The organism is Thiobacillus denitrificans, assembly GCF_001530125.1.
In the GTDB taxonomy this organism is placed as follows: Bacteria; Pseudomonadota; Gammaproteobacteria; order Burkholderiales; family Thiobacillaceae; genus Thiobacillus; species Thiobacillus denitrificans_C.
In genome coordinates, this window is the sequence record NZ_LDUG01000018.1 from 195,776 (window position 1) to 253,446 (window position 57,671).

A 57,671-nucleotide genomic window follows, 5' to 3' on the forward strand; every position below is an offset into this window, starting at 1 on the left:
TATGCCGATCTCGCGCGCGAAGCCGGCTTCGACTCTGCCTGCATCGTGCGCGGCGTCGAGGGCGGGGTGATCCCATCCTTGCGCCAGACCGGCAAGTATTTCCACTACCACGACCGTGGCGCCGAAGTCGAAGCGAGCGTCGATCCGGTGGCGCTCGGCATCAGCCAGCCGGTGCGTGCGGTGCCGCTGCCCGGCGCGGTCGCCGCCGAAGCGGGTGAGGACGAGATCGTCGCCGCGATCGACATCAAGGCCACCGCGCACGCTGCCGCCGAAGCCGGCATCCTGGCGCTGAAGGGCGATCATGGCGCGACCTATGATTCGCTGGTGCTGGCCGGTTCCATCATCCTGCACCATGTCGGCAAGGCCACCAGCGTCGCCGAAGCGGCTACGCAAATCCGTGCGGTGCTGGATTCCGGCCGCGCCGTGGTCAGGGTCAGGTGATGAGCGAGTTCGTCGCCATCGCCGCCGCCGACGAACTCAAGCCGGCGCAGATGAAACGCGTCGTCGTCGATGGCAAACGCCTGCTGCTGTGCAATGCCGGCGGCACCCATTACGTCGTCGACGAAATGTGCAGCCACGAGGACTACTCGCTGTATCTGGGCTGCATCAAGGACGGCAAGATCAAGTGCTCGCTGCACGGCAGCTATTTCGATCTCGTCACCGGACAGCCCACCTGCGAACCCGCCGACGAGCCGATCAGAACCTACCCGGTGAAAGTCGAGGCCGGTCAGGTGTGGGTGAAGGCCTGATCATCTCTGCGTCATTCCGGCGAAAGCCGGAATCCAGCATAAAAAAACAGCCTGCGAAGCAGACAGGACAGTAAAAATGTTGTCCCGCTTGCGCGGGGCGCGCTTGATTCGCTGGATTCCGGCTTTCGCCGGAATGACCGGATAACGGATTGTTGAGGGATTATTTCCTGAGCAACTCCCGAATCGCCCGGACAATTTCCGGGTGATCAAACTCGCGCCCGCCGATGGCGCTGGAGACGATGCGTCCCTGCTTGTCGACTAGAAATGTGGTCGGCAGTCCGGCCACCTTCCACACCTGCATGGTGTGGCTGCGGGTGTCGAGCAGAATGGGGAAGGTCGGCGTGGTGTCGAGTTGGCTGGTGAAGGTATCGATGGTGTCGGCATCCTCGCCCACATTCACCGCCAGCACGACGAAAGGCTTGCCCTTGAACGCCTGCGACAGGCGCTCCATCGACGGCATTTCGCGGCGGCACGGCGGGCACCAGGTGGCCCAGAAATTGATCAGCACCACACGGCCCTTGAGCCGGGCCAGATCATGCATCTTGCCTTCGATATCCTTGAGCTTTAAGGCAGGCGCCTGCTTCGGCGCCTGCAGGGTCAGGCTGTGCGACAAGGGGGGCAGGTCGGCGGCATGCGCTGCAGCCCCCAGGCCGAATGCACAGCAAGCGGCCAGCGCCGCGCCCACGACGTGTTTACGAATCTTCATTGGCACACCTCACCTGTTCGAGTTTTCCTGAATGGATCTTGCCGCCCGCCCGCCAGACAAAGCGCAGGTCGAACGGGCCGCCGCGTGGCACGTTGTAGGTCGTCATGCCCTGATTCCAGTCGCCTGGGGAAAAGGTCTGGGTGGCGGGAAACTGCGCCCAGGTAAAGGCAATGCGCGCCGATTCGGCCACGCCCTGCCGCTTCCAGAGATGTTCCCACGCCACCTTGCTGCGAATGGCGCGCGGCGGTTGGCCCGCCGGAACGTAGCGCCAGTTGGCCAGGTTGTGCTGAATCGGCAGCTCGCCGATATTGCGCACCACCGTCATGAAGACGCATTCGCGGGCGTAGCGTTCCGCCGCATCGGGCGAGAAGCCGCGCGCCTGATAAAAGGCGCGCGTCTGGTCCGGGCTGATCTGGGTCAGCTGCACCTGGATGCCGGCGGTTTCGATCTGCCAGGTGACGAGTCCTGTTTCCGGGTCGACGACCTGTTCGGCGGCGAAGCCGGCAAGCGGCCATGCTGCAAGCAGGGTCAGGGTGAGTAGTCGCATCAGTTAAAATCCATAGAGTTGAAGTTCCCAACGTTGTTCCGAGTACATTATGGCAGACCCCATCCAGCACAAAGGCGCCGCCAAGACTGCGCGCATTCCGATCAAGATCGTGCCGCAGCCGCGCATGCGCCTGCCGTCGTGGATTCGCGCCAAGTCCCCCAACGTGCCGAATGTCGCGCGGTTGAAGGGCATCCTGCGCGAGGCCAAGCTGCACACCGTGTGCGAAGAGGCCTCGTGCCCCAATCTGGGCGAATGCTTCGGCCACGGCACCGCCACCTTCATGATCCTCGGCGACCTGTGCACGCGGCGCTGCCCGTTCTGCGACGTCGGCCACGGCACGCCATTGCCGCCGGACGTCGATGAGCCGCGCCACCTGGCCGAAACCATCTCGTTGATGGGATTGAAATATGTGGTGATCACCAGTGTTGATCGCGATGACTTGCGTGATGGCGGTGCCGACCATTTTGCACAGTGCATCGCGGCAGTACGCGAGAAGTCGCCTGCCACCCGCATCGAAATCCTGACCCCGGATTTTCGCGGACGGCTCGACAAGGCGCTGGAAAAATTGTGCGCGGCACCGCCCGACGTGATGAACCACAACCTCGAAACCGTGCCGCGCCTGTACAAGGCCGCGCGCCCCGGCGCCGACTACGCGCACTCGCTGAAGCTCTTGCAGGATTTCAAGACACGCCATCCCGACATTCCGACCAAGTCCGGCCTGATGCTGGGCCTGGGCGAAGAGGACAACGAGATCCTGCAGGTGATGCGCGACCTGCGCGCACACGATGTGGACATGCTGACGCTCGGTCAGTATTTGCAGCCCTCGCAGCACCACCTGCCGGTGTTGCGCTTCGTCACCCCCGAACGCTTCGCCCAGTTCGAGCAGGAAGCGCTGGCGATGGGTTTCAAGCACGCGGCCTGCGGGCCGATGGTGCGCTCGAGTTACCATGCGGATCAGCAGGCGGCTGGGGTGTGATCCCAGGCTGACAGTCTGGCTTGTATGCAAGCGTTACGATGGTTTATCGCAAATCCATAAACCTGAATAACTTGGCTCAATTCGGCGAGCCCATGAAGCGCGCCATGCCCGAATGACAGTGACTGTGCATTCCCGTAAGACCGCCGCGCATCCTCGGCCAGACCCATTGCGGCAAATAGCTCTGAACCAGCATATAGACTGCATTGTTGTTGTTTTGTGCGGCTGGATTTCGGCCTTAGGAGACTGTCGGTAAGAATCCCTGACAGATTGCCAATGACCGCTTTTGGGAGCCATAGACCGATGCCTGCAGTCCGCCAGGAACAGCCGGTCGCGCTTTTAAGCCCATAGCAGACAGTCAGTCCAGATTATCATTGCGCATGGCAGACGAGCGTCATCAACGCACACACGTTTCACCAGTAGCGTGTTGAAAAGGATCAGTGCATGTTTAACATGATCGTTAAGTACAACGCTTGGGCAGACGGCCGCGACACAATCTCCGCCGGTCGCGTGTTTGAGCACACAGAAGATCACCTGGTTGCACAGTTCAAACCGAATGGTCAACTTGACTTCCAATCACTAGTAGCACTGCCGACCCTCTTCGTTCAAGAGTCTTCAGGCCAGGGCAATGAAGTCGCTCGGGTTGGGACCATCGCACGCATACGCCAGTCCGGGTCTAATGTGACGCTCGACTATGTCTACGACCTTGGAATCCCGGGTATTCCGAACCGAGTGTTACAGGCCCTCGCGGGCGACTTGGATATCGATGACTTTCAGTTCTCGCGTACGCACTGGTCGGTCAAGGACACAGACCTCTTTCGAGTGCTCCTGCGTGGCGCTCAGCCGAAGCGTCAGAAGCCCACCGTCTTCACCCTCCCGGATCACGAAAACATCGAGCCAACCCTGGTATCAGCAATGATGCCTTTTCAGCCAGGTTTCGACCGCGTGTATGAAGCTCTGCAAGGTGTCGCAGGAGCGGCCGGCCTCCGTTGTCGGCGGGCTGACGACATCTGGGAAAATCCAGCAGTCATGCAGGATGTGGTGTCACTCATTGACCGATCACGCGTGGTCATCGCCGACTGTACCGGAAGAAATCCAAACGTCTTCTACGAGATCGGAATCGCTCACACGCTTGGTCGCGAGGTAATATTAATCTCGCAGAACGAGTCAGACATTCCGTTTGATCTTAGGCACTTGCGCTACGTGCAATACCTCAACAATGGTGAAGGTCTGGCAGCGCTGGCGGACCGTTTGCGACCACGCCTTGCAGATCTTGCGTAGTACCAAACATGACAATAACCCCTCCTCCGAGCCGTGCGCCGCGGCTCATGTCGAACGTTCGAGCTCAGGGAAACTTACATGCGTGACATTCGCTTTCTTTTGAAGACTCACTATGCCGCGAGTCATGCGCTCGTTATTGGCATCAATGAATACTCCCATGCCTCTCCGCTCTCGTATGCGGTGAATGACGCATTGGAGATAAAGGAATTGCTCATCTCCGACTTTGGATTTCCAGCCGAGAACGTTTCCTTCCTGAAAGATGCAGCAGCAACGAAGGAGGCCATCATCAAAGCGTTCTTCCGTTTTACAAGAGAGGACATTGGCCTCGATGACAGAGTTCTTCTTTTCTTTGCCGGGCACGGTCACACGCTTACTGGTAGCAGAGGTGAAGTTGGCTATTTGATTCCACACGACGCAGAACTCGACGACTGCTCGACATTTATTCGTTGGGATGACCTTACCCGAAACTCGGAGCTAATTCGGTCCAAGCACATGCTCTTTATCATGGATGCGTGCTACGGTGGCCTAGCCCTAACTCGAAGCGCCCAGCCTGGGAGCGCCCGCTTCTTGAAAGACATGATGCTTCGATACTCGCGGCAAGTTTTGACTGCGGGAAAGGCCGATGAAGTTGTTGCCGATGCTGGCGGACCACTACCCAATCATTCCATCTTTACTGGCCATTTGATTGAAGCGTTGAAAGGAAAGGCTGCCACCGAGGGAGGTGTACTGACGGCCAGCGGCGTAATGGCCTACGTGTACGGAAAAGTCGCGAACGATAGAAACTCAAACCAAACCCCGCACTACGGTCACTTTGACGGCGATGGCGACTTTATTTTCTGTGCGCCAGGAATTAGCGAGCTCGAACAGCCAGAGGACAAGGACCTGGACAAGCTAATTTCTATACCTTATCCGGAGGAAGCCTCAGCACGTGAAACGGCTGTTTCTAAAGTCGCTCGTGTAAAAGCACTACTGTCTAGTGAAGGGGCGGCCATCGAACTGCACGACTTTTTAACACAGGAAGTTCGCAAATTCCTGGCGGCAACATCGGAGGACGCGTTCACGCTCTCTGGCCAGTACTCCAACGAAGAGTTTGTATCGAGATTGGGCCGATACGAAGAGGCAGTCGGGGACCTCTCCGTACTGCTCGCGTGTATTGCACACTGGGCCAAGCCCGCACACCTGGCCACTCTTCAGAAGTGCCTTGCAAGATCATGCGACCGCCTTGAAATCCGAGGTGGTCTTTCGGCCTGGGTTGAGCTCCGGTGGTATCCGTTGATTCTTCAGCTCTACTCTTCTGGAATCGCTTCAATCGATGCTCAGCGCTTCGACTCACTCGCCGCCATCTTTTACACACCTATACCTTCGGCGGAGGGTAGAGATCGCCAAGACGTTCTCGTCGAGGCGGTGGGGCTAGGTCTCCTAGAACTTTTGAGAACGAACGTACTAAAGCAGATACCCGGACACGAACGAAATCATGTCCCACTTAGTGAATATCTGTTCAAAATTCTCCAGCCTAAGTTAGACGACTTACTTTTCTTAGGAAAAAACTATGAGGCGGCTTTTGATAACTTCGAAGTATTCTTCGCCCTTGCTGTTGCCGACCTCCAACGTACTAGAGACGTAGGTGTGTGGGGCCCTGTCGGTCGTTTCGGTTGGAAACATCGACGCGGAAACGCTGGCCCTCTTGCCAAGGTTGTCACGGAAGCGCGGAGTATGAAGGATGCTTGGCCGCCACTCAGAGCAGGAATGTTTGGTGGCAGCTTTGAACGCTTTGACAAAGTTGCGACTGAGTATTTAGAACAGATCTCGCAACTGAGGTGGCACTGAACGCTGACCCTTATTGCACCGGACTGCAGTCGGCGGCCGGTGAATTCAAAAGTTAAACGTCTGCTTTCCGAATCGGCCAACTTCCGCTTAGGGTCGAGGGCGACCTTCCAGGTTTTCTGGAAGCGGACATTGTCGAGTGTCCGTTATCCGCAGATATCGACTGGCCGCAAAGGCCGAGGGCCGGTCACTCAAAACAACGGTCCGTTGGCACAAATCGGCTTGCCGTTGCGGGTATGAATTGAACTTGGTGGTGGTTTTACTGACACACGCATTGTGGTTGCAATAGGTGGGTCGTCCGTCTACTTGAGCAGCCGCCGGCGCGTCAGCGCCAGCGCGATGATGTAGCCCAGGCTGCCGTAAATCAGCAGCGCGACGACGTGCAGCGCGATGTCGCCGGGCACGTTGCCGACGACCAGCGGCCGCGCCAGATCGATGGCGTGGGTGAGCGGCAGCCAGGCGGACACGGCCTGCACCGGCAGCGGCAGTTGCGACACCGGGAAAAACACGCCGCACAAGAGCACCATCGGCGTGATCACCAGGCTGAAGTAGTAGAGGAAGAAGTCGTAGCTCGGCGACACCGCATTCATCACCAGCCCCAGGCCGCCGAAGCAGAAGCCGACCAGCGCCACCACCGGAATGATCCACAGCGTCATCCAGAAATTGCCGTAGAGGCCCAGCCCCCAGATCACCGCCAGAATCGCCAGCCCCGAGAGCAGGCTTTTGGCCACCGCCCAGGTCAATTCGCCCATCATCACGTCGTCGAGTGTGAGCGGCGCGTTCATGATGGCGTCCCAGGTGCGCTGCACGTGCATGCGCGAAAAGCTCGAATACAGCACCTCGAAGGTGGCGGCGTTCATCGTGCTGTAGGCCACCGTGCCAGCAGCAAGGAAGGTGAGGTAGGGCATGCCGGCCACGTCGGGCAGCAGGCTGCCGAGGCCGTAGCCCAGCCCCAGCATGTACAGCATCGGGTCGGCCAGGTTGCCGAGGATGGACGGGATGGCGAGCTTCTTCCACACCAGATAATTGCGCTGCCATACCGGGATGAAGCGCCAGGACAGACGGGGGAAACGCAGGTGCCTAATCACGCAGGTCCCTCCCGGTCAGCTTGAGGAACACGTCCTCCAGATTCGACGGCCGGTGCAAATAGCGCAGCGCAGGCGCCTGCTTCAGCGCGTCGATCACACGCTCGGCATTGTCTGTGTAGCAGAACAGGGTTTCGCCGACGGTTTCGAAGCGCAGGCAGACCGGGCCGGCGTAATCGCGCATCCAGGCGTCCAGTCCCTCGCCGTAGACCTCGACCACCGCCGGCTCGATGTGCGATTCGATCAGCGCGCGCGGCGCGCCTTCGGCCACCTTGCGGCCGTGGTCGAGGATGGCCAGCCGGTCGGTGAGGCGTTCGGCCTCCTCCATGAAATGCGTGGTCAGCACGATGGTCTTGCCGTCCGCGATCAGCCGCCTAAGCCCTTGCCAGATGAGGTGGCGCGCCTGCGGGTCGAGCCCGGTGGTGGGCTCGTCGAGAAACAGGATGTCGGGGTCGTGCACCAGCGCGCGCGCCAGCGTGAGGCGCCGCTTCATGCCGCCGGACAGCTGCGCGATCTGCGCGTCGGCCTTGCTGGCGAGACCGGCAAACTCCAGCAGCTTGGGCACGCGCGCGGCGACGGCCGCTTTGCTCATGCCGAAATAGCGGCCGTAGGCGAGCAGGTTTTCGCGTACCGAGAAATCCGGGTCGAGGTTGTCCATCTGCGGCACCACGCCGACTTTCATGCGCGCCTCGCGTGCGTGCTGCGGCACCGCGATGCCGGCCAGCTCGATGCTGCCGCTATCAGGCTCGATCAGGCCCAGCAGCAGCCTGAGCGTGGTGGTCTTGCCGGCGCCGTTGGGGCCGAGCAGGCCGAAGCATTCGCCGCGCCGCACGGTCAGATCGAGGCCGCGCACCACCTCGGTGTCGCCGTATTTTTTCGTCAGGCCGCGCACCTTCAGCACGGGCAGGCCTCCAGAAACGCCTGTTTCAGCTCCTTCAGCTTGCCGTGGAAAAAGTGCCCGGCGCCGGGGATGTTTTTCACTGTCAGCCCCCGCTGCTCGGCCCACAACTGGATCGCGGCGGGCGGGATGAGTTCGTCGGCGTCACCATAAATCACCACCGTATCCGCGGGCACCGGGTCAAACTCGTACATGGTGACTGCGGGAGCGACCAGAATCAGGCGCTTGGCATGCAGTTCCTGGCGCAGGCGATGCTGCACGAAAGCGCCGAACGAGAAGCCGGCCAGCGCCCACGGCAGGCCGGGGTAGCTCGCCTCGACGAAGCGGGCGACCGCCAGCAGGTCGTCGGTTTCGCCCACACCGGCGTCGAATGTGCCGTCGCTCATGCCGACGCCGCGAAAGTTCGGCCGCACGCTGACCCAGCCGGCCTCGTTGGCTGCGCGGGCCAACGTCGTCACCACCTTGTTGTCGAGGCTGCCGCCGTGCAACGGATGCGGATGGGCGACCAGCAGGAGGCCGCGGCGGTTGGTTTCGGGGTCGTCGATCACGGTTTCCAGCTTGCCCACTGGAACTGGAATGCGCAGCTTGTAGCGTTTTATTTTGGCCGCTTCGCCCGCCCGCTTCACTTTAGCCGCAGGCGTTCGACGATGCGACCCTGCTTGAGATGAGCCTCGAAGATTTCATCGATGTCGGACTCGTCCACATAGGTGTACCAGACGCCTTCCGGATACACCACCAGCAGCGGGCCCTCGTCGCAGCGGTCAAGGCAGCCGGCGCTGTTGATGCGGCATTTGCCCTCGCCATTGAGGTTGGCGTGCTTGACCTTTTTCTTCAGGTAGTCGCGCATGTGCTGGCCGCCGGACGCGCCGCAGCATTGGGCGCCGTCCTCGCGCAGGTTGGTGCAAAAAAAGACGTGGTGTTTGTAATACAGGTCAGTCATTCGAAAAGTCCGTAGATTTGAGGGCATTGCCATGCGCTTTTTCAACAGGGTATTTTCGCGCATTGAGCGCCAGCTTGTCGGCGGCGGCTTCGAGCAGATCGATGTCCAGCAGATCGGCCAGCCGGGTCAGGTAAATCAGCACGTCGGCGATTTCCTGGCGCACCGCCTCGTGCTGGTCTGCGCTCAGGTGCTGGCTTTGTTCCGCCGTTAGCCACTGGAAGGGTTCCAGCAGTTCTGCCGCCTCCACGGAGAGCGCCATCACCAGGTTCTTCGGCGTATGGTAACTTTCCCATGCACGCGCCTGGGCGAATTCGCGGATGCGCAGACGCAGGGTGGCCAGGCTGTCGATTTTGTGAGGGATCATGGCCGGCATGATACCGCGACAGGCGCCGGGCTTGCGACACTGGTGTCGGGTTGCCGACGTTCCGGCCAGCGTGCGGCGGGTGCGGGTCTTTGCTTAGCAAGGCCGCCGTAGCGTCTATAGTCTGGCCTGAGGCTTGCTTACAGTCTTTGGCGATGTAACTAGATTTAACTCGCTCAGGCATAATGCCAGCGGATTAACTGCATATAAAAGGGAGGGTGGACATGTTTACGATCAACAAGCATATCGCACGCGCCGGCGTGGTGCTGGCCGTTGCTGCCATGACGGGCTGCGCCGGCACGCCGACCTATCCGCCTGCGCCCGAGCGCACCGGGCAGTTCGACTGGAATTATCTGGTCGGCCCGGGCGATTCGGTCAATGTGTTCGTCTGGCGCAATCCCGAGGTCTCCGGCAACTTCCCGGTGCGCCCCGACGGCAAGATGACCATGAACCTGATCGAGGATCTGCAGGCCTCCGGCAAGACCCCGACCCAGCTGGCGCGCGACATTGAAAAGGCGCTGGCCAAATACATCCAGGAACCCATCGTCACCGTCATCGTCGGCGGCGGCGTCGGTCCGTTCGACCAGCAGCTCCGCGTGGTCGGTGAAGCGGCCAAGCCGCAGGCACTGAACTACCGTGAAAAAATGAGCCTGATCGATCTGATGATCGCGGTCGGTGGCCTCACCGATTTTGCCGCGGGCAACAAGGCCTACATCCTGCGTACCGAAAACGGCAAGCAGGAACGCCTCGGCGTGCGTCTGGAAGACTTGCTGCGAGGCGGCGACATTTCAGCCAACGTCGACATGCGCCCGGGCGATGTGCTGGTGGTGCCTGAAAGCCTGTTCTAAGCTTGTCTGCGCCGCATTCTGCGGCGCTTTTTGATGGAACGCCCTTATGGATCAAATATTTCAACAAATTCTGGGTTATGCCAAGGCTTCCTGGCGGCGCCGCTGGTGGGGCGTGGCGGTGGCCTGGCTGGTATGCATCGTCGGCTGGACCTGGGTGATGACGATCCCCGACCGTTATGAGGCGTCGGCACGCGTCTATGTGGATACCCAGAGCCTGCTCCAGCCGTTGCTGGCCGGGCTGGCGGTTCAGCCCAGTGTCAACCAGCAGATTACGATGATGACGCGCCAGTTGGTTAGCCGTCCGACCCTGGAAAAGGTCGCGCGCATGACCGACCTCGACGTGAGGGCCAAAACCCCCGAGCAGACCGAGGCGTTGTTGAATGGTATGGCCGACCGAATTAGCATCGCCGATACCGGACGCGAAAACCTCTACACCATCAGCTATCAGGATCCCAATGGCGAACTGGCCAAGAAGGTCGTGCAGTCGCTGCTGACCATTTTTGTGGAAACCAGCCTCGGCAAGACTCGCCAGGACATTTCCAGCTCGCAGCGCTTCATCGAGGACCAGCTGCAGCAATACCAGCAGAAGCTCACCGACGCCGAAACCGCACTCACGGAATTCAAGCGGACGCACATCGGCATGATGCCGGGGCAGGGCGGCGACTACTACGCCAAGCTGGCCGAAACCTCGGCGCTGCTGCGCCAGGCGCAGCTGGACCAGCAGGAAGCCGTCAACCGCCGCAACCAGCTCAAGCGTCAGCTTACCGATGAAGAGCCCGAGCTTACCGCTGCAGCGATGGCATCGAGCAACAGCGAAATCGACGGCCGCATTCAGGCGCTGGAAAAACAGATGGACCAGCTGCGCATGCAATACACCGACCTGCATCCCGATATCCAGTCGACCAAGCGCCTGATTGAAAGGCTGGAAGAACAGAAGAAAATCGATCTGGCCGGGCGCAAGGCCGATCCGGCTGGGGCCCGAATCCAGAATCCGGTCTATCAGCAGCTGACCATTGCCATCGCCGAGGCGGATGCTACGGTGTCTTCGCTGGGGGCCCGGGTGGCCGAATATCAGCGCCGCTATAGCGAACTGCGCAATGCGTCCAACATGATTCCGCAGGTGGAGCAGGATTACACCCAGCTGATGCGCGACTACGACGTCTATCGGCAGAACTACGACGCCCTGCTGAAACGCCGCGAATCGGTCACCATGTCGGGCGAGGTCGAAAGCAAGACCGACACTGTCGACTTCCGTGTGATCGATCCGCCCTTCGTGCCGAGTCAGCCGGCGGGGCCGGATCGTCCGCTGTTGCTGTCGCTGGTGACGCTGGGCGGACTCGGCGCCGGCATCGCGGTGGCTTTCCTGCTGAGCCAGCTGCGTCGCACCGTGACTGACCGCCGCGCCCTGCGCGAGCTGACCGGGCTGCCGCTGCTGGGCGCAGTGGCGCGGGTGGAAACCGATGAAAGCCGCCGCCACAAGCGCAAGGGCCTGCTGGCCTATCTGGCCGCGCTGGGCGGCCTGATAGGCGCGTATGGCGCCGTGATGATCCTGCAACTGGTTGTGTCGCGCGCAGGCTAGGAGAAACCATGAGCATTATTGAAAAAGCAGCCGGCAAGATTGGCGCCGGCGCCCCCCGCCCGGCGCCCCAGGACAGCAACAGCGATTTCGGCCACGACGCCGGCCTGATCGAAAACGCGCTCAACAAGCAGCGCAGCGGTCACGCTTCGCCCTTTGTCGCCACCCCGGTCGAGCCGATGTTCAATGCGACGGATGCCGAGGCGGTGCTGGAAGGCAACAGCCAGGTGCAGTCGATTAACCTTGCGCGCCTGCACCGCATGGGTGTGGTGTCGCCGGATGCCGAGAAAAGCCAGATCGCTGAAGAGTTCCGCATCATCAAGCGCCCGCTCATCGCCAATGCCTTCGGCCAGGGCGCCGCGCGGGTCAAGAACGGCAACCTCATCATGATTACCAGTTCGCTGCCGGGTGAAGGCAAGAGCTTCTGCGCCATCAATCTGGCCATTTCGATGGCGATGGAGATGGATCGCACCGTGCTGCTGATCGACGCCGACGTCGCCAAGCCGCGCATCCCCGAGTATCTCGGCATCCACGCCGACAAGGGGCTGCTCGACGTGCTGCAGGACAAGGACCTGAAGCTGTCCGACGTGCTGATCCGCACCGATATCGCCAAGCTGACCGTGCTGCCCGCCGGCCGCACCTACAAGCGCGCCACCGAGCTGCTGGCCAGCGCCGCCATGACGCGCCTGATCGAGGATATCGGCAACCGCTATCCGGACCGCATCATCCTGTTCGATTCGCCGCCGCTGCTGGCGACCAGCGAGTCGAGCGTGCTGGCCACCCACATGGGGCAGATCGTCATGGTAGTGGAAGCCGAGCGGACTTCGCAGGATGCGGTGCGTGAAGCCCTGAGCCACATCCAGTCATGCGAAGTGGTGGGCATGTTGCTGAACAAGACCACGCCGACCCCGGGCGCAGATTACTACTATGGCTACTATGGCAGTTACGGCAAATAAGCCCCGCCCGCGCCGCCCGGTTTTTCCGGTAGGCGCGTGTTCTGTTTTCATGGCGATGGCATGTGCAATGCCCGCGTACGCGCTCGACTGGCGCCTTGAGCGCAGCGTCGGCGCGTCGGCCACCCTTACCGACAATGCCAATCAAAGCGCAACGGACCCGGAAAATGCGTTGATCCTCAGCGTGATGCCGAGCTTTATCCTGCGCGCCGAAGATTCGCGCCGCGTACAGGCCACCCTGCAATATGGCCTGCGGGGGGTGGCACGTTTCGGCGAGAATCAAAGCACCGACCTCTATCACAACCTCAACGCCATCGGCAAAGCCGAGCTGATCGATGATTTCCTGTTTGTCGACGGCAGCGCGCGCATCTCGCAGGAGCTGATTTCGCTGCTGGGTTCGCCGGCCGATGCCGAGATCAACGACAGCAACCGCGCCACCGTCGGCACCTATTCGATCAGCCCCCACATCCAGCAGCGCCTCGGCACCTTTGCCCGTGCGCAGGCGCGCTACACCCATTCCGGCGCCATTTTCGGCAGCAATGTCGCGTCCAACGCGGTCAGCAATGGGTTCAATGCCTCGCTCAACAGCGGCACCCGCTTCACCGATCTGAGCTGGGGGCTGAACTACTCGATCCGCGACGTCACCAACCGCGACCGCAATGTCAGCGATTCGACCTTTGAGCGCGCGACCGCCTCGGCGGGCTATGCCCTGAACCGCAAGTTTCGCGTATTCGGCACCGTCGGGCAGGAATGGAACGACTATCTGAGCGCGACCGACACCGATGGTGCGTCCTGGAGCGCGGGCGCCGGCTGGTCGCCGTCGCGCCGCACCAGCCTCGAAGCCTCGGTGGGTGAGCGCTTCTTCGGCAATACCTACAGCGCGACGGCACGTCACCGCACCCGCGCCACGAACTGGAATCTGAGTTATGCCGAAGATATCAGCGACATCAGCCGGTTCCTGGGGACGACCGGTACGGTGTATGACTACCTGTGTCTTATGGATGGAGAGCTTAAGCTGTTCGACGATTGGCCATTCAGTTTTCCGCCTGCCCCGACGAACTGCGTTAGCTTCGGTGGAAAGCCCGGACTGCTGTTCGATTTGCGCAACGGCGTATTCATCTCCAAAACCCTGCGCGCAGGGGTGAGTTGGGGGAAAGGCAAGCTCAACTATTCGCTCAATGCCTTCGACATCCGCCGCGATTACCAGCTGCTCGACAGCGAGGATCGCAGCCGCGGCGTCACCGGCGCGGTGAACTACCGCTTCGCCCCCAAAACCAACATCATCGGCAGCGTCAGGCTGGCCCGCAACGAGGTGCCTGTCGCCCTTTCCGGCACCACCGATCGGGAGGACGATCTGGTCACCCTTTCGCTCGGCGTGAACCATCAATTCGCCTCCGATTTGAGCGGCGCGTTGACATTCCGCCATACCCAACGGGATTCGAATGTGGCGGATGCCGACTTCGAAGAAAACCGCCTCACGGCCTCGGGCAACATGCGCTTCTGACCAGTCTTCCGGCATGGCACAGCCGTTGCTTCGCATCCTGCGCGCACACGGGCTGTGCCACTCTCAGAAAACGGACCGTTCATGTACAAAGATTATTACCGCTTCAGCGCCAAACCCTTTCAGCTCAACCCCGACCCGCGTTTTTTCTACGGTTCCAAGGGGCACAAGCGGGCGATGGCGTATCTCGATTACGGCCTGTCGCTGGGTGAGGGCTTCATCGTCATCACCGGCGAAGTCGGTGCCGGCAAGACCACGCTGGTGCGCAACCTGTTTCGCCAGCTCGAGGCCCACAACCTGATCGCCGCGCAGCTGGTGTCGACTCAGCTGGATGCCGAGGACACGCTGCGCAGCGTCGCCGCCTCGTTCGGGCTGGAGCACGAAGGTCTCACCAAATCCGCGCTGCTGAAGAACCTGGAAGACTTTCTGATCGCGGCCACCCGCCAGGGCAAGCGTGCCCTGCTGGTGGTCGACGAAGCGCAGAACCTCACCCCGCGCGCGGTCGAGGAACTGCGGATGCTGTCCAACTACCAGAACAACGAGCGCTCGCTGATCCAGACCTTTCTGCTGGGCCAGCCCGAGTTCCGCGGCATCCTGCAAAGCCCCAACATGCAGCAACTGCGCCAGCGCGTGGTGGCCTCCTATCACCTGGGGCCGATCGATGCGGACGAGACCCGCGGCTATATCGAACACCGCCTGCGCACCGTCGGCTGGCAGGGCAGCCCCAGCTTCGATGCGGAAGCCTTTGCCGCCCTGCATCTTTTTACCGGCGGCATTCCGCGCCGCATCAATACCACCTGCGACCGCCTGCTGCTGTTCGGTTTTCTCGAAGAGAAGACCCATTTTGGCGAAGCCGAGGTCAACGAAGTCATCGCCGACCTGAAGAACGAAGTCGCGCACCAGGATTTTCATGGCGCCACCGGCGTCAACGGCGGCACATCCAGCGGCGGCATGCTGCACAACGAAGATGCCGCGCTGCTGACCCATCGGGTCGAGCAGATGGAACGCTCGGTCAACCGCATCCTGCCCATCGTGCGCAAGATTTTGTATACCGTGAGCGAGCGCAACGCGGCGGCGGACGAAGGTGCGCCGGCAGACAAGCAAGACAGCACAGCCAAGCCATGACCCAGGTCTTATGCGTCGCGGGCGCGCGCCCGAATTTCATGAAAATCGCCCCGGTGATGGCCGCACTGGCCGAAACCGGGATCGCCGCCCAACTGCTGCACACCGGCCAGCATTACGACGCGGCGATGAGCGACAGCTTCTTTGCCGATCTCGGCATCCCGCGTCCCGACCATCACCTGGAGGTCGGTTCCGGCAGCCATGCGGTGCAGACCGCCGAGGTGATGAAGCGCTTCGAGCCGGTGCTCGAAAGCGTGCAGCCGCAGGCGGTGCTGGTGGTGGGCGACGTGAATTCCACCCTCGCCTGCGCGCTGGTGGCGGCCAAGCACGGCGTGCGGGTGATCCACGTCGAGGCCGGCCTCAGGAGCTACGACCGCGGCATGCCGGAAGAAATCAACCGCGTGCTGACCGACCAGATTTCCGATCTGCTGTTCATCACCGAAAAGAGCGCGCTGGCCAACCTCGTGCGTGAAGGCATCGACCCCGCGCGCGTCGAGTTCGTCGGCAACGTGATGATCGACACCCTGCACCGCAACCTCGAACGGGCGGTGCCGGCGAGCCTCACCCTCGGCACCCTGCTGCCGCACTATGCGGTGCTGACGCTGCACCGGCCGTCGAATGTCGACGATCCCGCCACGCTTGCCGGGCTGCTCGATGTGATCGGCGAAATCAACCGCAGCCTGCCGGTGGTGCTGCCGCTGCATCCGCGCACCCGCGGCAACATCGAGAAATTCGGGTTCACCGCCCGCCTCGACGGCCTGCACATCCTGCCGCCGCTCGGCTATCTGGAAATGCTCGGCCTGATGCGCGATGCCAAACTGGTGCTCACCGATTCCGGCGGCATCCAGGAAGAGACTACCGCGCTCGGCGTGCCCTGCCTCACCCTGCGCGAGAACACCGAACGTCCGATCACCATTGCCGAAGGCACCAATGTCCTGGTCGGCCCCGATCCCGCTGCGATCCGGGCGGCGTTCAACGACGTCATGTCGAATGGCGGCAAGGCCGGGCGCATTCCCGAATACTGGGATGGCCGCGCGGCGATGCGCATTGCGCATACCCTGCAGGGCTGGCTGCCGCAGCGGAAAGGGACACGGGCTGCGTGATGGCTGGGCCAATCAAGAACGCCATGTCGGTCGACGTCGAGGACTATTTTCAGGTCTCGGCGTTTGCCCCGCACATCCGCCGCGAAGACTGGGACAGCCTGCCGTGCCGGGTCGAGCGCAATGTCGATGCCATCCTCGGTCTGCTCGACGAGGCCGATGCCAGCGCAACCTTCTTCACCCTCGGCTGGATCGCCGAGCGCTACCCGCAGGTGGTGCGGCGCATCGTCGACGGCGGCCACGAACTTGCCAGCCACGGCTACGGCCACCAGCGCGTATCCGACCTCACGCCGGCCGAATTCCGTGACGACATCACCCACGCCAAGCGCCTCCTCGAAGACCTCGGCGGCGTCGCCATCCGCGGTTACCGCGCGCCGAGCTTTTCCATCAACCAGAACAACTGGTGGGCGGTCGAGGAACTGGAAAATGCCGGTTACGTGTACAGCTCCAGCATCTACCCGGTCAAACACGACCACTACGGCATGCCCGATGCGCCGCGCTTTCCGCACCGGCCCAATGGCGAAGCCGGCATCCTCGAACTGCCGCCGACCACCCTGCCGCTGCTGGGGCGCAACCTGCCCGCTGCGGGCGGCGGCTGGTTTCGTCTGCTGCCGTATGAGGTGTCGCGCTGGATGCTGCGGCGCGTCAACGCGCAGGACCAGGCGCCGTGCATGTTCTATTTCCATCCCTGGGAACTCGACGCCGGGCAGCCGCGCCAGCGCGGTATTTCCGCCAAGACGCGCTTTCGCCATTACGTCAACCTGCAACGCATGCCGGGCAGGCTGCGCCAATTGTTGAACGACTTTGAATGGGACCGCGTTGACCGCGTGTTCCTCCCCGGCCAGTGAACCCGGGTTTATCCTTCGTGCCAAAACCCCACTGTAGGAGGCCCGCCCCCGGGCCGAATGCGGACGGTTGCGCGGCACGGGCAATCGCGGCGAGGGCGCCGGTGCGCGGTTGTTGCCGACTTGTCGGCTATACAACCACGGCCTACCCCTTGCGGGTGCTCCTACAAGGGGCGCGGGCGCCTGCTGGGATGGCGGGCAGGAGGCCCGCCCCCGGGCCGAATTTTGGCCGAATCAATAGGATGCATAAACAAACGGAGCATCCGATTTGAATACGCAAGCCGAACCCCTCGCCGTGACCACCGATTCGATGGCTGACGTCACGGTCCGAACGCTGGAAACCAGCGACTTCGCGCGCTGGGACACCTATGTGAACACGCATCCGGACGCGACCTTTTTCCACCGCGCCGGCTGGCGCCGCGTGATCGAGGAGGCGTTCGGCCACCGCACGCATTTTCTGCTGGCCGAACGCGGCGGCGAGGTGGTGGGGGTGCTGCCGCTGGCCGAGATCGACAGCTGGCTGTTCGGCCACGGCCTCGGCTCGCTGCCGTTCTGCGCCTACGGCGGCATCCTGGCCGACCACGACGCCGCCTTCCGCGCACTCGACGAGGCCGCGCAGGCGCTCGCCGGCACCCTCAAGGTTGGCGCGCTCGAATACCGCAACCAGATCGCGCAGCATGCCCACTGGCCGACCAAGGACCTGTACGTCACGTTCAAGAAAGCCATCGAACCCGAAATCGAGGCCAACATGAACGCCATCCCGCGCAAGCAGCGCGCGATGGTGAGGAAAGGCATCAAGGCCGGGCTGGTGGGCGAGATCGACGCCGACACCACGCGCTTCTTCGAGGCCTACTCGGCGAGCGTGCATCGCCTGGGCACGCCGGTATTTTCGCGCAAGTTTTTCCGCCTGCTGAAGGATGAATTCGGCGACGACTGCGAAGTGCTGACCATTACGCTCGACGGCAAAGTCATCTCCAGCGTGATGTCGTTCTATTTCCGCGACGAAGTGCTGCCGTATTACGGCGGCGGCGTCGATGCCGCGCGCGCGGTGGCCGGCAACGACTTCATGTACTGGGATCTGATGCGGCGCGCCTGCGAGCGTGGGCTGCGCGTGTTCGACTTCGGCCGCAGCAAGCGCGGCACCGGCTCGTTCGACTTCAAGAAGAACTGGGGCTTCGAACCGACGCCGCTGTATTACGAGTATTGTCTGGTGACCGACACGGACGTCCCGGAAATCAACCCGCTCAACCCCAAATACCGCCTGTTCATCCTGGCCTGGAAAAAAATGCCGCTGGCGCTCGCCAACGTGATCGGACCGCATATCGTGAAGAATCTGGGATGAATCAAGTGCTTTTTACCACAGAGGCACAGAGGCACAGAGGAAAACCCTACCCGATCAGAGAGACAGCGAATGTGGTCTTCTCTGTGTCTCTGTGCCTCTGTGGTTGCTGTTTTTCCCCGGCTTGATTCTATGGAAGGCCTGCTGTTTCTCGCGCATCGCATCCCGTTCCCGCCCAACAAGGGCGACAAGATCCGCTCGTTCAATCTGCTGCGGCATCTCTCCACGCGCTATGCAATCCATCTTGGCGCCTTCGTCGACGACCCCGACGACTGGCAGTACCGGGACGCGCTGAAGCCGTATTGCGCATCGATCAAGCTGCTGCCGCTGCACCCGCGCCGCGCCAAACTGGCGAGCCTGGTCGGCCTGCTCAGCGGCGAGGCGCTGACCTTGCCGTATTACCGCAACCGCGAGCTTGCCCGCTGGGCGGATGAACTGGCCGCCTCCGGCGCGGTGACGCGCGGGCTGGCGTTCTCTTCGGCGATGGCGCAGTTCATGCCGAAAAATCTCGCGCGGCGCGTGCTCGACATGGTCGATGTCGATTCCGACAAATGGACCCAATACGCGCCGACCCAGCGCTGGCCGTTGTCGTGGCTGTATGCGCGCGAAGGCCGCAAGCTGGCGGCATGGGAAGCGCGTGTGGCGCGCGATTTCGACGCCACTCTGCTGGTGTCGAATGCCGAGGCGGCGCTGCTGCAACAGCGCGCGCCGGCCGCGCAACACAAGATCGGCGCATTCGAGAACGGCGTCGACGCCGAGTATTTTTCGCCGGCGCGCGACTATCCGAATCCGTATCCGCCCGGCGTACAGGGCGTGGTGTTCACCGGCGCGATGGATTACTGGCCGAATATCGATGCCGTCAGCTGGTTTGCCGAACGGATCTTTCCGGCCGTCCGCGCGGCGGTGCCGGGCGCGCAGTTCACCATCGTCGGCAGCCACCCCACTGAAGCCGTGCTGGAACTGGCGCGTCAGCCCGGCGTCGTCGTTACCGGCAGCGTGCCCGACGTGCGGCCCTGGCTGGCCCATGCCGCCTGCGCGGTCGCCCCGCTGCGCATCGCACGTGGCGTGCAGAACAAGGTGCTCGAAGCGATGGCGATGGCGCGTCCTGTCGTCGCCAGCGCCCAGGCCGCCGAAGGCATCCGCGCCGAAGCCGGCCGCGATTTCACGCTGGCGCTGGGCGAAGCCGAATTCGCCCGCGCCGTCGTCGCCCGACTGCAGAGCGTGTCTACCGCCGCGCCCGCGCGCGACTGTATCCTGGCCCACTACGACTGGGCCCGCAATCTGAGCACGATCGACCCCCTGTTTGAACAGGCAACTGTTGTGCCCCCCATTCTGGAGACCTGCCCCGCATGAGCGCACTGCCCGATGCCCTTCCCGCCGTTCCCCCACGCAGCAACTGGCTGCTGTCGGGTGCGCTGACCCTCGGCGTCCTGCTGATCCTGGCTGGCGTGTTCTGGCCGACGGTCTATTCGATGGTCGAAATCTGGGAACGCTCGGAGACCTTCACCCACGGCTATCTCATTTTCCCCATCAGCGCCTGGCTCCTCTGGCGCCAGCGCCACGAACTGGCGCAGGTGCGGCCGCGCCCCGACCTGCGCGGGCTGATCCTGCTGGCGGCGGCCGGTGCCGGCTGGCTGCTGGCCGACGCCGGCAGCGTCAACGTCGTTGCGCAATACGCGTTCATTGCCATGCTGATTGCGGCGGTGTGGACGCTGCTCGGCTGGACCTTTGTCTGGGCGGCATTTTTCCCCCTGATGTTCCTGTTTTTCGCGGTGCCGGTGGGCGAGTTCCTGATCCAGCCGCTGATGGGGGTGACGGCCGATTTCACCGTGGCGATGCTGCAGTTCACCGGCATCCCGGTGTACCGCGAAGGCATGTTCTTCAGCATCCCCAGCGGCGACTGGTCAGTGGTCGAAGGCTGCTCCGGGCTGCGCTATCTGATCGCATCGGTCACGCTCGGCGTGCTGTACGCCTATCTCACCTACCGCTCATGGAAACGGCGGCTGTTGTTCTCGATCGCGGCCATCATCGTGCCGATCTTCGCCAACAGCGGGCGCGCCTACATGATCGTGATGATTGCCCACCTGTCCGACATGCAACTGGCGCTTGGCGTCGACCATTACATTTACGGCTGGGTGTTTTTCGGTCTGGTCATGCTGCTGCTGTTCTGGATCGGCAGCTTCTGGCGCGAGGACGACCAGCCCGAGCCCAGCCAGTCTGAACCTGGTGTGGCGCCGCCGGCTGCAGCGCCGGCAGGCCGGGCTGCGCGGCCGCGCCTGCAGGTGGCGATCATTGTTCTGCTGGTTGCAGGCCTGTGGCCGGCCTACGCCAGCTGGCTCACCGCGCGCCCGCTGCCCGCCATGCCTGCCTTGCAGGTCGAGTCGCAGGGCGGCTGGCAGGCCGGCGAGACCTTCACCAGCTGGACGCCGCACTGGGTCGGCGCCAACCGCCAGCTGCGCCAGTCGTATGCCCAGGCCGGGCGCAACGTGCTGCTGGAGCTCAATTACTACGTCACCCAGCGGCAGGGTGCCGAACTCATCAACTCGCAGAATTTCATGATCCGGCAGAAAGACCCGGCCTGGTCGAACGTCGGCGAAACCCGCGTCACGGTGGAAATCGGCGGCGTATCGCGGCAGGTGCGGCAGGCCAAGCTGCGCGGCAGCGATGGCCAGCGTCTGCTGGTATGGCAGTGGAACCTGATCAACCAGCACCCCACCGTCAACGACCATGCCGCCAAGCTGATCCTGGCGCTCGACCGCGTGCGGCTGCAGCGCGACGACGGCCTGTCGGTGCTGATCGCCACCCCGTACGACGCGGCGGAGCACGCGACTGCGGTCGCCACCCTGGCGCGTTTTGCCGCCGACATGGCGCCGGCGATCGGGCGCGCGCTCGATCAGGTCGACGGGCAGTGACCGCACACATCGTGCATATCGTCCACCGCTTCGATACCGGTGGCATGGAAAACGGCATGGTCAACCTGTTCAACGCCCTGCCGCCGGACCATTACCGGCACACCGTGGTGTCGCTCACCGACTACAGCGATTTCCGCCAGCGAATTGCCGCGCAGCCGGTCGCCTTCCACGCGCTGCACCGCGCCCCGGGGCATGGCTTCGGCTGGACGGTGCGCTTATGGAAACTGCTGCGAAGCCTCAAGCCCGATCTGGTGCACACCCGCAACCTGGCGGCGCTGGAAGCGCAGTTCGTCGCCGCCGCCGCCGGCATTCGCGCCACCGTGCACGGCGAGCATGGGCGCGACGTGTTCGACCTCTATGGACAGAACTGGAAATACAACCTGCTGCGCCGCGCCGCCCAGCCCTTTGTGTCGAACTACATTGCCGTGAGCCGGGATCTCGAGACCTGGCTGCGTCTGGCCATCCGCGTGCCGCCGCGCAAGTTGCACCATATCTACAACGGCGTCGACAGCGAAAAATTCCATCCGCGCGAAGGTGCGCGGCCGGCGTTTGCCCATCCCGACAGCATTGTGTTCGGCTCGGTGGGGCGCATGGTCGCGGTCAAGGATTACCCCACGCTCACGCGGGCCTTCATCCAGCTGGTGCGCCAGCAGCCCGAACGTGCCGCGCGCGCGCGCCTGGTCATCGTCGGCGAGGGCCCGGCCCGCAAGACCTGTCTCGACCTGCTGCAGGCCGCCGGCCTGGCGCACCTGGCCTGGCTGCCGGGCGCGCGCGACGACATTGCGGACATCATGCAGGTGCTCGACGTGTTCGTGCTGCCGTCCAAAAACGAGGGGATTTCCAATACCATTCTGGAAGCGCTGGCGAGCGGCCTGCCGGTGATTGCCACTGCGGTGGGCGGCAATCTCGAACTGGTGGAAGAGGGCGTCAACGGCATGCTGGTTCAGCCGGGCGACGTGGGCGGCCTGGCACAGGCCTTGCTCGGTTATCTGGACGCGCCGGCGCGCATTGCCGAACACGGGGAGCATGCGCGGCAGCACGCCGTGCAGCGCTTCAGCATTCCGGTCATGGCCGAGGCCTACGGCACCGTCTACGAACTGACATTGGGTAGAAAACACTGATGGGACACCGACAACTGAACCGGTATGTCGACATGACCACATCTTGTAGGAGGGGCGCCCTCGCCCCGATTGCCCGCGCCGCGCTACCGCACGCAATCGGCCCGAGGGCGGGCCTCCTACAACCCCCGCAACCCCAACCAATTCCAATCCTATGTGCGGCATAACCGGAATTTTCGATACCCGCGGCTTCGACGAGATTTCACGCGAGCTGCTGCATCGCATGAACGAGAGCCAGTTCCACCGCGGCCCCGACGAGGGCGGCCTGCATCTGGAGCCGGGCGTTGGCTTGGGGCATCGACGTCTGTCGATCATCGACCTGTCCAGCGGCCAGCAGCCGCTGTTCAACGAGGACGGCAGCGTCGTCGTCGTGTTCAACGGCGAAATCTACAACTTCCAGGAACTGGTGCCCGAACTCGAGGCGCTCGGCCACATCTTCCGCACCCATTCCGACACCGAAGTCATCGTCCACGCCTGGGAGGCCTGGGGCGAAGCCTGCGTGGCGCGCTTTCGCGGCATGTTCGCGTTTGCGCTGTGGGACCGCAACCTGGAAACCCTGTTCGTGGTGCGCGACCGCTTCGGCGTCAAGCCGCTGTATTACGCCTTCCTCGACACCGGCGAATTCATTTTCGGCTCCGAGCTGAAGTCCCTGATGGTGCATCCCAGCCTGGCACGCGACATCGATCCGCTGGCGGTCGAGGAATATTTCGCCTATGGCTACGTGCCGGAGCCGCGCACCATTTTCAAGCGCGCCTGCAAGCTGCCGCCGGGGTTCACGCTCACGATCAAGCGCGGCCAGGCGCGCGCGCTGCCCAAGCAATACTGGGACATGCCGTTCACCCCGGTGGCGGTTACGGACGAGGCCAGCGCAATGGACGAGCTGGTCGAGCGCATGCAGGAATCGATCCGCCTGCGCATGATTGCCGACGTTCCGCTCGGCGCGTTCCTGTCGGGCGGCGTCGATTCCAGCGCAGTGGTGGCGATGATGGCCACGCAGTCCGCAGCCCCGGTGAATACCTGCTCGATCGGCTTCGACGATCCCGCATTCAACGAAATCGAATTCGCCCAGAAGGTCGCCGACCGCTACAAGACGAATCACCACATCGAGACCGTCGCCTCCAACGATTTCAGCCTGGTCGACAAACTCGCCGGGGTGTACGACGAGCCCTACGCCGATTCGTCCGCGCTGCCGACCTACCGGGTGTGCGAACTGGCGCGGAAGCACGTCAAGGTCGCCTTGTCGGGCGATGGCGGCGACGAACATTTTGCCGGCTACCGGCGCTATCGCTGGTTCCGCTACGAAGAACGGATGCGCGCGGTGATGCCCCTCGCACTGCGCCGCCCCCTGTTCGGCGCGCTCGGCAAGCTGTACCCCAAGGCCGACTGGGCGCCCAAGGTGTTCCGTGCCAAGACCACCTTCGAGGCGCTGGCGCGCGACACCGTCGAAGGCTATTTCCATGGCATCTCGCTCTTGTCCGACGCCCAGCGCCGCCAGCTGTTCTCGCCGGCCTTCAAGCGCGAGTTGCAGGGCTACCAGGCGGTGGAAGTGCTGCGCCGCCACGCCGCCGTCGCGCCCACCGACGACCCGCTGTCGCTGGTGCAATATCTCGACATCAAAACCTATCTGGTCGGCGACATCCTCACCAAGGTCGACCGCGCCAGCATGGCGCATGCGCTCGAAGTGCGCGAGCCGCTGCTCGACCACGAGCTGATGGGCTGGGTCTCCGGCCTGCCGGTCGATCTCAAGCTGCGCGGCACCGAGGGCAAGTACCTGCTGAAAAAATCGATGGAACCCTACCTGCCGCACGACGTGCTGTACCGCAAGAAAATGGGCTTCTCGGTGCCGCTGGCAGCCTGGTTCCGCGGCCCGCTGGCGGTCACCATCCGCGGCGTGGTGCTGGGCGAGCGCCTGGCGTCCACCGGTCTGTTCAACCAGGATTTCCTGCGTGAAGTGGTCGAGACGCACCAGTCCGGGCGCCGCGATTATTCCGTCATCCTGTGGACCGTGCTGATGTTCGACGCTTTTCTCGGCCAGGTGCTGGGCGTGGACGAAACGGAAAGGCAGGCCGCATGATTACGATCCTTCCCCGTGGGAGCCCCCGCAAGGGGGAGGCCATGGTTGTACAGCCGCTGTCCCAAGGGATACACCTTCGGATAAAGCGACAACAACCATGCACCGGCGCCCCCGCCGCGATTGCCCGCATCGCACGACCGTCCGCAATCGGCCCGAGGGCGGGCCTCCTACAATCCCGTCCTGTAGACGCAGATTGCGCAGGCCGTAGGTTGGGCTGTCAAGCCCAACGCATTGGACCGCGCGCGGAGTTCTTTGTGCGCGTGAGTGATGCGCTGGGTGTGTTGGGCTTCATTTCATACAGCCCAACCTACGTGTCATTCAGCCCAACCTGCGTGGACTATGCCCGTCATTGCGAGCGAAGCGAAGCAACCCAGTCGTCGTGGTGCGAAGCACGGAATAAAGTCACTGGTGTGCATCCATCCTGGATTGCCGCGCTGCACTCGCAATGACGGCATGAAAGCTGACACCCATGAAAATCCTCCACGTCTTCGACCACACCCTGCCGCTGCATTCCGGCTACACCTTCCGCAGCGCGGCGATCCTGCGCAACCAGCGAAAAATGGGCTGGGACACCTACCACCTGTCCGGCCCCAAGCAGCTCAACTGCGACGTGATGGAAGAAGACGCCGACGGCCTGCACTTCTACCGCACGCCCCAACCCACCGGCCTGCTCGCCAAACTCCCCGGGGGCGACCCCTTCGCGGTGATGGGCGCGATCGAAGCTCGCCTGCTGGGCCTGGCGAAGGAACTGCAACCCGACGTCATCCACGCCCATTCGCCGGTGCTCGACGCGGTGCCGGCGATCCGCGTCGGCCGCAAGCTTGGCATCCCCGTGGTCTATGAAATCCGCGCCTTCTGGGAAGACGCCGCGGTCGACCACGGCAGCACCAAAGAAGGCAGCTTGCGCTACAAGCTCACCCGCGCGCTGGAAACCTGGGCGGTGAAAAACGCCGACGCCGTCACCGTCATTTGCGAAGGCCTGCGCCGCGATCTCGTCGCGCGCGGCATCCCGCCCGGCAAGATCACCGTCATCCCCAACGCCGTCGACGTCGACCAGTTCGCCGTCGGCGGCAAGCCCGATGCCGAACTGAAAATGAAACTCGGCCTCGGCAGCAGCCGCGTGCTCGGCTTCATCGGCTCGTTCTACGCCTACGAAGGGCTCGATCTGCTGATCGCCGCGTTGCCGGCCATCGCGAAGCAGATGCCCGACGTCAAGGTGCTGCTGGTCGGCGGCGGGCCGCAGGATGCCGCGCTAAAGCAGCAGGTGATGGCGCTCGACCTGAAGGACCGGGTGGTGTTCACCGGGCGCGTGCCGCACGCCGACGTCAACCGCTATTACGACCTGGTCGACGTGCTGGTCTACCCGCGCCATCCGATGCGGCTGACTAACCTGGTCACCCCGCTGAAGCCGCTGGAAGCCATGGCGCAGGGCCGCCTGATGGTGGCGTCCGACGTCGGCGGCCACAAGGAGTTGATCCAGGACGGCAAGACCGGCGTCCTGTTCCACGCCGGCAACGCGGGCGACCTCGCCAGCAAGGTGGTGGGCCTGCTGAAATACGAGCAGGGCTGGGACAGCATGAAGCGCAACGGCCGCCAGTTCGTCGAGTCCGAGCGCACCTGGGCTGCCAGCGTGGCGCGCTACCGCGGCGTATACGGCAGCCTCGTCAAATCCGGAATGGTGACCGCGCTTGGCTGAAGATCGCCCATCCGACCGCATCGACCTGGTCGTGTTCAGCGCGCTCTTCCCCAGCGCGGCGCGCCCCGGCGCCGGCCTGTTCATCCGCGAGCGCATGTTCCGCGTCGCCCAGCAGCGGCCGCTCGCCGTCGTCTCGCCGCAGCCGTGGTTTCCCGGGCAGTCGCTGATCCGCCTGCTGCGCCCCGGCTACCGCCCACAGGCCCCGGCGCTGGAAACCCAGCACGGCATCCGCGTGTACCACCCGCGCTATCTGTCGGTGCCCGGCCTGTTGCGCCAGTTCGACGGCTGGTCGATGGCGCTGGCGAGTTTCTGGTTGATGCGAAAACTGAAGCGCCAGGGCGCGCAACTGATCGATGCCCATTTCACCTACCCCGACGGCGAAGCCGCCACCCGGCTGGGGCGCTGGTTGGGCCTGCCAGCGACCATCACCCTGCGCGGCACCGAAGTGCCGCACAGCAGGAACCCCGTGCTGCGCCCGCGGCTGTCGCGCACCCTGAAAGCCGCCGCGCGGGTGTTTTCCGTCTCCGATTCCCTGCGCCGCCTGGCGATCGAACTTGGCGCCGGCGAAGATAAAACCGAAGTCGTCGGCAACGGCGTCGACACCGCCCGCTTCCATCCGGTCGGCCGCGCCGCAGCCCGCGCGCGATATGGCCTGCCGGATAGCGCGAAGGTGCTGGTCTCGGTGGGCGGGCTGGTCGAGCGCAAGGGCATGCACCGCGTCATCGACGTCATGCCGGCGCTGATCAAGCACCATCCCGACCTGCACTACCTCATCGTCGGCGGCGCCAGCCCCGAAGGCGACAACCGCGCCGAACTCGCCGCCCAGGTCGCCCGGCTGGGGCTGGCCGGGCGCGTGCATTTCCTCGGCGAACTGCCGTCGGACGAACTCAAATGGCCGCTGTCGGCATCGGACGTGTTCGTGCTCGCCACCCGCAACGAGGGCTGGGCGAATGTCTTTCTCGAAGCCATGGCCTGCGGCCTGCCGGTCGTTTCCACCGATGTCGGCGGCAACGCCGAAGTGGTCTGCCGCGACGAACTCGGCAGCATCGTCCCGTTCGGCGACAGCGCCGCCCTGCAGCAGGCGCTGGATGCCGCTCTCATAAAAGAGTGGGACCGCGCCGCGATCCTTGACTACGCCCAGGCCAACCAGTGGGAAAAACGCGTGACGCAATTGCTGCGGGCGTTCGCCCCCTTGCTCGCCAACGCCAGCAATCCGGAACAGTCTGCGCCGGCAGCAGCCGAACGATGAGCGCCAGCAAACCCGCCACCGGCCACGACGCACGCAGCCTGCCTGGCCGCATCCGGCATGCATTGTGGCGGCACAGCAAGGCACTTCGCCAGCGCGTGTTGCCGCGCGCCGTTGCGCACCATGTGTTGGTCGCCGGCATGCAGCGTTCCGGCACCAACTTGCTGATGGACGTGCTGGATGCCAGCGCGGACACCCAGGTGTTCCACGAAACCGACCCGCGCGCGTTCGAGCGCTACGAAATGCGCGATCTGGCCGTGATCCGGCAGCTAGCGCAGCAATGCCCGGCACCGGTGTTCGTGATCAAGGCGCTGTGCGAGCTCGACCGCATCAAGTTTCTGATGGAAACGTTCAGTCCGGCGAAAACCCTGTGGGTCGTGCGCGACTGGCGCGACAGCGTCAATTCGGCAATCAAGTCATTCGGCAACTTCGTCCCGCAATGGCAGCGACTGGCGCATGGCGACGTGGCTGACTGGCGCGGGCGCGGCATGTCGCCCGCCACCTGCGAATTGCTCGCTGCGCTTTACCGCCCGGACGCCAGCGAGGCCGAGGGCGCCGCGATCATGTGGTTTTATCGCAATGCGCTGTTCTTCGAGCAGCAGCTGGCCGCCGATGCGCGCGTGCGCGTGGTGTTCTACGAAGATCTGGTGCGGCATCCCCTGCGTGAAGTGGCGGCAGTCTACGATTTCCTCGGCTTGCAGGGTTTCAATCACCGGGTCGCCGGGCGCATTCATGCGCGCTCGGTCAAGCATCGCAGCCCGCCGGACATCGCGCCTGCGGTGGTTGCGCTGTGCGACGAACTGCTGGCGCGTTTCCGGGCACTGCCCCGCCAGGAAATGTCATGAGCGTCCCGGCCTGGTTCGCCCGCAGCGTTTACCGCGCCCAGGAGGCGGCGATGCACCGCCCCACCTTCGCGATGCTCGCCGAGCTTGAGCGGACGCAATGGCTGTCGCACGATGCGATGCAGGATTATCAAGCCGGACGTCTCAACGCGCTGCTGAAAAGCGCGCTGGCGCACAGCCCCTGGCATGCCGACCGCCTGCGTGCAGCCGGACTGGACGATTCCGCCAGGGCGGGCCGTGCGACGCTGGCTGACCTGGCCCGTCTGCCGACCATGAACAAGCGCGATGCGCGCGACAACGTCGAGCGCCTGGTCTGGCGCGAGGTGCCGGGCGGCGTGTTCAAATACACCACCGGCGGCTCCAGCGGCGAGCCGCTGATCTTCTATTTTGGCCGCGCGCGCCAGGCTGCAGATGCCGCCGGCCGCCTGCGCGCACGCCGCTGGTGGGGCGTGCAGCCGGGCGACCGCGAGGTGTATCTGTGGGGCGCGCCGGTGGAACTGAACAAGACCGACCGCATCAAGACCCTGCGCGACCGTCTGGTGAATCAACTGCTGCTGAATGCGTTCGAAATGACGCCCGCGCGCATGGACGAGTATCTGGCGGCGATCCAGGCATGGAACCCGAAGGCGATCTATGGCTATGCCAGCAGCCTGACGCTGCTTGCGGCGCATGCCGAGTCGCGCGGCATCCGGCCCAAGCTACCCGCGCTGCGCGTGGTGAGCACCACCGGCGAGCCACTGTTTCCGCACCAGCGCGAACTGATCGAACGCGTGTTCGGGGTGCCGGTCTCGGTCGAATACGGCGCCCGCGATGCCGGCCTGATGGCGCTGCAATCGCCGGACGGACCCCTGCTGCAAATGAGCGAAACGCATCTCATCGAAGTGCTCGACGACGCCGGCAATCCGGTGGAGGAGGGCGAGGCGGTGATCACCAGCCTGGTATCCGAGGCGCAGCCCTTCATTCGTTATCGCACCGGCGACGTGGTCCGGCGTTCAGGCAAGACCGATCCCGGCGGGCGCGGCCTGGCCGTGCTGGATGCCGTGGTCGGACGGCAAACCGATTTCATCGTCGCCGCCGATGGCCGCATCATGCATGCGCTGGCAGTGATTTATGTGCTGCGCGCGATTCCCGGCATCGGCCAGTTCAAGCTGATCCAGCACACGGTCGACCGGATGGAAGTGCAGGTCGTGCCGGACGCGCGCTGGAACGACGCAGCAGGCGAAGCCATCCAGCAGGGCTTGTGCGCCCGCTTGGGGAGCGAGCTGAAAATAGAACTGAAGCTGCTGGATGCCATTGCCCCCGAAGCCTCGGGCAAACATCGTTATGTCGTCAGTCATGTCCCCCTGCAGGGCGCGCTTGCGCAGGCCACAGCATGAATTCAACCGCCTGGCATCAAGTCCCCCGCCGCCCCCGTAGGCGCGCCGCCCCCGGCGCGATAGCGTGCGCACATCGCGCCGGGGGCGGCGCTCCCACAGGCCTCAATGGCCATCGCGGAGTCAGCATGCGCGCCCCCAATCCCCAATATGTTCCCGATGCGCTGATGATGGATAGCCCGGGGATCAGCATTGCGCCAATAGCGCCTGGAGTGAATCACGCATGAGAGACATACTGGTCACCGCAATTGTGTTCGGCGTGCTGCCCTTCATCTTCAAGCGGCCGTGGATCGGTATTTTGCTGTGGTGCTGGCTGGGCTACATGAACCCGCATCGGCAGGCCTGGGGCTTTGCCTACGATATGCCGTTCGCTTTCATGACCGCCGTCGTCACCATCGTCGCCTTTGCGTTCTCGAAAGAGAAAAAGGAAATGGTCTGGACGCGCGAAACTATCCTGCTGCTGCTGTTTATCGGCTGGATGCTCATCACCACGTTTTTCGCGTTCTATTCCGAGCTGGCATGGGCGCAGTGGAGCAAGGTCTGGAGAATCCAGCTCATGGTGTTTCTGACCCTCATGATCATCAAGGAACGGAAGCATCTGCACTGGATGATCTGGGTCATCGCCCTGTCGCTGGGCTACTACGGGGTCAAGGGCGGCATTTTCACCATCCTTCACGGCGGCCAGTTCAGGGTGCAGGGCCCGACCGGTACCTTCTTTGCCGGCAACAATGAAATGGCGCTGGTGCTGGCCATGCTTGTTCCGCTGATCCGCTATTTGCATTTGCAGGCGACCCAGCAATGGGTACGCTGGGGGCTGGCGTCAGCCATGGTGTTGTCCGGGATTGCTGCCATTGGCAGCCAGTCGCGTGGCGGATTGCTGGCGATGGCGGCCATGGGCCTGTTCCTGTGGTTCAAGAGCCGCCACAAGTTTGTCATGACTATTTACATGGTGATCGCGGTTGCGATCATGGCATCGGTGATGCCGCAGGAATGGTATGACCGCATGAATACGATCAAGTCCTATGAGGAAGACTCCTCGGCCCTGGGGCGCATCAACGCCTGGCATACCGCATTCAATGTAGCGAAGGACCAGGTCACCGGTGGCGGGTTCGAAATGTTCAGGGCGCCGACCTTCCGCCAATATGCGCCCGAGCCCTTCAGGGTGCACGACGTGCACAGCATCTACTTCGAGGTGATGGGCGAGCACGGTTTCATCGGCTTCGGCATGTTCATCCTGCTGGCGGTGTTCGCCTGGTTGCGCGCCAACCAGGTCATCCGCGAGTGCAAGCATGACCCCGGGCGAAAATGGGCGTCCGATCTGGCCGCGATGATCCAGGTCAGCCTGGTCGGATACGGGGTGGGGGGTGTCTTCCTGGGGCTGGCCTATTTCGACCTGACCTATCACCTGATGATTATCCTTGTGATGGTAGCCAAGTTCTCGGGTGTGCTGGACAAAATCGCACCAGCCATGAACCCGGTGAAAAACAGCATGCCGCCGCATCCGTCCAGCCGGTTTGAGCATGAAGGTGCGGGGCGGCGCATAGGCAGGTAGGAGCACCCGCAAGGGGTAGGCCGTGTTTGTAAGCCGCTTATGCGGCAACAACCACGCACCGGTGCCCTCGCCGCGATTTTCGCACCGTCGCAATCACCACGGCATCGGGCCGGGGGCGACCCTCCTACAACAGCACGGACCTGCAGCATTCACCGGTAGGAGCACCCGCAAGGGGTAGGCCGTGTTTGTAAGCCGCTTATGCGGCAACAACCACGCACCGGCGCCCCCGCCGCGATTTTCGCATCGTCGCAATCACCACGGCATCGGGCCGGGGGCGACCCGCCTACAACAGCGCGGACCTGCAGCATTCACCGGTAGGAGCGGCGCCCTCGCCGCGATTTTCGCACCGTCGCAATCACCATAGCATCGGGCCGGGGCGACCCTCCTACAACAGCGCGGACCTGCAGCAGCGGTAGGTTGGGCTGCCAAGCCCAACGCCTTTGCCTCAGTGCTCGTTCGCCGTCAGCCACTGCTCCAGCATCATCACCACCCAGATCATCACCCCGTAATAGCTGGCATGCTGGCCGCGCTGCATGGCCAGCATGTGGTCCAGATACGCCGGCTGGATCAAACCGCGCTTTTTGAAGTCCGACAGGCTGTCGCCGACGATGTCGCCGAGCGGGGCGTATTGCGTGCTCCACACGCCGAACGGCAGGCCGAAGCCGTGCTTGGTCTTGTTGATGATCTTTTCCGGCAGCAGGTCGTCCAGCGCTTCCTTGAAGAACCAGCGCAGCTTTTGCCCGCGCACCTTGTAATCCACCGGCAGATGATTGGCAAACGCGACCAGGCGGTCGTCTAGCAGCGGGTAGTGCACCTCGATCCCTGCCGCTTCCGTCATCGTGCCGACCTTGCGCAGGTCGTTGTCGGCCAGGGTGAATTTCAGGTCCAGATGCATCAGACGGTTGATGTAATGGTCGGAGCTGGTGCGGTCGTAGACTTCGCTGAGGGCGGCGTCCGTCGATGAGGGGTCGACCGCACGAATGAAATCCGCCGCAAAAATCTGATCGAGCGGGGTGCGGTGCAGGAAATTGTAGCTTTCCAGTCGTAGCGGCAGCCCGACCTTGGCCTGGGCGACATAGCTTTTCAGCTTGGACAGCGGGAACCGGTCTGACAGCCCCGGCAAGTTTGCAAGCGGCTCGATCAGCCCGCGCCGCAGTACGGCGGGCAGGTGGGCATAGGCCTCGAACAGTCGCTGCTTGGCATAGCGCGCGTTGCCGCCAAAGATTTCATCGCCGCCGTCGCCGGCGAACATGTTCTCGAATCCTGCCTCGCGCGCGGTCTTGGCGCAGAACCAGGTCGGCACCGCTGAGTCGTTGCCGAACGGCTCGTCGTATTCGCGCGCGATGATCGGAATCGCGGTCACGATGTCGGCCGGCTTCAGGTAATACTCGTGGCTGCGGCTGCCGTAGCGTTCGGCGGCGCAGCGCGCGTATTCCATTTCATCGAAACCGTCGGCGTCGAAGCCGATGGAAAAGGTGTCGACCGGCGCGCCGCGCGCGGCGGTGAGGGCGCCGACGATGGTCGAGCTGTCCGTGCCGCCGGACAGAAACGCTGCGGTGGCCGGCGCATCGGCATCGCGTACCGCTTGCTCCAGCACCTTGCGGAAATCGCGGCGGAGGGGGTCGAAGCCGGCATCGACCGGGGTGTAATCGGCCTGCCAGTAAAACCCGGTGCTGACCTGGCCGTTTTTCAGGGTGAGGGTTTGCCCGGGCAGCAGCTTGCGCACGCCCTGATACAGGCTGCGCGGTGCGGGAATGGTGTGGAAATAGAGATAGTCGTAGATTGCCTGCGGGTCGATGACGCGGCCCACGGCGGCGTGGGCCGCCACGCTTTGCACGCTGCTGCCGAACACCAGCTGGCCGCCGTGCTTGGCGTAACACAGGCGCTCGGCGCCGACGCGGTCGAGCGCCAGAAAGGCTTTTTTCTTCAACGGTTCGAGCACGGCGAAGGCGAAGTTGCCCTGCATCAGCGTGGGCAGTTTTTCGCCGAAGCGTAGCCAGCCGTGCGCCACCGCCATCGCCGGATTCTGGTCGCGGGCGATGAAGGCCAAGCCGTCATCGAGAAAGCGCGGTCGTCCGTACAGTGCCGCGGCCAGCCCGTTTTCAACGTGGATTTCGGCCTTGCCGAGGCGCGAGCAGCCCGCCACCCCCAGCATCTGGCTGCTATGCGCGTGCAGCAGGCCTTCGGGGGATAGGCAGGCCGCCTGCCCCATGTGCTTGATCAAATCCTGATGCGCGCCGTGCTCGCCCAGCCAGCCGAAAATGCCATCCATGGTGTCGTGTGTCAGAGTGATGCGGGATAATGTCCGACAATATAAACGAGCCTGTCGCTTGGTACGAATCCTGTATGTTGGGTCCGCCAGGGAAGCGTTGATTTATTCTTGGTCATTGCGAGTGCAACGAAGCAATCCAGTTTTTTGATCGACAGCGTCATTCTGGATCACCGCGTCGCCATGCGCCTTGCGATGACAGATTTTGCAGAGTTTCACCAAGCGTTGCCCTATTGTCAGAAAGCCCAAGCCCTTGAATGCATTCCTGATCAAAGTCAGCAAAACACTTGCCTACCATGCGCGGCGCGCTCAACGTGGTGTGCGCAGTTTGCGCTGGGCGCTTGCGCGGCGACCTGCGCAGCGCCCGATCATCGTGGTCGGCTGCTCTCGCGCCGGCACCACCCTGGTCTACAAAACCCTGTCAGAATCGCGCGAGATCGGCAGCCTGCAGCGCGAAACCCACGATTACTGGACCGACCTGCATCCGCCGGCCGACAAGCACTGGGACACCCACGCGCTGGATGCCGGCGACGCCAGCCCGGCCGACCGCAACACCGTCAGCCGCTATTTCTACAGTTGCAGCGGCCACCATCGCTGGGTCGACAAGAACAACCAGAACGGCCTGTGCGTACCCTATCTGCGGGCACTGTTTCCCGATGCCGTGTTCGTCTTCATCAAGCGCAGCCCCGGCGACAACCTCAATTCGCTGATCGAGGGCTGGCGCAAGCCCGACGAATTCGCCACCTGGTCGAACGACCTGCCGGCCAAGGTGGCGGTGGAAAATGGCGCGCTGACGCAGTGGTGCTTTTTTCTGGCCGACGGCTGGCGCGAGGTTGTCAATGCGCCGGTCGAGGACGTCGCCGCGTTCCAGTACACCGCCATCAACCAGGCCATCCTCGACGCGAAGGCCAACGTGCCCGCCGGGCAGTGGGTCGAGGTGTTCTACGAAGACTTCCTGCGCGACCCAGTCGCTACCTTCCGCCAGGTGTTCGAAGGCTGCGGCCTGGCCTTCGACGCCCGCCTGCAGGCGCACTGCGCCGACGTGCTCGACATCCCCTACAACGCCTTCTCCGAAATCCGCCTGGATAAATGGAAAGACGGCCGCAACCGGGACAAAGTCGAACGCGTGCTGCCGCAGGTGGCGGATGTCGCCGCCAGGATGGGGTATTGATGGGCGTCATGAATTTGCCCACTTCCATGCCGCCGAAATTCGGGGCGAGGGCGCCCCTCCTACTATGGGCGGTCGTTGTAGGAGCACCCGCAAGGGGTAGGCCGTGGTTGAATAGCCGACAAGTCGGCAACAACCACGCACCGGCGCCTTCGCCGCGATTGCCCGCGCCGCATCATCGCCAGCAATCGGCCCGGGGGCGGGCGAGCATGCTTGTTGCCGCTTCAGCGGCTGTACAAGCATGGCCTACCCCTCGCGGGTGCTCCTACACTCTGGAATATGCCTTTACCGTCATTGCGAGCGAAGCGCGGCAATCCAGCGCCTTTGTTGAACTGGATCCCGGCGTTCGCCGGGATGATGCAACTCAGAGGGCGTCCCAGTGACGATGCTAGCCCTCGCGCTCGCGGCCATCCTCCTGCTATGGGCCGCCGTCCTGCTCGCCTTCGCCGGCCCCCTCGCCGCGCGCTGGCGCGAACCCGTGCTGCGCCACCCCGTGCTCGTCATCGAAAGCGACGACTGGGGCGCGGGTCCGCTGGCGCAGGCCGATGCGCTGGCCCGGCTCTCAACCCTGCTGCAACACATCCGCGATCACAGCGGCCGGCCCGCAGTCATGACCCTCGGCCTCATCCTGGAAGTCCCCGACGGCCCCCGCATCGCCGCCACCCACTGCGCCGAATACCACGCGCTGCCCCTGGCCGATCCCCGCTTCGACGCCGTGCGCGCTGCCATTCAGTCCGGCATCCGGGCCGGCGTCTTCGCCCCGCAACTCCACGGCCAGTGCCACTACTGGCCGCCTGCGCTGCTGGCTGCCGCGCGTGACACCCCCGCCGTACGCGACTGGCTCACCGCCCCCGAACCCGCGTCCACCGAAGACCTGCCATCCCCCCTGCAAAGCCGCTGGGTCGATGCGTCCAGCCTGCCGTCGCGTGCGCTGACGCCAGCCGCGATCCAACAAGCCATCGCCACCGAGGCCGCCGACTACCAGGCCCTGTTCGGCAGCGCGCCGCAGGTCGCCGTCGCCACCACCTTCGTCTGGAACGACGCCGTCGAAGCCGCCTGGGCCCAGGCGGGGATCGAGGCCATCATCACCCCGGGCCGCCGTGCCACCTGCCGCAATGCCGCCGGCCAACCGGGCTGCGTGGATGCCACGATGCTGGCAGGTGAGCGTTCACTCGCCGGGCCAAGCTTTCTGGTGCGCGACGTGTATTTCGAGCCGGCACTGGGGCATGCGCCGCAGCGCCTGGCCGACGGCCTGCGGGCGCGCACCCGGCAGGGGCGCGCCTGCCTGGTCGAAACCCATCGCTTCAATTTCCTGCAGGCACCGGACGCCAGCCTGACTGCTCTCGAAGCCGGCCTGCGCGAAGCCCTCGCAAGCTGCCCCGATCTGCGCTTTGCTGCCCCGCTTGAACTTGCACACGCGATGCGAAACCACGACCCGGCCTGGGTCGAAATCCGGCTCAAGCCGCGGCTTGCCGCCTGGCGCGCGCGCCTCGACGAAATCCCGCGCTTTCGCCGCCTGTCGCAATTAAGCGGTCTGGCCCTGCCGCTGGCCCTGCTGGGGGGGCGCGCATGAACCCGCGCTTCTCGGTCGTCATCCCCGCCTTCAACGCCGCCGCCACGCTGGCGCGCGCAATCGAGTCGGTGCGCGCGCAAAGCTGGCCGGCGCACGAAATCATCGTGATCGACGATGGCTCAACCGATGCCACCGCAGAAATCGCGGCCGGCTTCGACGGCGTGCGCCTGATCCGGCAACAAAACAGCGGCGTCTCGGTGGCGCGCAACGCCGGCGCGGCGGCCGCCACCGGCGACTGGCTGGCGTTTCTCGACGCCGACGACTGGTATGCCCCCGACCGCATCAAGCTGCACGCCGAGTGGATCGCCGAAGACGCGACGCTCGATTTCATGACCGGCGATTACGAATACCGCGACGACACCGGCACCCTGCTCGGCACCTCGATGGCGCAGCACGAATCGGGACGCATGATGCTGAACAAGGCCGCGGGTGCGGCCCGGGTGGTGATCGAAACCCCCGCCGAGATCGCCGCCTTCGTCGCCGACCATTTCGGCGACACCCACACGCTGTCGGTGCCGCGCGCGCGCTTCATCGAACTGGGCGGTTATCCCACCGGCTACAAGGTGTGCGAGGACGTGCACTTTCTGACCCGGCTGGTGGCGAAGAGCCGCCGCATCGGCGTGATCTGCCAAAGTCTTGGCGCCTATGTGATCCACGGCGGCAGCGCTACCCGCCGCGATCCGGTGGCGGCGCAGCGCGAAAACGTGCGCACGCTGACCGACCTTTCCCGGCTGGCAGAAAATTTCCCCGTGTCGGTCAGGCGCGGCGTGGCAGCACGGATGCAAAGCGCCCGCTACAACCTCGGCTGCGCATTGAGCAAAAACGGCCAGCGCATCGCCGCTGTTGGCGCCGTGCTGCCCACGCTGGCAGCGCGCCCCAACTGGCGCAGCCTGCTCGATGTGCTCTCGATGATCAGGGGATGATGCATGGACGTCCGCATTCGGCCCGAGGCGGGCTTCCACAACGCCACCGGACTCACCTGTGGGAGCGGCGCCCTCGCCGCGATTGCCCGCACAGCACAAACGCCCGCATTCGCCCCGAGGGCGGGCCTCCCACAAGCATGGTCTGCGCCGCGCAACGGCCTGCAATCGGCCCGGGGGCGGGCCTCCCACAAGCATGGTCTGCCCCTGGTGGGTGCGCCTACACTCTCTTGTGGGGTCCCCGCAAGGGGGAGGCCATGGCTGTCAAGCCACTGAAGCGGCAACAGCCATGCACCGGCACCCCCGCACTCACCTGTGGGAGCGGCGCCCTCGCCGCGATTGCCCGCACAGCACAAACGCCCGCATTCGCCCCGGGGGCGGGCCTCCCACAAGCATGGTCTGCGCCGCGCAACGGCCTGCAATCGGCCCGGGGGCGGGCCTCCCACAAGCATGGTCTGCACCGCACAAACGTCCGCATTCGCCCCGAGGGCGGGCCGCCTACGTCATTCCGGCGGACGCCGGAATCCAGTCAAATAAAATAGCGCTTTCCACATGAACCGCCTGCTCGTCCTCACCGAACTCTTCCTCCCCACCAAGGGCGGCACCGCCGTGTGGGCGGCCGAAGTCTACAAACGCCTAGGCGGCAAGGAAATCCACATCGTCACCGCCGACGTGCCGGGCGCGGATGCAGTCGACACAGCACACCCCAACACCATCCACCGCCTCAACCTCAAGCGCATCCCCTGGCTACGCCCCGAATCGCTGGTGATGTACACGCGCTTCTTCTTCAAGTCGCTCACCCTGGCACTCACCCACCGCTTCGACGCCATCCACGCCTTCCGCGCCCTGCCCGAAGGCCTGGTTGCATGGGCCGTGGCACGACTGACATTTCGCCCGGTGGTGATCTATGCTCATGGGGAGGAACTCACCACCTGGGGACGCGGCGGAAAATTCAAGGCAATGCGCTTTGCCCTGCGCCATGCCGACAGGGTAATTGCCAACAGCGAGCACACGCGGGAGACCCTGCTCGAAATGGGCATCGATCCGGCACGCATCACCATCATTTACCCGGGCGTCGATGTCTCGGTGTTCAGGCCGGGCCTCGATGTCAGCGGACTGCGTGAAAGCCTCGGCATCCGCCCCGATGAAAAACTGGTCTTCTCGGTCGGCCGCCTGTCGCGCCGCAAGGGCTTCGACCAGATGATCCGTGCCGTCGCGCAATTACACGCCGAAGGCATCCCGCTACGCTATGTCATCGCGGGCATCGGTGAAGATACCGACTACCTCGACGGCCTGATCGCGGAACATAATGTGCAAGGCATCGTCCACCGGATAGGCGCAGTGAGTGAACCAGACCTGCCGCGCTGGATGAATGCCTGCGATGTTTTTGCCATGCCCAATCGCGACATCAACGGCGACAACGAGGGCTTCGGCATGGTGTTCATCGAAGCGGCAGCGTGTGGCAAGCCCAGCCTGGCTGGCGAGGCGGGTGGTACCGGATCGGCTGTGCTGCATGATGAGACCGGGCTGCGGGTGGATGGCGTTGATACCATGAATGTTGTGAACGGTTTGCGCCAGTTGCTGGCCAAACCGGAATGGATGCATGCGCTGGGACAGGCAGGATTGAGTCGGGTTAATGCGAAGTTCGCATGGGAGCAGGTCGCTCAGGCGACGCAACAGACAATTTTGGCGAGGAACGGGAAATGAACTGGAAACAGCTGGGTTGGGGTATCGCAGCCTGTACGGTATGTGCGCACGCTGGTGCGGTCGATTTTAGCTCCAAAGCCAATGCGGCAGAAATGCTGCGCATGCCCCCCTATTGCCAGGTTAAATGGAATTCACCCCCCACTTCGCCAGAATGGAAATCCTGGCGTGACCAGATTGGCTCGAACTATATCGATCTGCATCACTATTGCGCGGGCCTCAATTTCGTCAACCGCTACTGGGGTGCCCGCACTCCACAGGATCGAGGCTTCTATCTGCAGAACGCTATGAACAACTTCAATTACATGGTGAAAGCGGAAAAGCCGGATTTTGCCCTGCGCGCTGAACTATATTCACATCGCGGCGAGGTGTTCAAACTCATGCGCAAGCCTGGCGAAGCCGTAAAGGATTTTAACCACGCACTGTCTATCAACCCCAGGTTCGTCAAGCCCTATCTGCAGTTGGCTGATCTCAATGTTGCCGGCAAGTCAAATGCCCGGGCAATTGAAATTGTGACCGAGGGCCTGCGCCACGTGCCTGACTCCTCGGCCCTCCAGCGCCGCTATCTGGAACTGGGTGGAAAAAAGCCCTTCCCCGAGCCTGTCGTTGCAAAAGCAGCCGAGCCAGTGGCAGTGCAGCCAGATGCCCCGGCATCCAAACCGGAGGCAGTGAATGATCCGGCGCCCTCGGCCACCGCTTTACCTGAATCTGAGTCCGCCGCGCAAACCGAAGCCGCGCCAATCGGAACCCCCAGCAACCCCTATTGCCGCTTCTGCCCACCGGAGTAAACTGCACGTTCAGGGGCGCACGAAGCCCAACAGCAGCGTTTCGAACGCCCTCACCGGGCAGGTCGTGAAGTCCTGTTCCACCCGGGCACGGCCGGCCTCTCCCATGCGGGCGCGTAGGGACGGGTCGGCAATCAGGTCAGCAACCCGTGCAGTCAGTCCATCGACGTCTTCAGGCTCGACCAGATAGCCGTTCACCCCGTCTTCCACCACCTCGGGAATACCCCCCACCCGCGTGGCGACAACCGGTTTGCGGCAGGCGCCGGCTTCCAGGTTGATGAGCCCAAGCGGCTCCTGCCAGCGCGAGGGCACCACCACGATATCCGCGGTGTGGTAGACGTTTTCCACCGCCTTCACATAGCCGATGTAGCGGATGCGGGGGTCGTCCCCCACCATGTCCCCGAGATCCTGTTCCGAATACGAACCAGGGAATTTCTTCGGGTCGCGGCATTCCCCCGCAATCAGGAAGCGGGCGTTGGGGTCCGGAATTTTTCTGGCCATGGCGATGAAGTCCGCCACGCCCTTGATGTCGCGGATCTGTCCCAGAAAGGCCACCACCACCTGATCGGGGCCCAGGCCCAGTTCCTCGCGCAGGCTGTGCCCGGCATCGAAGCGTGCGAGGCTGATCGGGTTGTAGATCACCGGCTTGGCGAGCGCCGGCGGACCGGATTGGTCCGCCGTGTAGTGCGATACCGCTATTGCTGCGCGGCACCAGCGCATCGCAGGCGAAGGTTTGTGATTGATGACGTGGTAGTGCGCCAGGATGGGAATGCCGGCCAGCCTTGCAGCGAGCAATTCCGCCGGGCGCCAGAAGTTCGAGCCGTTGACGTGGACGACTTCCACCCGCTCGCGGCGAAAAAAGCGCCACGCTTTCCAGAGGGCGCGCACGTAGGCTGCGGGCGAGCCCGGTTCGGTAAAGCCTGACCACACTTCGTAGCGCAATCCGTGCGCCTTCAGTTCAGGTTCGATCGGCCCCTTGCAGGGTAGTATCAGAATGGGGTCTAGCCTGGTAGTGTCGAGTTGCCACAGATTGGTGTAAAGCACGCGACTAGCGCCCCCCCAGTCGCCGCAACTGTTGGTGAAAAAACAGACTATGGGTTTCTTGTTCATTGGTTCAGGCTCAAGGCGAAAACGTCACAGACCGGCATCGTATTCTCCGGGCGATGCAAACAAAACGGCCATGGCAAAGTCGGCGATCTACGTATGGGACTCAATGGCGCATCACTGTTTGATGACGTGATATTTCCAGGCGCATTTTGGGTGCGGCAGAACCGTTTCGGGCTTGTCGCTGAAAAACTCGTCTATCGCCTTGGTGGCACCTGGCCAGCGGGTGTCGCCATATTCATCAAACATGATCGCGCCACCCGGTTGAACCTTGTCATAGAGGGTTTCCAGTGAGAGCTTGTAGGAGTCGTAGAGATCGCAGTCGAGATGCAAGAGGGCGATGCGTCCCTCGTACGTGGGCAGGGTCTTGTCAAACCATCCCTTCACCAGGCGGATGCGCTCGCGGATGACTTCTTCGCCCAGACGCCCGTCGCGCAGGACTTTAAGCACGGTATCAGGTGGGTTGGCCCAGAAACCCTTGCCCTTGATCGGCGTGATTTCGTCCTTTTCGACCGGATCGGGGAAACCCTCGAAGGAGTCGAAGCCGTAGTATGTCCGCGGTGTCCCGATATAGTCGCTGAACAGGGTGAACAGCAAGGCGCCATGTCCGATTGAGACGCCGCATTCGACGATATCCCCCTCTACCGTGCGTACGCGCTCCACCATATCCTTGAAGTAAAGATAGCGATCCAGCGCGCCTCGATAAATGCGGGGAAGAAAAGGGGAATGGTTGTAGTCGGCGGGTATGCTTTCTTCCAGTGGATCGATTTTCTCGATTTTGTAGCCCAGGCTACACAAAACACGTTTGGCGATTGTTTTGAACGACATCCAGATGCTCCCTTTTTTTACTGCGGGTTGTTCAGCGTATTGGAAGCTGCGAGCGCGGCTGCGGAGCTGCCGCATGATTTTATCGTTTTGTCATCGTTGTCATTGACAGACGCAACTTCAGGCATGCGGCCGATCCATACGGACAGCCTTTGCCACAACATGGTTGCTATATCCGCATGCTGGTCGATCTGGTTCTGTTTGCACATGGGGTCCTCCACGACGTCGAAGAGCTGGAGCAGGTGGCCGTCGCTGAGCGGTTGATAGACGAGTTTCCAGCGGCCACGCCTGATCATGCGGTCCTTGGCAGCGAAGATGGTGTCGCAGTATTCGGGTTTGATGGCGAGCGTTCCGCTGCCACGGTTCGGCACTTCCATCAGTTCCAGCAAATCCGGGTAGCGCAGGTGATCGTCGGGCAGCCCCGGTATATCCGCTATCCAGATGCCGGTCTCGTTGAAAGCATCGAGTTCTGGGCAGACACGGTCAGTCCCTATGCAACTGACAAGGGACACGCCGTCCATATTACTGGTTGCGGGATGACCGCATAATTCCAAAAGTGTCGGGGCCAGATCGATTGTGCGGACGACATCGTCGACTCTTCCTCTGGCCGGCAGGCGCGGATCGCGAATCACCAGCGGAATGCGCGGGCTCGCCTCGCCGACAGCCGAATTGCCCTGGCCCCAGGTGTCGTGCTCGAAGAACTCCATGCCATGGTCGGAGTAGACGACGACGATGGTATTGCCGGCCAGGCCACAGGTTTCAAGATGCGTCAGCATCTTCCCCACTTCGTCGTCGAACTCGGCCACGCAGCCGTCGTACAGATCGATGATCTGGTCGAGGTCGAATTCCGCCTTCGGCGCGCCCTGGCGGCGAATGATGTCGAACGGGTCAGTGAGCCGGGCCATGGCGAACTTGGATTCGCCCGCATAGGCTGGATCAGCGAAGCGCGTATACCACGGCCATTCCGATGCAAACGGCGGATGGGTGGTGGAATAGAACACGTTGAGAAAAAACGGTTGCGGGCTTTCCGCCAGGCGCGACACCAGCCGCCGCGCGCGCTTGCCCAAAGGCTGCGTCAATGGCACCCCGCCCAGATAATACAGCTCGGGCAGCATCAGCCGTCCCAGCCGGTTGTGGGTGAACAGAGACAGGTACAGGCGCAGATCCTTGGGACCCTGGCGAATCAGGTACTTCAGGTTCCACTGGTCTTCGGGCAGGTCGGTGTAATCAAAACCGAAGGAAAACTTTCCCATGTCGCCACCGCACCAGTCCGAGAGCGCGGCGGTGCGATAGCCCACCTGCTTCAGCAGCGTGGGCAGGGCATCGACTTTCAGGCGCGTGTCCTCGTCAGCAACAAAGTTGTCGCGGATGCCATGGGTGTGCGGCCAGGTGCCGGTCAGCATCGAAATCAGGCTGGGGGCGGTACGCGCGCACGGTACATAACAGTTGGCAAACAGCGTGCCGGCCGCGGCCAGTGCATCGATGTTCGGCGTCAGCGCGCGATGGTAGCCCAGCGCGCCCAGGCGGTCGGCGCGCAGCGTGTCGGAGCCGATCATCAGAATGTTGGGCGGCGCATCGGCCGCCCGTATCGGCAGTTTGCGCGGTGCGCGTGCCTGCGGCTGCCAGCCCGTCCAGGTGATCGTCCCGGCAAAAAACAGCGTGGCTGCCCACAACGCCATCAGGTCGCCGATGCGGTTCTCCTTCGCCAACTGCCAGGTGGCGGCCGCGAACAGCAGCCCGGCCAGACTCATTGCCCCCCACTGCAGGCCCGCGATGCGGGCCGGGGTCATCCACTGCCACAGCGGATACAGCCGGCTCATGCGGTAATGCATCGACGCCACCAGGAGGCCGGGGTTGAAGCGCAGCTTGCGGATAAATTGCAGCGAGAACGCGCCCAGCACGCCCAGGATGGCGGCAATGAAGACCAGGCCCGCCGACCACGTCGTGCCGAGCACCGTATTGAGCATGAAGTACAGCAACACCCCCGCGCCGCCGGTGAACAGCATCAGCGCGAACGCCCAGGCAGTCAGGCGTGCCAGTGCAAACAGGGTGTAGCGCCGGTAATGGGTGAGCACTTCCTCGCGCATACGCGGCCCGGTTTGGGAAAAATCGAGCAGCGATTTGGCGAGCAGCGCTGCCGCCCCCACGACTGCCACACCCATCGCGGGCAGGATGCCGGCCCAGCGCGCATCGCCGGCGGCGAACCAGGCGATGAGGCCGCAGGCGGCAGCGAGCAGGGCCAAGGCCTCGATGCCCACCATGCCGCGGTCGGGCGGCAGGGCAAGTCCGCGGCCGCGATAACCCGACTCGCGCCGGCCATGAACCTCGCCCAATGCAGCCGCCGTCCGTATCCAGTAGAAGCGGCGCCTGGCCCACGACAGGCTGAACAGGCTGTGAAAACCATATTCCGCAAGCTTGCGCCACATGAAAAGCGGCACCCGGCCGTTGCCGTGAATGCGCGAGGTGGAGCGCGTGCGCTGATAGCTTTTCTTCAGCAGATAACCAAGCCTGAGTCGCTCGGTGTCGACGTAATGGTGCTGCACCATGTCCGGGGTATATTGGCATCGCACGCCGCGATGCATGGCGCGCAGCACATATTCGCTGTCCTCGCCGCCGCCCAGGTCATGCCCGTGCGGTCCCAGTTCGGTGGAAAACTCGCCGGCCAGTTCGAATACATTACGCCGCACCACCAGATTGCCACCACCCGGGATGGGCCCTTCCTCGGGGGTGATCGTCTTGGGCTGTTTCTCCTGGTCGTAGCGCGGAACGGGCAGCGGATAAATCCGGTAGGGCCCATTGTCATGTACCCATGCGGGTTCGCTGCCGTCCCAGTCAGGCAGGATGCGGCCGCAATACAGCCCCGCATCCGGCCAGGTTTGCGCCGCCTGTTCGATGGCGACCAGATAGTTTTCATCGACCCGGTGATCGTCATCGACAAACGCGGTGAGTTCGGTGTCGATTTCCGGTATGGCGCGATTCAGCGCATGCGACTTGCCGGGCGTGGGCACCTCGATCAGCCGCAACGGTAGCCAGCCTTTTTCGTCTTGCTGCGCCTGATACGCTTGCATGCGCGTGACGGTGTCATCGGTGCAGGCATTGGCTGCCACCAGAATCTGCACGGGCATGGCAGGGCGCTTTGCCGCATTGAGTGAAGCCAGCACACGTTCCAGTAGATCGGCCCGGTTGTGGGTGCAGATGAGGATGGTGAGCGCGGTCACGAACGCGAGCGGTAACCCATCAAGGCACCAAACGCATGTGACGCGTTCATGCCCTGTCGCAGCGCGCCCGGGCGTCCGGTGAGTTGCATGCCGATGGCCTTGGCGGCTTGCCGCAGAAACTGCGTAACGAGGAAGGGCGGCAGGCCCAGATAAATTTTATGATAAGTTGGCAACCGGTGCTGGCCATGGCGCAGACCTGCGCGGTAATGCAGTTTGAGGAAGTAGCTGCGCGTCAGGCGCCATTCTTCCACCGTATGCAGTACGGCCATTTCAGGGCGATAGCGGATGCGTGCCTTGCGCTCCAGCAGGGTACGGAACATGATGGCGTCGGAGCCTCCCCCGACAACATTTCCGACGCGGTCGAAGCGCTTGTCGAAACGCAATGTCAGGTCATTCCGGAACAGGCGCATGTCATAGGCGACGTTCGCTGTCCAGATCGGCGTGCTGGCGTCCTGAATCCAGAAGGCGTCCGCACCATGATTGACGGCCGCCAGAAATCCCAACAGGTCGTCTTCGAGCCAGGGTGGGCGGGGGATCGTGGTGAAGTCCATTTCCACGCGCCCGCCCGCGCATTCGGCGCCTTCGTTCAGGATCGCGTCTGCGGCGGCCTCGATCAGCCCCGGAAGAGGGATTTCGTCGTCGTCGATATAGACCAGGATGTCGCTGTCCAGCGCCTCGGCAATGCCGCGGTTGCGCGCAGCGACAATCCCTTGAACAGGCTCGGTCACCCAGCGCAATGTAGGACCCGGAAACTGTGCAAGCTGCGTCAGCACTTCGGTCGTGCTGTCGGTGCTGTTGTTGTTGATCGCCAGAACCTCGAACGGAATCGGACAGCTTTGCGCGCGCATGGCGGCGACCAGCTTTTCCAGTCGGTCGGCACGGTTGTAGGTGCAAAATGCAAAAGTGAGCAGGGGCATGGTCAAAATTTGGCGTGGTTGCGTGCGCTACGCCGGAGGCCGCACGCTGCGGCGTTGTGCAGGGCATGACGGCAGGGATCAGCGCGGAAATTAAAGTTGTCCATCGGTAGTCGGTGCCTTTCGGTCGAGTATCCCGATCAGTCTGCGGTGCCAGGATTCGGGCAGCCAGGCGGGCAGCATGTATTTCCAATCGGCAAGTGTGCCATAGCCTTGTTTCATTACCGTGCGAAAAATTTGCCGCGCGGCCGGCAGGTCGCGTTGCCAGTAGCAGTCATAGCCGCGCTTGAGCAATTCTCCGTGCGTCAGGAAGCGCGCCCGTTTTTTGCCCAGTGATGCCTGAAAATCGGGGTGCTGCGCAAGATAGTGTTGCTGCGCATGCAGGTGGTGCAGGGCGGCGCGCGCCTTGTTGGATGAAGCCTGTGCGCTACCGTGAAAATGGTAGAACGCCAGTACTTCCGGCACGCGGACGATGGGTGCGGTGGTCGCGATCCGCAGCCATAGTGCATAGTCCTCGGCATTTTTAAGCCGGGTATCGAAACCGCCAGCGGCCAACACCGCCTCGCGCTTGACCAGCGCGGCGTGGATCGGCCAGCGGCAGCCGGCAAACAGGGTTTCGCCCTTTGCGTCGTTCTCGTAGTCCGGCGGCACGAACGGTTCGTCGCGTCCGCCCGGCAAGCCGCGATTCTGCCAGCCGCAGTAGGCCAGCACCGCATCGGGGCGGGGCTGCAATGCGGCCAGCATTTTTTCCAGAAAATTGGCAGCCCAGGTGTCGTCAGCATCGAGAAAGGCAATGTATTCGCCGCGAGCAAGCGCCAAACCTGCATTACGCGTTGTACTCACACCGCAATTTGCGTGGGTATGAACGTGCAAGCGGGAATCGGTTTGTGCGCGCAGCCAAGCCAAGGTGTCGTCGCTGGAGCCATCATCCATGGCGATCAATTCCCAGTTGGCGAACGTCTGCGCCAACACGCTGCCGACACTGCCTGGCAGATGCGCCACTGCGTTGTAGCAGGGCATGATGATCGAAACTGCCGGCGCCGGATCGCTCATGCTCAACTGCGGAAACGCGCTACCAGTTGCCGCTTCCAATATCCCGCTAATGCCGGCCAACTGACATCGTGGCTGCCGAACGCCAGCTTGCGTGCCAGGCTACTGGCCGTATCGGTATTGAAAACGGTGAGCCGGCGCAGCCGGTACGGTGTTTGTTCGTAAAAGGTCCAGCCAGTGCCAGTAGTACAGGCGGCGGCGTAACCCGCATTTTTAACGAACGTCTCACAGCGCTCGTCCCAGTCGCCGTATGGGTAAGCGAAGCTGCCAACCGCAGTGCCAAGCGCATTCTCCAGTGCGATTTTCGAATCCACCAACTCGACACGCAGGCGGTCGTCATCGACTTCGGTGAGGCGGGCGTGACTGACCGTGTGCGAGCCGATTTCCATACCGGCGGCCTGCATCTTGCGTAGTTCTGCAGCGTTAAGCAGGCGGCCGCCAGGGCGACCATCTGCAGGCCATGCAGGCTCTTTGCCGAGTGAGCCGGTAACCATGAACCAGGTCGCACGCATGCCGCGCCGCTGAAGCTCATCGCAGGCAGCGAGGTTATCGATATAGCCATCGTCGAAGGTGATCACGGCGGTTCGACCGGGGCCGGTCAATCCCGGCGCGGCGACAAGTTCGCCCATCGTCGGCGTGGCATAGCCCTCAGCGGCCAGAAAATCCAGCTGCTCACGAAATGCTTGCATCGACACGGCCCAAGGCCAGGCAGGTCTGCCAGCACCTGGCACGACAGAGTGATACATCAGCATCACTGGGCCATGTTGGCCTGCACCCGCGTGCAAAAGTTTTGAAAGAGGATCGATCAAGATTGGCTGCGATTAACGTATTTTATTGAAGAGATTTGGTAAGCGGCTGCGTATCAGTGTACGCATGCTTTTCGGCGCGCGATCCGATTTCAAGAGTCTTCCGTGCGCTTCGCGGATTTCGTTGAGCAAACCCAGCGCAAAGCTTGCCGCCGCCGCATTCCTGCCGGGCTGGTTATCTTCTACCGCGCGTTGCGCGATCTGCAGGAACCCGCTGCCATATGCCGCAGCCGAATAGTGCGCCTGCACGCTTTCGCGGCCACGGACACCCAGGCGGGCGGCCAGCGCTTTATCGGAGAGCACGCGCAAGATAGCTGACGCACAGGCATCCTCGTCACCTAGCGGCACCAGCAAACCATCGACCTCGCTCTGGATGCATTCACGTAGGCCCACGCAATCCATCGCGACAGCAGGCTTGTTGAGTGTCATGGCTTCCAGTGCCGCAAGGCCTTGGCCTTCAAATGTCGCGGTAGAAAGAAACACATCGCACTGCGCCAACAAAGCCGGCACATCGTTTCTAGCGCCCAGAATGAACACGCTGCGGCTAAGCCCCAATTCGGTAATTTGTTTTTGCAAGGCATCGGCCAGTGATTTGTCCTCAGCCGGGCCGGCAATGGCAAAACATGCGGTTGGATGCGCCTTCACGACCCGATGGGCAACGCGCGTAAAAGTGGCAAAATCCTTCTGCGCCGAAATCCGCCCCACCCCGAGCACCAGCGGCGTATCGGGCGCAAGCCCGAGATCCTGACGAATCGAATTGGAGGGTAGGCGCGCGCGCTGCTCCAGGTCTTCAATATCGATTCCGTTGTAAAGCGTACTGACTTTATTCGCCGGGAGATGGATTAGTAGACTTGCGCGTACGTCGTCCGATACGGCGATGACATGACTGCCTAGTTCCCCTAGCAGCCATGCGTAGCCTTCCGGCGCCATGAAACCCGAATAGCGTTCCAAATCGATCTCGAAAGGCGCATGGATATGCCAGACTGCTGCAGCGCCTGCGCGCGTGGCGGCAATGGCGGCATCGAGCAGGTGCCCAGTGTTCAGGTGTACCAGGTCGATCCGCTCCTGGCGTATCCAGGCCTCGATTTCAACCGCGCGTTCTGCAGCCCGGCTTAGATAGGCCAGCTCCGCCATCTTGGCGGAGCCGGTGCAGCATCCTAAATTAGCCACGCGATAGTTCACACCCAATTTATCCAGGGCGGCGGTGACATCGCCAACTTGCGGCACCATGGCCAAAACTTCAACGCCTTGTTTGCGCAAGGTGCGCAGCAGCGTCAAGGTCGTCCAATCGACACCGTTTACTAGATTCGAATGGTGAAAAACGTGCAGAATTTTCATGGTCTCGCTACGGCCCCAAAGATCTGATTCTTGCCGGTAAGCTTATGCCAGACCTTGTTCATAGCCCACCAAGCCAAGCCCAGTTGAGCTTGAAAAGGGCGCTGTTGGCGCAGCGCATCGAGAGCTTGCGTTGGATAGTTGCGCAGAATGTATCTAAAGCTTGCGCGGGTAAGGGGCACCGGGCTAAAGCGCAAGATGAAGTGCAGCAGCAAGCCAAAATTACCTGGATGCGCACACAAGTTCCCGCGTGCCAGTTCGACATCCAGCCGGTTCAGGCATTGCCGGACTTGATTAGGGTGCAAATCCGCCCACGCATATTCGGATGGAATACTTCCCAAGCCGGCATCAAAAAACCATAAGATCAAACGCTGATTCAGCGTTGCCTGGATGTTATTCCCCAAGCGTATGGGCGGCGCAAACTCACAATTTCGCAGGCTCAGCAAATGCGGGCGATGTCGAATTAACAGGCAACGCGCCAGCGCCCAAGTCGTCACCCGACCGGTCTCGGCCAGGTTGAGGGGCAAATCAAGCAGCAATTCACGCCGCGCCACCATGCAACTCAGGCGACCGCGATCTTTGCCCAGCAAGGTTTCCTGGCACCAGCGTGGTTCGGGCGCGGGGTCTTTAACGGGCTGGCCCTTGGGGTCGAGCGCATCGGGGTAATAGATTTCCGATACCGCATAGGTCAAGCCTGCGTGGCGGTTTGAATCCAGAAACGAAAGGCTTTGAGCAAGAAAATCCGGGTGATGCTGGAAGCCGGGTTCCAGCCAGGCCAGATAACGTCCTCGCGCCACGCCGCATGCACGCCCCCATGCTTCAGCCACATTCTGGACAGGCGGCAAAAAATGTACGCGCGCATCACGTCGCCATTCCGTTGGCTCCAGCCGCGTTTCATCCGTGGCAAAAACCAGGATTTCGGCATCATCAGGCAAAGACTCAAGGGCAGTACCAATGCGCCCGTTCAAGTCGGCGTCGTCCGCCTGAGTGGGTAGCAGAACCGACAGGGCACACAGGGGACCGCTCTCCCCGAGATTTTTAAAGGCCTGTTCAGGGTTCGGCAGGCTCGCCACAAACGGCGTTGTGCGCCCGCTTTTTGCCCGTATCAATCGGGCAAGAAACGGCAGCGATGCGCGCTGCAGTGCTTCGGCAAGCGCATCGGCATGCGCAAGCTCGTCATGTAACCACGCAACGGATTGAACTTCCAGATCAGGCAGATCGCCTTGCGCGGCAAGTTCACGCCACCTCGCCAAGGCAGGGCTTGGTTCAGCGTCCGGAATCAATTTGGCCAACTTCTCATCGAACCAACTTCCGGCTGGAAAGCCCCGGACCAAGTCCCGTGCAATCTGGTTTGCTCGAAGCCGGTCCCGTGTATCTATTTGAAAGAAGGCTCGAGCGCGAATGCGCAAGCACTCTTCGGTCTGCAGACGAGCATTGCCGTACGTGGCGCCACCTGGATTAAGGCGCCAGCGCGTCAGTAGAAAAGGCAGGTTGATCATACGATACCCTGCCAGCAAAAGGTTTAAAAACACGCCGTAGTCCATACACCCCTGCTTGACCGTATTGCTGTAGGCGCCACAAGCTAGGATGGCTTCTTTACGCGCCATGATAGTGGGATGGTGCATGGCAAAAAAAGCAAACATCAGCGTAAAGAGCGTGTCCGGGGCAGTGGATTGACGGTCTATTCCCAGAATTTCTCCTTGGGGGCTCATCGTGAACCATTGACTACCCACAGCCGCAATGTCTGCATGCGCATCCAGATAATCCGCTTGCATGGCCAGGCGCTCTGGCGCCATGGTGTCATCGCTGTCAAGAATGGCGACATAGGGGGCGCGTGCAAGCTTTAATGCTTGGTTGGTGGCCCCGCCTATACCTTTGTTGGTCTGGTGATGGACCACTATGCGCGGGTCAAGGGCCACCAGGCGTGCCAGGATGACTGGGGTCGCATCTGTGCTCCCATCGTCCACAACGACGAGTTCAAAATTCGGCATGGTCTGGTTTAACACGCTAACCACGGCCTCATCCAAGTAGGCGGCCGCATTGTAGGCAGCCATGACGACGCTGACTCTTGGCGTGTTCATCTTTTCCGTATGCGAAATCATAGATTTTGCGCAGTGCGGACACGTGCCAGGAATGCGCGCGTACCGTGCTTTGTCGGGCGGCCTTGGTTCGCCAGGGTCGAGTGCACCAAATGCGGTGCAGGCGAGGCCAAGTCAGTTTGCTCCTGCCTCAGGCCCATAACGGCTAGCGCTACATTGCCGCAAAGGGGCCGGGTGTTATGGGAGAAGGCGTCCTTCACTGTCGCGTAATTCGCCAGCATGGCGGCGACGCATTCTATTACGGGGTGGTCATGAACCATCTTGACATTCAAGGGAAAATCGAAATCATTGGCGCAAGTGCATAAGTATGGGGCGGCCAACGGGGGGGGCGTGGGCGCCCGTGAACAAATTGTCTGCGCAACCCCGACAGCATTCATTTGTATTTTTTTTCCACCTCAAAACATTGGCTTGATCCCCATATGGCCTCTCGTAACAATTGTCGTATTCTTCCCCGCAGAAATGCCATAAATACTCGGGTATGAAACATTTGCGCGCGGTAGTGCCAGTAAACATGGTGCGGCTTCAACTTTCCACCCGTTAGCGCCCGAACCAACTTGTTGGCCGTCAATATAGCGTCGCCGATGAGTGCGATAGGTCGTTTCGGCTCGACTATTTGCTGAAAAACAATATCCGATATGCCTTGCCAGTAGCTTCGTTTGAGAACCCATTCAACTGTTGTTCGGTCGGCAGGAATTCTGTGGCGGAGCCTTGCATCCGGAGCAAACCAGCAACCTCTTCCGGCCCGGTAAAAGCGCCAGAATAGCAAGGATTCCTCACTGGAAAGCAGATTGTCACGAATGCGCCCAAGCCTGGTGTCGAAGCCGCCTTCTTCCATCAATGCTGTGCGTCGAAAAGCCATGTTCACACCAAATGGATGCTCTGGATATGCCATCCAGTGGGGGTTTTCCCCAGAGTCGGTAGAACCGTACATGTAAGTAAAGGAGGGGTGCATCCATGATGGTATTCCCGTCTCAAAAAAGGACGTTGTATGGCCACCTACGCAGCCCGTGTCCTTTTGTTCACGAAACGCACGAACGATAGCGTCTGTCCAGCCAGGTTCGAAGAACACATCATCGTCCACGAACGCAACGATCTCGCCCCGTGCTTCAGTAATGCCCAGGTTACGTGCATGCGAAAGTCCGGCGGTGGGCTCGTATAGATACCTACCCATGTTTTTCTGCTGGGTCAGAAAAGATCGGGCGACAATTTCCGTATTGTCCGTGCTGTTGTTATCCACGATTATGAGTTCTGCCGTGCTGGTGCAGCTAGACGCCATTTCAGCATAGCTTTCTAGGGTTTCTCCCAGCATGATTGCCCGGTTGAACGTGCACATCACGATGGATATTTCGGGGATGCTGTTCATGTTTGTATGGGTTCCAGTTCAATCATGGACACGTGGAGATTTGTCGGGGTATGGCGTTGGAGTCCGGAGCCATCTTTTCACCGGCCCGCTCAAGTGCCTCACTGAAGTTGGCGCAATGCACCAAGTCCGGTGTATTGTCCAGCCAGGAGGCAACGAAGTTCGACAGCTTGTTGTAGTTGTTGTCGACAAAGAAAACCGGCGTTTCACCCAGCCAGCTGAGAATGATCGCGTGGAGCCGATCTGTGACGACCACATTGCCCTGACCTAGAAGACCGAGCCCGCGCGCGAGGCGTTGCCTTGCCATGGCATTTGCCGCCGCCAGCGCCAGCTTGTTCAAAATGAACGGCGGTATTTTGGAGCTTCCCCAGCCAAGGCGCCGGTGCGACCAGTCGTAGAGCCATTTTTGCCTTGGCTCGGGTTCGTCGAGCCAGTCCATCACAACACTATTCACTCCAGTGCCCACTTTGGATGTGAGATGTGCGGCTTTCTCTTCATCTGTCCGCGACAAGATGACTGCATCCGATGTTTTTAGCTGTGATTGCAAGGGCTTCAAATCCAGCATCATCGCCATGTCGGGGCAGAGATAAGTCGGATTGACGTAGTGCTGTTGCGCAAGTTGGAGGCTGACCGTGTCACGAACAACAAAGTGAAAGTCCTTGTGTCGCGACAGGTTGGCTTGCGATCGGGCTAGGTTACCCTCATCAGCGAAGTGGATGGACTGGGGAAATTGAACAATCCGGTTATCTGGAAAGTTCCTGATTACCTTTTCTCTCAGTTTTTGATGATTTGGATATAGGTCGCCGAAATTTCCACCACCATGCAGCAGGATAATATTTTTTCCAACTGCAGCATGCAGAGCGGCCTGGTTGTAATTATTCCAATCGCAAATATATTTTATTTTGCATTTTCTGCTCTTGAGATACGCAATCTCACCTAACCAAATAGCGCTGTCCCCGACATTTCCGTGGTGCGGGAAGTCAATCAATGCGCAACTGGAGTTAACGGGAATAAGCTGGTCAAGAACATGACTTATTTGCGCACGCAATATGTCTAATTTTTGCTTCATGGGAATGCTATTTCGCTAATCGGGTATCACGCCGGTTTGGATGTTGATCTGGTTATCTTCATTGAGCCTGCAGAGTCATCCAGCAAGAATTCACCCGGCACGGTTTGAAGATATTCGTCAGTTGCCTTCCGGCAGCCACCCCAATCGTGATAATCGTCAAGAATAATGCTTCCCCCAACGACCAGATACGGAAAGATGCGTGTCAGGCATGTCATCACAGGCTCATACCAGTCGACATCGATGTGAGCAAAGGCGACAGGTTGATTGATCCGCATGGTCTCTTGCACCAGTCCCTTGATGAGCTGAACGTTTTTCTTTTCGCAATCAATATCGAATGCCCTGAAATTGGACAAAACAATTTCATACAGATTTTCCTCGTAACCGTAATACCTATCCCCATCAATCCCTGTCGATTTTCCTTCTGAAATTGTTCTGTATCGTTCATGTACATCTTGTGTGTCCTGATCGGTAGGGGGCGGGATCATGCCGAAAACATCATAAATAAGGAGGGGCCGTTGATCTGATTTGATCGATGCCATCAAGATTGATGAGCCACCCAGTGCACAGCCGGCTTCCAGGAACAAGCCATCCAGTTTTCTCTTTTCGATGTTCTGGCATGTGGTGGCGAGACTCAACAGTTTTTTATCAGGCAGGTAGGTAAGTTTCTTTTCTCGAATGCGTGCGATTAGGATCTTAACGTTATCGGGTATTGTGGCTATCGAGCTACCAATGCCTAGTGACTGCCTTACATACTTCTTGATTTGGTCGAGCATGGGATGTTTTTCCTGCCAAAGAGGTTTTAGAAAAACCAGAGGTATCAAAACCTTTCAGATATTTTGTGAAAGGTTTTTTCCAGAAAAGTCTTTTTCTTTTTTTTATTTGTATAAGCGTCTATACGTTTTTTTAAGTTATCAGCCCAAGGGGCTTCAACCCCCCTTTTCTCAACATAATTAAAAATGGTCTGTAATTCGAGTAGTTGCGCATCGTTTATTAGACGTATGTATAAAATTTGTTTTGGATCCAGCGCTTCATCGAAACAGGGCGCGTCTGACACCCCCACAGCCAGGAGATTAAGTTTCGTTCTTATGCACTTTTCGCAAACCCCACAATTTCGTTCCTGATTGCTTCCCTCCCAGCATACTTTTAACGTCTTCAGGGCGGTGGGGTGATGGCGCAGTGTCTCCATTTTTTCGGTACGCGTGTAGGCGCTGCCATCCAGAACAAGTTGCATCTGGTCACCGGACATCAAGTAATCGGTAGCAGGGGTTGAGCCCCATGGATAGAAAATGTTCGAGTAAGGCTCGCCGCTGCCCATCAAGGCGTAGTTAAAGTCGTGTGAGTAGTTGTGTAGACATGCCGCCAGTTGGACGCCGAAACTGTCTTCCCAATATTGTCCCGAAGCCTCTTTCAGGTTTGTCCTGATCACCTTCATGCCCAGGCCCAGTTCATCGACGAGGGGGCGTATGCGCTGCAGCAGCAGATCGAAGGCTTCAGGTTTGCCAAGCGGGACGTCAAAACCATGCACCAGTAGCACATCAGTCAGGGGATACGAGGCATTGCCTAACAACTTGTGTTTATGGCGTATCGCCGTGAACGTGCCATCTACCCCGCCAGAAAATGCAGAAATGGCCCGGGGCGGGTGACCGAAAGCCGGGAAGTCAACGATTTCGTCAGGAACGATTTCGACTCGCTGGTATTTGTGTGGTCTCCAGCATGCCCAGGCACTCTGAAGCTCAGCCAGGTTGAAACAGGCGGTCCGGCTCAGGCTTCCATGTACCTTCACGGGGCGGCCCAATTGCATGGCGATGAATATGACGCCAAACACAAAACCATCCAAAACCAATGGGGTCGTGGAGGTTGTGTCGCCGATCAGATCGAAAAAAAACTCATGATCATCATCCCGGCTCGTACCGGTTTTGTGGAGGCGCAAGATGCGACGCAAACCTTCATTGCCAGTTTCTTGTTCCAGTGAGATCTCTAAGGCTTCAGGCATGATTGCTTTCTGTAACGTAGAGGGCCTTATCTGTCAGGGTTAAATGAGGACCAGTGTAGGACTGACGTATTCAGACTACCCAAACTGCCACTCAGGTCGGGGGGCAACCGGCCCGGTCGTGATTCGGTTCATGTGTTGGGCCGTTTTTAAAAGTGCCTAATTGCAGGAGCAACCCGGTCATGGTTTTGTAGCGTGCGCCATCGACAATTGGGTCGGGGGTAACAAGAGGCGTGCTGGGGCGAGGTAGCATGTCCTCAAGCGTTTCGGCGTCCAGCAGGTCTCTCGTTAAGGGGCGGTAATTTTCGGCCAATTGCCGAACAGCATGCCAACCTTGGCTGTTCACATCGTAATGTCGAACAAACTGTCGCCGCTCGATTTGTTTCCCTGGGAATTTCCAGGAATCAAATCGTGAAAGCATGATGTGTCGGAGTTTCGAGGCTTGACTGAATATCAATGGGCGTATATCTGGCCCACCCCGGTCCAGCGGCAAAGCCGCCAACCTGGGAAGCTTGTTGCTCAGCATGTTGATTTGGGCGAGGCGCTCGGCAAAGGCCGACGCTGCCATGCCGGCCATAATGTTCAGTAAGTCCAGGTCAACGTAAGGGTATGTTGGCCAGGCCCCGTATGAAAGTCGCCATGCCGCCCCACTAACATGGTGCCGTTGGCGGTGGTGCAAGTCGAACAACCAGCACTTCTGGAATGACATGCCGTCGTATCCAGACCAAGTCTTGTGCAACTCTTCTACAATTGCTTCGGCAAGGCCTGGTTGTCCAATGAGCTTGGAGATTACTTCTGCCTTGAACCCAAGACGATTCACACTTTTAAACTGGGCGCGAAAATCGTATTCAGAAAAATCCTTGTTAAATCCTTCGGCAAGGTGGCTTCCGCCCATCACTGAGTCGCCCAATAGGCCCGTCATAATTCTGGGTTTAAGCTTGTTTACAGTGCCTGCAGCTTGCCACCACATGAATTCGACGAAGCTGGACTGCATGCCTTCCAATCTTGCCTGGATAGGCGCCCATGTTGGATAGGCGTCTAGATTCACTGGAACAGGGTGCATGGACCAGCCCAGGCTCGCCGAAACCCGGCGCGCGCATTGCATTTCATAGTCCGTCGATTCACCGAGGGTAACGACGGGAACTTTGTAACGAGCATGCCAACGCAGGCAGCCGGCCACTAAACGCGAGTCGAGGCCGCCTGACAGGAGCACGGAAGTTTCACCGAGTTTGTCGAGTCTTTGTACGGCTTCGTTGAAGCTGTTCTGGATCAGGTTCTGGCAGCGTGATGGCGGCCACCCGAAATAGCTGTCATGTGCCTTGAGCGAGTTGACATCGGACAGCCTGATGCCTTCCCCCTTTCGCCAGCGCAACAAGTGGCCGGGCGGAAGTCGTTTGACATCCTGCCATGTGGTGCGGTTGGCGGTCGCATGCATGGTCAAAAGAATGCCAGCTATTCCCATGAGATCTGGTTTTGCGGTGAAGCCAGGATGGGAACAGAACGCATTGGGGCTCGTGGAAAAGCAGAAGTGATCGGTTCCCCCCCAGTAATACACTGGCATCAGGCCGAGTTGGTCGGCCGCGAGATAAATGGTCTCGTGCTCATCGATCATGCCGGTCAGGTGATAACCATTCTGCCGCGCCAGCATTTCCGGGCCGTTTTCCCGGCATTGAGAATGCAGCCAGGTGGCATTGTCCAATTGAGTTGTGTGCAGGATGTCGCCGAGGACGAATACTGACTGTCCTGAAGGGGCTTCAAACGTTGAATAGGGCGCTTGGGGGGCGGAGTCAAGCGTGAGCGCAAGTCGTCCCAATCGGGTGTCAGTGTGCTTGAGCCATGGCAGATCGGGGGCCAGCTTGCGGCTGCCCTCCAGGAAGAGTCTGGCCCACTGGGCATTGGCGTCGAGTGTCCCGGTGAAGAGTGTCATCTGGATTTTCCTGGTCGATCCAATGCAGGTCTACCAATGCAGGTCTATTTGACTGCGCAACACGCGCCGTCCGTTTTTTGTTGCAGGGCGTAGT

Annotated in this window: 49 protein-coding genes (2 of these 49 running past the window's edge); 27 read left to right on the forward strand and 22 right to left on the reverse strand. The window is 61.5% G+C overall.

Annotated elements, in window-relative coordinates; translation table 11 throughout:
* Window positions 1-441 carry the 3' end of an anthranilate phosphoribosyltransferase gene (locus ABW22_RS06215; RefSeq protein ID WP_059753338.1) on the forward strand. It extends 675 nt beyond the left edge of the window, so only the last 441 of its 1,116 coding nucleotides appear in the window; its start codon lies beyond the left edge, outside the window; it ends in the stop codon at window positions 439-441.
* Window positions 441-749, forward strand: coding sequence for a non-heme iron oxygenase ferredoxin subunit (locus ABW22_RS06220; RefSeq protein WP_059753342.1), 309 nt, complete (start codon window positions 441-443; stop codon window positions 747-749). Before ABW22_RS06215 ends, ABW22_RS06220 begins: the two co-directional genes overlap by 1 nt.
* A gap of 160 nt (window positions 750-909) precedes the next feature.
* On the opposite strand, the gene ABW22_RS06225 is transcribed toward ABW22_RS06220, so the two are convergent.
* Window positions 910-1,455, reverse strand: a complete 546-nt coding sequence (locus ABW22_RS06225) for a TlpA family protein disulfide reductase (protein WP_082708580.1) — start codon at window positions 1,453-1,455, stop codon at window positions 910-912.
* Window positions 1,442-2,002: a hypothetical protein gene (locus ABW22_RS06230; protein WP_059753346.1), complete on the reverse strand. Its 561-nt coding sequence runs from the start codon at window positions 2,000-2,002 to the stop codon at window positions 1,442-1,444. Before ABW22_RS06230 ends, ABW22_RS06225 begins: the two co-directional genes overlap by 14 nt.
* Window positions 2,003-2,051: 49 nt before the next feature.
* Here ABW22_RS06230 and lipA point away from each other — a divergent pair, with 49 nt between their 5' ends.
* From lipA to ABW22_RS06245, 3 genes are all read left to right on the forward strand, one after another.
* On the forward strand, window positions 2,052-2,978 hold the full coding sequence (gene lipA / locus ABW22_RS06235; protein ID WP_059753350.1) for a lipoyl synthase: 927 nt from the start codon (window positions 2,052-2,054) through the stop codon (window positions 2,976-2,978).
* Window positions 2,979-3,419: 441 nt separating this feature from the next.
* The gene (locus ABW22_RS06240) at window positions 3,420-4,256 is read left to right on the forward strand and encodes a hypothetical protein (protein WP_059753355.1); all 837 of its coding nucleotides are present in this window, start codon (window positions 3,420-3,422) and stop codon (window positions 4,254-4,256) included.
* A 78-nt stretch (window positions 4,257-4,334) separates the two neighbouring features.
* Entirely contained in the window at window positions 4,335-6,083 is a 1,749-nt protein-coding gene (locus tag ABW22_RS06245) for a caspase family protein (RefSeq protein ID WP_059753357.1), read from the forward strand.
* A gap of 299 nt (window positions 6,084-6,382) precedes the next feature.
* On the opposite strand, the gene ABW22_RS06250 is transcribed toward ABW22_RS06245, so the two are convergent.
* The 5 genes from ABW22_RS06250 to ABW22_RS06270 are packed head-to-tail and all read right to left on the reverse strand — an operon-like array spanning window position 6,383 to window position 9,367.
* Complete coding sequence (locus ABW22_RS06250) at window positions 6,383-7,168, reverse strand: ABC transporter permease (RefSeq protein ID WP_088178753.1); 786 nt, start codon at window positions 7,166-7,168, stop codon at window positions 6,383-6,385.
* Window positions 7,161-8,066 (reverse strand): ATP-binding cassette domain-containing protein, encoded by a 906-nt coding sequence (locus tag ABW22_RS06255; RefSeq protein ID WP_059753361.1) that lies wholly within the window; start codon window positions 8,064-8,066, stop codon window positions 7,161-7,163. The genes ABW22_RS06250 and ABW22_RS06255 overlap by 8 nt, the downstream gene beginning before the upstream one ends.
* Window positions 8,060-8,689: an alpha/beta hydrolase gene (locus ABW22_RS06260; RefSeq protein ID WP_237763251.1), complete on the reverse strand. Its 630-nt coding sequence runs from the start codon at window positions 8,687-8,689 to the stop codon at window positions 8,060-8,062. Before ABW22_RS06260 ends, ABW22_RS06255 begins: the two co-directional genes overlap by 7 nt.
* Complete coding sequence (locus ABW22_RS06265; protein ID WP_059753365.1) at window positions 8,686-9,003, reverse strand: (2Fe-2S) ferredoxin domain-containing protein; 318 nt, start codon at window positions 9,001-9,003, stop codon at window positions 8,686-8,688. The genes ABW22_RS06260 and ABW22_RS06265 overlap by 4 nt, the downstream gene beginning before the upstream one ends.
* A complete protein-coding gene (locus ABW22_RS06270) occupies window positions 8,996-9,367 on the reverse strand; it encodes a nucleotide pyrophosphohydrolase (protein ID WP_088178754.1) in 372 nt (123 codons plus the stop codon). The genes ABW22_RS06265 and ABW22_RS06270 overlap by 8 nt, the downstream gene beginning before the upstream one ends.
* Before the next feature lie 221 nt (window positions 9,368-9,588).
* On the opposite strand from ABW22_RS06270, the gene ABW22_RS06275 reads away from it, so the two are divergent.
* The 17 genes from ABW22_RS06275 (at window position 9,589) to ABW22_RS06355 (ending at window position 31,461) form a co-directional block, all read left to right on the forward strand.
* On the forward strand, window positions 9,589-10,212 hold the full coding sequence (locus tag ABW22_RS06275) for an XrtA/PEP-CTERM system exopolysaccharide export protein (RefSeq protein WP_059753372.1): 624 nt from the start codon (window positions 9,589-9,591) through the stop codon (window positions 10,210-10,212).
* A gap of 46 nt (window positions 10,213-10,258) precedes the next feature.
* Window positions 10,259-11,791 (forward strand): XrtA system polysaccharide chain length determinant, encoded by a 1,533-nt coding sequence (locus ABW22_RS06280; RefSeq protein WP_059753376.1) that lies wholly within the window; start codon window positions 10,259-10,261, stop codon window positions 11,789-11,791.
* 8 nt (window positions 11,792-11,799) lie between these two features.
* Entirely contained in the window at window positions 11,800-12,744 is a 945-nt protein-coding gene (locus tag ABW22_RS06285) for an XrtA-associated tyrosine autokinase (protein ID WP_059753381.1), read from the forward strand.
* A gap of 67 nt (window positions 12,745-12,811) precedes the next feature.
* On the forward strand, window positions 12,812-14,245 hold the full coding sequence (locus ABW22_RS06290; protein WP_237763252.1) for a TIGR03016 family PEP-CTERM system-associated outer membrane protein: 1,434 nt from the start codon (window positions 12,812-12,814) through the stop codon (window positions 14,243-14,245).
* Between the two features lie 81 nt (window positions 14,246-14,326).
* On the forward strand, window positions 14,327-15,367 hold the full coding sequence (locus ABW22_RS06295; protein WP_059753389.1) for an XrtA/PEP-CTERM system-associated ATPase: 1,041 nt from the start codon (window positions 14,327-14,329) through the stop codon (window positions 15,365-15,367).
* A complete protein-coding gene (gene wecB, locus ABW22_RS06300) occupies window positions 15,364-16,467 on the forward strand; it encodes a non-hydrolyzing UDP-N-acetylglucosamine 2-epimerase (protein ID WP_059753393.1) in 1,104 nt (367 codons plus the stop codon). Before ABW22_RS06295 ends, wecB begins: the two co-directional genes overlap by 4 nt.
* A complete protein-coding gene (locus tag ABW22_RS06305) occupies window positions 16,467-17,312 on the forward strand; it encodes an XrtA system polysaccharide deacetylase (RefSeq protein WP_059753397.1) in 846 nt (281 codons plus the stop codon). The genes wecB and ABW22_RS06305 overlap by 1 nt, the downstream gene beginning before the upstream one ends.
* 307 nt (window positions 17,313-17,619) lie before the next feature.
* Window positions 17,620-18,651 carry a FemAB family XrtA/PEP-CTERM system-associated protein gene (locus tag ABW22_RS06310; protein WP_059753725.1) on the forward strand — a complete coding sequence of 344 codons (1,032 nt, stop codon included), beginning with the start codon at window positions 17,620-17,622 and terminating at the stop codon, window positions 18,649-18,651.
* Between the two features lie 129 nt (window positions 18,652-18,780).
* Window positions 18,781-20,001, forward strand: a complete 1,221-nt coding sequence (locus tag ABW22_RS06315) for a TIGR03087 family PEP-CTERM/XrtA system glycosyltransferase (RefSeq protein WP_059753402.1) — start codon at window positions 18,781-18,783, stop codon at window positions 19,999-20,001.
* Complete coding sequence (xrtA, locus tag ABW22_RS06320) at window positions 19,998-21,560, forward strand: exosortase A (protein WP_059753406.1); 1,563 nt, start codon at window positions 19,998-20,000, stop codon at window positions 21,558-21,560. Before ABW22_RS06315 ends, xrtA begins: the two co-directional genes overlap by 4 nt.
* Window positions 21,557-22,681, forward strand: a complete 1,125-nt coding sequence (locus tag ABW22_RS06325; protein WP_059753411.1) for a TIGR03088 family PEP-CTERM/XrtA system glycosyltransferase — start codon at window positions 21,557-21,559, stop codon at window positions 22,679-22,681. Before xrtA ends, ABW22_RS06325 begins: the two co-directional genes overlap by 4 nt.
* 151 nt (window positions 22,682-22,832) lie before the next feature.
* Window positions 22,833-24,752, forward strand: a complete 1,920-nt coding sequence (locus ABW22_RS06330) for an XrtA/PEP-CTERM system amidotransferase (protein WP_059753415.1) — start codon at window positions 22,833-22,835, stop codon at window positions 24,750-24,752.
* Between the two features lie 469 nt (window positions 24,753-25,221).
* Window positions 25,222-26,448, forward strand: coding sequence for a TIGR04063 family PEP-CTERM/XrtA system glycosyltransferase (locus ABW22_RS06335; RefSeq protein ID WP_059753419.1), 1,227 nt, complete (start codon window positions 25,222-25,224; stop codon window positions 26,446-26,448).
* A complete protein-coding gene (locus tag ABW22_RS06340; RefSeq protein WP_059753423.1) occupies window positions 26,441-27,697 on the forward strand; it encodes a glycosyltransferase in 1,257 nt (418 codons plus the stop codon). Before ABW22_RS06335 ends, ABW22_RS06340 begins: the two co-directional genes overlap by 8 nt.
* Window positions 27,694-28,539 (forward strand): sulfotransferase family protein, encoded by an 846-nt coding sequence (locus ABW22_RS06345; RefSeq protein ID WP_059753425.1) that lies wholly within the window; start codon window positions 27,694-27,696, stop codon window positions 28,537-28,539. Before ABW22_RS06340 ends, ABW22_RS06345 begins: the two co-directional genes overlap by 4 nt.
* Entirely contained in the window at window positions 28,536-29,912 is a 1,377-nt protein-coding gene (locus ABW22_RS06350) for a phenylacetate--CoA ligase family protein (RefSeq protein ID WP_059753429.1), read from the forward strand. Before ABW22_RS06345 ends, ABW22_RS06350 begins: the two co-directional genes overlap by 4 nt.
* A gap of 220 nt (window positions 29,913-30,132) precedes the next feature.
* Window positions 30,133-31,461 carry a putative O-glycosylation ligase, exosortase A system-associated gene (locus ABW22_RS06355; RefSeq protein WP_059753434.1) on the forward strand — a complete coding sequence of 443 codons (1,329 nt, stop codon included), beginning with the start codon at window positions 30,133-30,135 and terminating at the stop codon, window positions 31,459-31,461.
* Between the two features lie 445 nt (window positions 31,462-31,906).
* Here the strand turns inward: ABW22_RS06355 and ABW22_RS06360 are convergent, their stop codons facing one another.
* Window positions 31,907-33,733, reverse strand: coding sequence for an asparagine synthetase B family protein (locus tag ABW22_RS06360; protein WP_059753437.1), 1,827 nt, complete (start codon window positions 33,731-33,733; stop codon window positions 31,907-31,909).
* A gap of 250 nt (window positions 33,734-33,983) precedes the next feature.
* On the opposite strand from ABW22_RS06360, the gene ABW22_RS06365 reads away from it, so the two are divergent.
* From ABW22_RS06365 to ABW22_RS06385, 5 genes are all read left to right on the forward strand, one after another.
* Window positions 33,984-34,901 carry a sulfotransferase family protein gene (locus ABW22_RS06365; RefSeq protein ID WP_059753441.1) on the forward strand — a complete coding sequence of 306 codons (918 nt, stop codon included), beginning with the start codon at window positions 33,984-33,986 and terminating at the stop codon, window positions 34,899-34,901.
* Window positions 34,902-35,283: 382 nt separating this feature from the next.
* Entirely contained in the window at window positions 35,284-36,471 is a 1,188-nt protein-coding gene (locus tag ABW22_RS06370) for a hypothetical protein (RefSeq protein WP_082708582.1), read from the forward strand.
* Complete coding sequence (locus ABW22_RS06375) at window positions 36,468-37,394, forward strand: glycosyltransferase family 2 protein (RefSeq protein WP_059753448.1); 927 nt, start codon at window positions 36,468-36,470, stop codon at window positions 37,392-37,394. The genes ABW22_RS06370 and ABW22_RS06375 overlap by 4 nt, the downstream gene beginning before the upstream one ends.
* A gap of 549 nt (window positions 37,395-37,943) precedes the next feature.
* Window positions 37,944-39,098 (forward strand): glycosyltransferase family 4 protein, encoded by a 1,155-nt coding sequence (locus ABW22_RS06380; protein ID WP_059753451.1) that lies wholly within the window; start codon window positions 37,944-37,946, stop codon window positions 39,096-39,098.
* On the forward strand, window positions 39,095-39,883 hold the full coding sequence (locus tag ABW22_RS06385) for a hypothetical protein (RefSeq protein WP_059753454.1): 789 nt from the start codon (window positions 39,095-39,097) through the stop codon (window positions 39,881-39,883). The genes ABW22_RS06380 and ABW22_RS06385 overlap by 4 nt, the downstream gene beginning before the upstream one ends.
* Before the next feature lie 9 nt (window positions 39,884-39,892).
* Here ABW22_RS06385 and ABW22_RS06390 read toward each other — a convergent pair whose 3' ends face one another.
* From ABW22_RS06390 to ABW22_RS06465, 14 genes are all read right to left on the reverse strand, one after another.
* The gene (locus ABW22_RS06390; RefSeq protein WP_059753457.1) at window positions 39,893-40,990 is read right to left on the reverse strand and encodes a glycosyltransferase family 4 protein; all 1,098 of its coding nucleotides are present in this window, start codon (window positions 40,988-40,990) and stop codon (window positions 39,893-39,895) included.
* A 111-nt stretch (window positions 40,991-41,101) separates the two neighbouring features.
* On the reverse strand, window positions 41,102-41,887 hold the full coding sequence (locus ABW22_RS06395) for a TylF/MycF/NovP-related O-methyltransferase (protein WP_082708584.1): 786 nt from the start codon (window positions 41,885-41,887) through the stop codon (window positions 41,102-41,104).
* Window positions 41,830-45,027, reverse strand: coding sequence for a sulfatase-like hydrolase/transferase (locus ABW22_RS16725; protein ID WP_082708586.1), 3,198 nt, complete (start codon window positions 45,025-45,027; stop codon window positions 41,830-41,832). Before ABW22_RS16725 ends, ABW22_RS06395 begins: the two co-directional genes overlap by 58 nt.
* The gene (locus tag ABW22_RS06405; protein ID WP_059753728.1) at window positions 45,024-45,944 is read right to left on the reverse strand and encodes a glycosyltransferase family 2 protein; all 921 of its coding nucleotides are present in this window, start codon (window positions 45,942-45,944) and stop codon (window positions 45,024-45,026) included. Before ABW22_RS06405 ends, ABW22_RS16725 begins: the two co-directional genes overlap by 4 nt.
* Before the next feature lie 90 nt (window positions 45,945-46,034).
* Entirely contained in the window at window positions 46,035-46,994 is a 960-nt protein-coding gene (locus tag ABW22_RS06410; RefSeq protein WP_059753466.1) for a glycosyltransferase, read from the reverse strand.
* A 2-nt stretch (window positions 46,995-46,996) separates the two neighbouring features.
* On the reverse strand, window positions 46,997-47,800 hold the full coding sequence (locus ABW22_RS06415) for a polysaccharide deacetylase family protein (protein ID WP_059753470.1): 804 nt from the start codon (window positions 47,798-47,800) through the stop codon (window positions 46,997-46,999).
* A gap of 12 nt (window positions 47,801-47,812) precedes the next feature.
* Complete coding sequence (locus ABW22_RS06420; RefSeq protein WP_059753474.1) at window positions 47,813-49,135, reverse strand: glycosyltransferase; 1,323 nt, start codon at window positions 49,133-49,135, stop codon at window positions 47,813-47,815.
* Window positions 49,132-51,234, reverse strand: coding sequence for a glycosyltransferase (locus ABW22_RS06425; RefSeq protein ID WP_059753479.1), 2,103 nt, complete (start codon window positions 51,232-51,234; stop codon window positions 49,132-49,134). Before ABW22_RS06425 ends, ABW22_RS06420 begins: the two co-directional genes overlap by 4 nt.
* 370 nt (window positions 51,235-51,604) lie before the next feature.
* On the reverse strand, window positions 51,605-52,594 hold the full coding sequence (locus tag ABW22_RS06435) for a glycosyltransferase family 2 protein (RefSeq protein WP_059753485.1): 990 nt from the start codon (window positions 52,592-52,594) through the stop codon (window positions 51,605-51,607).
* Window positions 52,595-52,616: 22 nt separating this feature from the next.
* Window positions 52,617-53,660 carry a polysaccharide pyruvyl transferase family protein gene (locus ABW22_RS16730; protein ID WP_082708588.1) on the reverse strand — a complete coding sequence of 348 codons (1,044 nt, stop codon included), beginning with the start codon at window positions 53,658-53,660 and terminating at the stop codon, window positions 52,617-52,619.
* A 26-nt stretch (window positions 53,661-53,686) separates the two neighbouring features.
* Window positions 53,687-54,433, reverse strand: a complete 747-nt coding sequence (locus ABW22_RS06445; protein WP_082708590.1) for a TylF/MycF/NovP-related O-methyltransferase — start codon at window positions 54,431-54,433, stop codon at window positions 53,687-53,689.
* Between the two features lie 44 nt (window positions 54,434-54,477).
* Window positions 54,478-55,653 carry a hypothetical protein gene (locus ABW22_RS17255; RefSeq protein WP_157648569.1) on the reverse strand — a complete coding sequence of 392 codons (1,176 nt, stop codon included), beginning with the start codon at window positions 55,651-55,653 and terminating at the stop codon, window positions 54,478-54,480.
* A 91-nt stretch (window positions 55,654-55,744) separates the two neighbouring features.
* On the reverse strand, window positions 55,745-57,577 hold the full coding sequence (locus ABW22_RS06460; RefSeq protein ID WP_059753498.1) for an asparagine synthase-related protein: 1,833 nt from the start codon (window positions 57,575-57,577) through the stop codon (window positions 55,745-55,747).
* Between the two features lie 44 nt (window positions 57,578-57,621).
* Window positions 57,622-57,671 carry the end of an ABC transporter ATP-binding protein gene (locus tag ABW22_RS06465; RefSeq protein WP_059753502.1) on the reverse strand. Its footprint extends 1,222 nt past the window's final position, so only the last 50 of its 1,272 coding nucleotides appear in the window; its start codon lies off the right edge, out of view; the stop codon is at window positions 57,622-57,624.

Bases quoted from the DNA above. Each gene is read 5' to 3' on its own strand.
- ABW22_RS06360 (WP_059753437.1), bottom strand. From the start codon at position 33,733: ATGGATGGCATTTTCGGCTGGCTGGGCGAGCACGGCGCGCATCAGGAT.
- ABW22_RS06230 (WP_059753346.1), bottom strand. From the start codon at position 2,002: ATGCGACTACTCACCCTGACCCTGCTTGCAGCATGGCCGCTTGCCGGC.
- ABW22_RS06285 (WP_059753381.1), top strand. From the start codon at position 11,800: ATGAGCATTATTGAAAAAGCAGCCGGCAAGATTGGCGCCGGCGCCCCC.
- wecB (WP_059753393.1), top strand. From the start codon at position 15,364: ATGACCCAGGTCTTATGCGTCGCGGGCGCGCGCCCGAATTTCATGAAA.
- ABW22_RS06395 (WP_082708584.1), bottom strand. From the start codon at position 41,887: ATGCGGCAGCTCCGCAGCCGCGCTCGCAGCTTCCAATACGCTGAACAA.
- ABW22_RS06280 (WP_059753376.1), top strand. From the start codon at position 10,259: ATGGATCAAATATTTCAACAAATTCTGGGTTATGCCAAGGCTTCCTGG.
- ABW22_RS06345 (WP_059753425.1), top strand. From the start codon at position 27,694: ATGAGCGCCAGCAAACCCGCCACCGGCCACGACGCACGCAGCCTGCCT.
- ABW22_RS17255 (WP_157648569.1), bottom strand. From the start codon at position 55,653: ATGCCTGAAGCCTTAGAGATCTCACTGGAACAAGAAACTGGCAATGAA.
- xrtA (WP_059753406.1), top strand. From the start codon at position 19,998: ATGAGCGCACTGCCCGATGCCCTTCCCGCCGTTCCCCCACGCAGCAAC.
- ABW22_RS06380 (WP_059753451.1), top strand. From the start codon at position 37,944: ATGAACCGCCTGCTCGTCCTCACCGAACTCTTCCTCCCCACCAAGGGC.
- ABW22_RS06375 (WP_059753448.1), top strand. From the start codon at position 36,468: ATGAACCCGCGCTTCTCGGTCGTCATCCCCGCCTTCAACGCCGCCGCC.
- ABW22_RS06290 (WP_237763252.1), top strand. From the start codon at position 12,812: ATGCCCGCGTACGCGCTCGACTGGCGCCTTGAGCGCAGCGTCGGCGCG.
- ABW22_RS06425 (WP_059753479.1), bottom strand. From the start codon at position 51,234: ATGATTTCGCATACGGAAAAGATGAACACGCCAAGAGTCAGCGTCGTC.
- ABW22_RS06445 (WP_082708590.1), bottom strand. From the start codon at position 54,433: ATGCTCGACCAAATCAAGAAGTATGTAAGGCAGTCACTAGGCATTGGT.
- ABW22_RS06405 (WP_059753728.1), bottom strand. From the start codon at position 45,944: ATGCCCCTGCTCACTTTTGCATTTTGCACCTACAACCGTGCCGACCGA.
- ABW22_RS06310 (WP_059753725.1), top strand. From the start codon at position 17,620: ATGGCTGACGTCACGGTCCGAACGCTGGAAACCAGCGACTTCGCGCGC.
- ABW22_RS06270 (WP_088178754.1), bottom strand. From the start codon at position 9,367: ATGATCCCTCACAAAATCGACAGCCTGGCCACCCTGCGTCTGCGCATC.
- ABW22_RS06245 (WP_059753357.1), top strand. From the start codon at position 4,335: ATGCGTGACATTCGCTTTCTTTTGAAGACTCACTATGCCGCGAGTCAT.
- ABW22_RS06335 (WP_059753419.1), top strand. From the start codon at position 25,222: ATGAAAATCCTCCACGTCTTCGACCACACCCTGCCGCTGCATTCCGGC.
- ABW22_RS06370 (WP_082708582.1), top strand. From the start codon at position 35,284: ATGCTAGCCCTCGCGCTCGCGGCCATCCTCCTGCTATGGGCCGCCGTC.
- ABW22_RS06460 (WP_059753498.1), bottom strand. From the start codon at position 57,577: ATGACACTCTTCACCGGGACACTCGACGCCAATGCCCAGTGGGCCAGA.
- ABW22_RS06420 (WP_059753474.1), bottom strand. From the start codon at position 49,135: ATGAAAATTCTGCACGTTTTTCACCATTCGAATCTAGTAAACGGTGTC.
- ABW22_RS06350 (WP_059753429.1), top strand. From the start codon at position 28,536: ATGAGCGTCCCGGCCTGGTTCGCCCGCAGCGTTTACCGCGCCCAGGAG.
- ABW22_RS06410 (WP_059753466.1), bottom strand. From the start codon at position 46,994: ATGAGCGATCCGGCGCCGGCAGTTTCGATCATCATGCCCTGCTACAAC.
- ABW22_RS06385 (WP_059753454.1), top strand. From the start codon at position 39,095: ATGAACTGGAAACAGCTGGGTTGGGGTATCGCAGCCTGTACGGTATGT.
- ABW22_RS06295 (WP_059753389.1), top strand. From the start codon at position 14,327: ATGTACAAAGATTATTACCGCTTCAGCGCCAAACCCTTTCAGCTCAAC.
- ABW22_RS06315 (WP_059753402.1), top strand. From the start codon at position 18,781: ATGGAAGGCCTGCTGTTTCTCGCGCATCGCATCCCGTTCCCGCCCAAC.
- ABW22_RS06265 (WP_059753365.1), bottom strand. From the start codon at position 9,003: ATGACTGACCTGTATTACAAACACCACGTCTTTTTTTGCACCAACCTG.
- ABW22_RS06305 (WP_059753397.1), top strand. From the start codon at position 16,467: ATGGCTGGGCCAATCAAGAACGCCATGTCGGTCGACGTCGAGGACTAT.
- ABW22_RS06275 (WP_059753372.1), top strand. From the start codon at position 9,589: ATGTTTACGATCAACAAGCATATCGCACGCGCCGGCGTGGTGCTGGCC.
- ABW22_RS06355 (WP_059753434.1), top strand. From the start codon at position 30,133: ATGAGAGACATACTGGTCACCGCAATTGTGTTCGGCGTGCTGCCCTTC.
- ABW22_RS06220 (WP_059753342.1), top strand. From the start codon at position 441: ATGAGCGAGTTCGTCGCCATCGCCGCCGCCGACGAACTCAAGCCGGCG.
- ABW22_RS16730 (WP_082708588.1), bottom strand. From the start codon at position 53,660: ATGAAGCAAAAATTAGACATATTGCGTGCGCAAATAAGTCATGTTCTT.
- ABW22_RS06435 (WP_059753485.1), bottom strand. From the start codon at position 52,594: ATGAACAGCATCCCCGAAATATCCATCGTGATGTGCACGTTCAACCGG.
- lipA (WP_059753350.1), top strand. From the start codon at position 2,052: ATGGCAGACCCCATCCAGCACAAAGGCGCCGCCAAGACTGCGCGCATT.
- ABW22_RS06390 (WP_059753457.1), bottom strand. From the start codon at position 40,990: ATGAACAAGAAACCCATAGTCTGTTTTTTCACCAACAGTTGCGGCGAC.
- ABW22_RS06240 (WP_059753355.1), top strand. From the start codon at position 3,420: ATGTTTAACATGATCGTTAAGTACAACGCTTGGGCAGACGGCCGCGAC.
- ABW22_RS06330 (WP_059753415.1), top strand. From the start codon at position 22,833: ATGTGCGGCATAACCGGAATTTTCGATACCCGCGGCTTCGACGAGATT.
- ABW22_RS06225 (WP_082708580.1), bottom strand. From the start codon at position 1,455: ATGAAGATTCGTAAACACGTCGTGGGCGCGGCGCTGGCCGCTTGCTGT.